The organism is Streptomyces sp. NPDC102437, from assembly GCF_044765565.1.
GTDB lineage: Bacteria > Actinomycetota > Actinomycetes > Streptomycetales > Streptomycetaceae > Streptomyces.
In genome coordinates, this window is the sequence record NZ_JBIWKI010000010.1 from 57,672 (window position 1) to 113,738 (window position 56,067).

At 71.6% G+C, this 56,067-nt stretch carries 56 protein-coding genes (2 of these 56 running past the window's edge); 33 read left to right on the forward strand and 23 right to left on the reverse strand.

From position 1 onward, the window contains the following. On the reverse strand, nt 1–258 hold the 5' end (the start) of the coding sequence (locus ACIRJP_RS14915; RefSeq protein ID WP_404172979.1) for a VCBS repeat-containing protein. It extends 1,218 nt beyond the left edge of the window; only the first 258 of its 1,476 coding nucleotides appear in the window; it begins with the start codon at nt 256–258; its stop codon lies beyond the left edge, outside the window. A gap of 157 nt (nt 259–415) precedes the next feature. After that, nucleotides 416–1,144 (reverse strand): class F sortase, encoded by a 729-nt coding sequence (locus ACIRJP_RS14920; RefSeq protein ID WP_404172982.1) that lies wholly within the window; start codon nt 1,142–1,144, stop codon nt 416–418. A 300-nt stretch (nt 1,145–1,444) separates the two neighbouring features. On the opposite strand from ACIRJP_RS14920, the gene ACIRJP_RS14925 reads away from it, so the two are divergent. Next, on the forward strand, nt 1,445–2,548 hold the full coding sequence (locus tag ACIRJP_RS14925; RefSeq protein ID WP_404172984.1) for a hypothetical protein: 1,104 nt from the start codon (nt 1,445–1,447) through the stop codon (nt 2,546–2,548). A gap of 420 nt (nt 2,549–2,968) precedes the next feature. Next, nucleotides 2,969–4,966: a GTP-binding protein gene (locus ACIRJP_RS14930; RefSeq protein WP_404172986.1), complete on the forward strand. Its 1,998-nt coding sequence runs from the start codon at nt 2,969–2,971 to the stop codon at nt 4,964–4,966. Between the two features lie 78 nt (nt 4,967–5,044). Here the strand turns inward: ACIRJP_RS14930 and ACIRJP_RS14935 are convergent, their stop codons facing one another. Together ACIRJP_RS14935 and ACIRJP_RS14940 are read right to left on the reverse strand one after the other, a co-directional pair. Continuing rightward, nucleotides 5,045–5,893 (reverse strand): tetratricopeptide repeat protein, encoded by an 849-nt coding sequence (locus ACIRJP_RS14935; RefSeq protein ID WP_404172989.1) that lies wholly within the window; start codon nt 5,891–5,893, stop codon nt 5,045–5,047. A gap of 37 nt (nt 5,894–5,930) precedes the next feature. Next, nucleotides 5,931–6,932: a GNAT family N-acetyltransferase gene (locus ACIRJP_RS14940; protein ID WP_404172992.1), complete on the reverse strand. Its 1,002-nt coding sequence runs from the start codon at nt 6,930–6,932 to the stop codon at nt 5,931–5,933. A gap of 117 nt (nt 6,933–7,049) precedes the next feature. Between ACIRJP_RS14940 and fdxA the strand changes: the two genes are divergently transcribed. Next, nucleotides 7,050–7,370, forward strand: coding sequence for a ferredoxin (gene fdxA / locus ACIRJP_RS14945; protein ID WP_018956287.1), 321 nt, complete (start codon nt 7,050–7,052; stop codon nt 7,368–7,370). A gap of 140 nt (nt 7,371–7,510) precedes the next feature. Then, nucleotides 7,511–8,605: a succinyldiaminopimelate transaminase gene (dapC, locus tag ACIRJP_RS14950; RefSeq protein WP_404172996.1), complete on the forward strand. Its 1,095-nt coding sequence runs from the start codon at nt 7,511–7,513 to the stop codon at nt 8,603–8,605. A 108-nt stretch (nt 8,606–8,713) separates the two neighbouring features. On the opposite strand, the gene ACIRJP_RS14955 is transcribed toward dapC, so the two are convergent. Together ACIRJP_RS14955 and ACIRJP_RS14960 are read right to left on the reverse strand one after the other, a co-directional pair. Beyond that, the gene (locus ACIRJP_RS14955; RefSeq protein ID WP_404172999.1) at nt 8,714–9,106 is read right to left on the reverse strand and encodes an ATP-binding protein; all 393 of its coding nucleotides are present in this window, start codon (nt 9,104–9,106) and stop codon (nt 8,714–8,716) included. A 288-nt stretch (nt 9,107–9,394) separates the two neighbouring features. Continuing rightward, nucleotides 9,395–10,342 carry a hypothetical protein gene (locus ACIRJP_RS14960; RefSeq protein ID WP_404173002.1) on the reverse strand — a complete coding sequence of 316 codons (948 nt, stop codon included), beginning with the start codon at nt 10,340–10,342 and terminating at the stop codon, nt 9,395–9,397. An 86-nt stretch (nt 10,343–10,428) separates the two neighbouring features. On the opposite strand from ACIRJP_RS14960, the gene dapE reads away from it, so the two are divergent. Together dapE and ACIRJP_RS14970 are read left to right on the forward strand one after the other, a co-directional pair. Next, nucleotides 10,429–11,508, forward strand: coding sequence for a succinyl-diaminopimelate desuccinylase (gene dapE / locus ACIRJP_RS14965; RefSeq protein WP_404173005.1), 1,080 nt, complete (start codon nt 10,429–10,431; stop codon nt 11,506–11,508). A gap of 102 nt (nt 11,509–11,610) precedes the next feature. Further along, entirely contained in the window at nt 11,611–12,360 is a 750-nt protein-coding gene (locus tag ACIRJP_RS14970; RefSeq protein ID WP_388582797.1) for a TIGR00730 family Rossman fold protein, read from the forward strand. A gap of 48 nt (nt 12,361–12,408) precedes the next feature. Here the strand turns inward: ACIRJP_RS14970 and folP are convergent, their stop codons facing one another. Next, on the reverse strand, nt 12,409–13,281 hold the full coding sequence (gene folP, locus ACIRJP_RS14975) for a dihydropteroate synthase (protein WP_404173010.1): 873 nt from the start codon (nt 13,279–13,281) through the stop codon (nt 12,409–12,411). 132 nt (nt 13,282–13,413) lie between these two features. Between folP and ACIRJP_RS14980 the strand changes: the two genes are divergently transcribed. Continuing rightward, nucleotides 13,414–13,863 (forward strand): hypothetical protein, encoded by a 450-nt coding sequence (locus tag ACIRJP_RS14980; protein ID WP_404173013.1) that lies wholly within the window; start codon nt 13,414–13,416, stop codon nt 13,861–13,863. Continuing rightward, nucleotides 13,860–14,444, forward strand: a complete 585-nt coding sequence (locus ACIRJP_RS14985) for a DNA-3-methyladenine glycosylase I (RefSeq protein WP_404173016.1) — start codon at nt 13,860–13,862, stop codon at nt 14,442–14,444. The genes ACIRJP_RS14980 and ACIRJP_RS14985 overlap by 4 nt, the downstream gene beginning before the upstream one ends. A 7-nt stretch (nt 14,445–14,451) precedes the next feature. Here the strand turns inward: ACIRJP_RS14985 and ACIRJP_RS14990 are convergent, their stop codons facing one another. After that, a complete protein-coding gene (locus ACIRJP_RS14990; RefSeq protein WP_404173019.1) occupies nt 14,452–15,264 on the reverse strand; it encodes an enoyl-CoA hydratase/isomerase family protein in 813 nt (270 codons plus the stop codon). Nucleotides 15,265–15,577: 313 nt separating this feature from the next. Between ACIRJP_RS14990 and ACIRJP_RS14995 the strand changes: the two genes are divergently transcribed. Then, nucleotides 15,578–15,745, forward strand: a complete 168-nt coding sequence (locus ACIRJP_RS14995; RefSeq protein WP_003966491.1) for a DUF3117 domain-containing protein — start codon at nt 15,578–15,580, stop codon at nt 15,743–15,745. A gap of 128 nt (nt 15,746–15,873) precedes the next feature. Here ACIRJP_RS14995 and ACIRJP_RS15000 read toward each other — a convergent pair whose 3' ends face one another. After that, nucleotides 15,874–16,539, reverse strand: coding sequence for an O-methyltransferase (locus ACIRJP_RS15000; RefSeq protein ID WP_404173022.1), 666 nt, complete (start codon nt 16,537–16,539; stop codon nt 15,874–15,876). A gap of 181 nt (nt 16,540–16,720) precedes the next feature. Between ACIRJP_RS15000 and sigE the strand changes: the two genes are divergently transcribed. From sigE to ACIRJP_RS15025, 5 genes are all read left to right on the forward strand, one after another. Next, complete coding sequence (gene sigE / locus ACIRJP_RS15005) at nt 16,721–17,482, forward strand: RNA polymerase sigma factor SigE (RefSeq protein WP_404173025.1); 762 nt, start codon at nt 16,721–16,723, stop codon at nt 17,480–17,482. Then, a complete protein-coding gene (locus ACIRJP_RS15010) occupies nt 17,479–18,510 on the forward strand; it encodes a zf-HC2 domain-containing protein (protein WP_404173028.1) in 1,032 nt (343 codons plus the stop codon). Before sigE ends, ACIRJP_RS15010 begins: the two co-directional genes overlap by 4 nt. 110 nt (nt 18,511–18,620) lie before the next feature. Beyond that, entirely contained in the window at nt 18,621–20,372 is a 1,752-nt protein-coding gene (locus ACIRJP_RS15015) for a S1C family serine protease (RefSeq protein WP_404173031.1), read from the forward strand. 99 nt (nt 20,373–20,471) lie between these two features. Then, nucleotides 20,472–20,957 (forward strand): sec-independent translocase, encoded by a 486-nt coding sequence (locus tag ACIRJP_RS15020; protein ID WP_404173431.1) that lies wholly within the window; start codon nt 20,472–20,474, stop codon nt 20,955–20,957. Between the two features lie 120 nt (nt 20,958–21,077). Beyond that, nucleotides 21,078–21,737, forward strand: a complete 660-nt coding sequence (locus ACIRJP_RS15025; RefSeq protein ID WP_404173034.1) for a hypothetical protein — start codon at nt 21,078–21,080, stop codon at nt 21,735–21,737. 64 nt (nt 21,738–21,801) lie between these two features. Here the strand turns inward: ACIRJP_RS15025 and ACIRJP_RS15030 are convergent, their stop codons facing one another. From ACIRJP_RS15030 to ACIRJP_RS15040, 3 genes are read right to left on the reverse strand one after another with little or no spacing between them, the layout of a single operon-like run. Further along, nucleotides 21,802–22,935: an Mrp/NBP35 family ATP-binding protein gene (locus ACIRJP_RS15030; RefSeq protein WP_266729876.1), complete on the reverse strand. Its 1,134-nt coding sequence runs from the start codon at nt 22,933–22,935 to the stop codon at nt 21,802–21,804. A gap of 45 nt (nt 22,936–22,980) precedes the next feature. Further along, on the reverse strand, nt 22,981–23,538 hold the full coding sequence (locus ACIRJP_RS15035; protein ID WP_404173037.1) for a DUF1003 domain-containing protein: 558 nt from the start codon (nt 23,536–23,538) through the stop codon (nt 22,981–22,983). Continuing rightward, nucleotides 23,528–24,802 carry a magnesium transporter MgtE N-terminal domain-containing protein gene (locus ACIRJP_RS15040; protein WP_404173040.1) on the reverse strand — a complete coding sequence of 425 codons (1,275 nt, stop codon included), beginning with the start codon at nt 24,800–24,802 and terminating at the stop codon, nt 23,528–23,530. The genes ACIRJP_RS15035 and ACIRJP_RS15040 overlap by 11 nt, the downstream gene beginning before the upstream one ends. Before the next feature lie 203 nt (nt 24,803–25,005). Here ACIRJP_RS15040 and ACIRJP_RS15045 point away from each other — a divergent pair, with 203 nt between their 5' ends. Beyond that, the gene (locus ACIRJP_RS15045) at nt 25,006–25,767 is read left to right on the forward strand and encodes a hypothetical protein (RefSeq protein WP_404173043.1); all 762 of its coding nucleotides are present in this window, start codon (nt 25,006–25,008) and stop codon (nt 25,765–25,767) included. Nucleotides 25,768–25,968: 201 nt separating this feature from the next. Here the strand turns inward: ACIRJP_RS15045 and ACIRJP_RS15050 are convergent, their stop codons facing one another. After that, nucleotides 25,969–26,499, reverse strand: a complete 531-nt coding sequence (locus ACIRJP_RS15050; protein ID WP_404173046.1) for a hypothetical protein — start codon at nt 26,497–26,499, stop codon at nt 25,969–25,971. Between the two features lie 35 nt (nt 26,500–26,534). Continuing rightward, a complete protein-coding gene (locus ACIRJP_RS15055; RefSeq protein ID WP_404173049.1) occupies nt 26,535–27,650 on the reverse strand; it encodes a magnesium and cobalt transport protein CorA in 1,116 nt (371 codons plus the stop codon). 417 nt (nt 27,651–28,067) lie between these two features. Between ACIRJP_RS15055 and ACIRJP_RS15060 the strand changes: the two genes are divergently transcribed. Further along, nucleotides 28,068–28,652 carry a suppressor of fused domain protein gene (locus ACIRJP_RS15060; RefSeq protein WP_404173052.1) on the forward strand — a complete coding sequence of 195 codons (585 nt, stop codon included), beginning with the start codon at nt 28,068–28,070 and terminating at the stop codon, nt 28,650–28,652. Nucleotides 28,653–28,784: 132 nt separating this feature from the next. Here ACIRJP_RS15060 and ACIRJP_RS15065 read toward each other — a convergent pair whose 3' ends face one another. Further along, nucleotides 28,785–30,017 (reverse strand): MFS transporter, encoded by a 1,233-nt coding sequence (locus tag ACIRJP_RS15065; RefSeq protein ID WP_404173055.1) that lies wholly within the window; start codon nt 30,015–30,017, stop codon nt 28,785–28,787. Between the two features lie 156 nt (nt 30,018–30,173). On the opposite strand from ACIRJP_RS15065, the gene ACIRJP_RS15070 reads away from it, so the two are divergent. From ACIRJP_RS15070 to ACIRJP_RS15080, 3 genes are all read left to right on the forward strand, one after another. Further along, entirely contained in the window at nt 30,174–30,812 is a 639-nt protein-coding gene (locus ACIRJP_RS15070) for a DUF6758 family protein (RefSeq protein ID WP_404173058.1), read from the forward strand. Between the two features lie 88 nt (nt 30,813–30,900). Next, nucleotides 30,901–31,767, forward strand: coding sequence for a PHP domain-containing protein (locus ACIRJP_RS15075; RefSeq protein WP_404173061.1), 867 nt, complete (start codon nt 30,901–30,903; stop codon nt 31,765–31,767). Nucleotides 31,768–31,917: 150 nt separating this feature from the next. Further along, nucleotides 31,918–32,523, forward strand: coding sequence for a MarC family protein (locus tag ACIRJP_RS15080; protein ID WP_404173064.1), 606 nt, complete (start codon nt 31,918–31,920; stop codon nt 32,521–32,523). Nucleotides 32,524–32,599: 76 nt separating this feature from the next. Here the strand turns inward: ACIRJP_RS15080 and ACIRJP_RS15085 are convergent, their stop codons facing one another. Further along, nucleotides 32,600–32,752: a hypothetical protein gene (locus ACIRJP_RS15085; protein WP_266729866.1), complete on the reverse strand. Its 153-nt coding sequence runs from the start codon at nt 32,750–32,752 to the stop codon at nt 32,600–32,602. Nucleotides 32,753–32,972: 220 nt separating this feature from the next. Here ACIRJP_RS15085 and ACIRJP_RS15090 point away from each other — a divergent pair, with 220 nt between their 5' ends. Beyond that, nucleotides 32,973–33,860 (forward strand): NYN domain-containing protein, encoded by an 888-nt coding sequence (locus ACIRJP_RS15090; protein ID WP_072483884.1) that lies wholly within the window; start codon nt 32,973–32,975, stop codon nt 33,858–33,860. 22 nt (nt 33,861–33,882) lie between these two features. Here the strand turns inward: ACIRJP_RS15090 and ACIRJP_RS15095 are convergent, their stop codons facing one another. Continuing rightward, complete coding sequence (locus ACIRJP_RS15095) at nt 33,883–34,734, reverse strand: alpha/beta fold hydrolase (protein WP_404173068.1); 852 nt, start codon at nt 34,732–34,734, stop codon at nt 33,883–33,885. A gap of 193 nt (nt 34,735–34,927) precedes the next feature. Beyond that, nucleotides 34,928–36,799 carry a DEAD/DEAH box helicase gene (locus tag ACIRJP_RS15100; RefSeq protein WP_404173071.1) on the reverse strand — a complete coding sequence of 624 codons (1,872 nt, stop codon included), beginning with the start codon at nt 36,797–36,799 and terminating at the stop codon, nt 34,928–34,930. A 484-nt stretch (nt 36,800–37,283) separates the two neighbouring features. Between ACIRJP_RS15100 and ACIRJP_RS15105 the strand changes: the two genes are divergently transcribed. Beyond that, nucleotides 37,284–38,018 carry a ferritin-like fold-containing protein gene (locus ACIRJP_RS15105; protein ID WP_266729862.1) on the forward strand — a complete coding sequence of 245 codons (735 nt, stop codon included), beginning with the start codon at nt 37,284–37,286 and terminating at the stop codon, nt 38,016–38,018. 35 nt (nt 38,019–38,053) lie between these two features. Here the strand turns inward: ACIRJP_RS15105 and ACIRJP_RS15110 are convergent, their stop codons facing one another. From ACIRJP_RS15110 to ACIRJP_RS15125, 4 genes are all read right to left on the reverse strand, one after another. Next, nucleotides 38,054–38,326 (reverse strand): hypothetical protein, encoded by a 273-nt coding sequence (locus ACIRJP_RS15110; protein ID WP_404173074.1) that lies wholly within the window; start codon nt 38,324–38,326, stop codon nt 38,054–38,056. Between the two features lie 188 nt (nt 38,327–38,514). Next, entirely contained in the window at nt 38,515–38,742 is a 228-nt protein-coding gene (locus ACIRJP_RS15115; RefSeq protein ID WP_218105578.1) for a DUF3107 domain-containing protein, read from the reverse strand. Nucleotides 38,743–38,883: 141 nt separating this feature from the next. After that, complete coding sequence (locus ACIRJP_RS15120) at nt 38,884–39,525, reverse strand: TetR/AcrR family transcriptional regulator (protein ID WP_018105511.1); 642 nt, start codon at nt 39,523–39,525, stop codon at nt 38,884–38,886. Between the two features lie 168 nt (nt 39,526–39,693). Beyond that, nucleotides 39,694–39,909: a hypothetical protein gene (locus tag ACIRJP_RS15125; protein WP_404173078.1), complete on the reverse strand. Its 216-nt coding sequence runs from the start codon at nt 39,907–39,909 to the stop codon at nt 39,694–39,696. 109 nt (nt 39,910–40,018) lie between these two features. Here ACIRJP_RS15125 and ACIRJP_RS15130 point away from each other — a divergent pair, with 109 nt between their 5' ends. The 12 genes from ACIRJP_RS15130 (at nt 40,019) to moeZ (ending at nt 54,889) form a co-directional block, all read left to right on the forward strand. Beyond that, a complete protein-coding gene (locus ACIRJP_RS15130; protein WP_404173081.1) occupies nt 40,019–40,984 on the forward strand; it encodes an alpha/beta fold hydrolase in 966 nt (321 codons plus the stop codon). Nucleotides 40,985–40,992: 8 nt separating this feature from the next. Continuing rightward, a complete protein-coding gene (locus tag ACIRJP_RS15135) occupies nt 40,993–42,318 on the forward strand; it encodes a DUF3152 domain-containing protein (RefSeq protein ID WP_404173084.1) in 1,326 nt (441 codons plus the stop codon). Between the two features lie 168 nt (nt 42,319–42,486). Then, complete coding sequence (locus ACIRJP_RS15140) at nt 42,487–42,582, forward strand: Ms4533A family Cys-rich leader peptide (RefSeq protein ID WP_323138501.1); 96 nt, start codon at nt 42,487–42,489, stop codon at nt 42,580–42,582. A 226-nt stretch (nt 42,583–42,808) separates the two neighbouring features. Further along, nucleotides 42,809–44,533 carry an ABC transporter substrate-binding protein gene (locus ACIRJP_RS15145; protein ID WP_404173088.1) on the forward strand — a complete coding sequence of 575 codons (1,725 nt, stop codon included), beginning with the start codon at nt 42,809–42,811 and terminating at the stop codon, nt 44,531–44,533. Between the two features lie 2 nt (nt 44,534–44,535). Continuing rightward, complete coding sequence (locus ACIRJP_RS15150; protein ID WP_404173091.1) at nt 44,536–45,519, forward strand: ABC transporter permease; 984 nt, start codon at nt 44,536–44,538, stop codon at nt 45,517–45,519. Next, nucleotides 45,516–46,505 carry an ABC transporter permease gene (locus ACIRJP_RS15155; protein WP_404173094.1) on the forward strand — a complete coding sequence of 330 codons (990 nt, stop codon included), beginning with the start codon at nt 45,516–45,518 and terminating at the stop codon, nt 46,503–46,505. Before ACIRJP_RS15150 ends, ACIRJP_RS15155 begins: the two co-directional genes overlap by 4 nt. Continuing rightward, nucleotides 46,502–48,079, forward strand: coding sequence for a dipeptide ABC transporter ATP-binding protein (locus tag ACIRJP_RS15160; RefSeq protein ID WP_404173097.1), 1,578 nt, complete (start codon nt 46,502–46,504; stop codon nt 48,077–48,079). The genes ACIRJP_RS15155 and ACIRJP_RS15160 overlap by 4 nt, the downstream gene beginning before the upstream one ends. Before the next feature lie 190 nt (nt 48,080–48,269). Then, nucleotides 48,270–50,096, forward strand: coding sequence for a DUF3492 domain-containing protein (locus ACIRJP_RS15165; RefSeq protein ID WP_404173100.1), 1,827 nt, complete (start codon nt 48,270–48,272; stop codon nt 50,094–50,096). A gap of 82 nt (nt 50,097–50,178) precedes the next feature. Further along, nucleotides 50,179–51,693 (forward strand): hypothetical protein, encoded by a 1,515-nt coding sequence (locus ACIRJP_RS15170; RefSeq protein WP_404173103.1) that lies wholly within the window; start codon nt 50,179–50,181, stop codon nt 51,691–51,693. Nucleotides 51,694–51,841: 148 nt separating this feature from the next. After that, entirely contained in the window at nt 51,842–52,807 is a 966-nt protein-coding gene (locus ACIRJP_RS15175) for an NAD-dependent epimerase/dehydratase family protein (protein WP_327273057.1), read from the forward strand. Beyond that, nucleotides 52,795–53,625, forward strand: a complete 831-nt coding sequence (locus ACIRJP_RS15180) for a spherulation-specific family 4 protein (RefSeq protein WP_404173106.1) — start codon at nt 52,795–52,797, stop codon at nt 53,623–53,625. Before ACIRJP_RS15175 ends, ACIRJP_RS15180 begins: the two co-directional genes overlap by 13 nt. Before the next feature lie 85 nt (nt 53,626–53,710). After that, complete coding sequence (gene moeZ / locus ACIRJP_RS15185) at nt 53,711–54,889, forward strand: adenylyltransferase/sulfurtransferase MoeZ (protein ID WP_404173109.1); 1,179 nt, start codon at nt 53,711–53,713, stop codon at nt 54,887–54,889. A 64-nt stretch (nt 54,890–54,953) separates the two neighbouring features. Here the strand turns inward: moeZ and ACIRJP_RS15190 are convergent, their stop codons facing one another. Next, nucleotides 54,954–56,067, reverse strand: the 3' portion of a protein-coding gene (locus ACIRJP_RS15190) for an alpha/beta hydrolase (protein WP_404173112.1). 467 nt of this gene lie beyond the right edge of the window; only the last 1,114 of its 1,581 coding nucleotides appear in the window; the start codon falls outside the window, past its right edge; the stop codon is at nt 54,954–54,956.

A 56,067-nucleotide genomic window follows, 5' to 3' on the forward strand; every position in this document is an offset into this window, starting at 1 on the left:
GCGGGCGGAGGACAGGCCGCCGGGGCCGCCGAAGAGGACGCTCACGGCGCCCGCGCCCTCCGAGCCGCCGACGGTGGCCATGGGGGCGCCCACGGCCACGTCCGGGTAGCCGTCGCCGTTGAAGTCGTCACGCAGCCGCTTGCTGCTCGGCGCGCTCGCCGCCTGGGCGGGCGGCTGTGCCGCCGGGGCGGACGACCGTGCGGCGGCGTGGCCGACGGGAGCGGCCACGGCTCCGGCGACCAGGACGATCCCGGTCACGATCGCCAGCCGACGGCGTTGGGAAAGGACGGGCACGTCGATCAACTCCGGTGTTCGGTAAGCGAGTCGGGGCACTACGGAATCAGGTTCCGTACTGCCCCGTACGACCTCGCGGCCCGGCGGACGGTTGTGCCGCACCGTCGACGAGCGCCGGTGATCAGCCCTTCTCGAAGGTGTCCAGGTGGGCGAAGGCCACCACGTTGTCCTCGTAGTCCTTCGCGGTCTTGTTGTACGTGCCGCCACAGGTGATCAGGCGGAGCTGGGCGGTGTCGGTGTCGGCGTAGACCCGGTCGTCCGGGAACTGTGCCTTGCTGAACTGCTCGACGGAGTCGACCTTGAAGGTGGCCACCGAGCCGTCGGCGCGGGTGATGTCGACCTTGGCGCCGGGCTTGAGGTACCGCAGCTGGAGGAAGACGGCCGGACCGGTCATCGTGTCGACGTGGCCCGCCACGATCGCGGCGCCGCGCTCGCCGGGGGCGACGCCGTCCTTGTACCAGCCGACCAGGTTGTTGTCGTTGGGAGGCGGCGCGTTCAGCTGGCCGGTGGGGCCGAGGGACAGGTCGGTGAACGGCGCGTCGACGCCGATGGTCGCGATCCGCAGCCGCTTCGGGACGGAAGCCGACATCGCCGGGCCGACGGTGGCCTTGGACGAGGTGACGGGGTCGGGCGCGGCATGGGAGCCGAGGACCTCGGGGACTTCGGGAACGGCGGGCGCGACCGCTGCGGGCGGGGCCGGCGGCTTGTCGTCGACCGAGGTGCCGAAGGAGTTGTAGATGAGGACCATGCCGAGCCCGGCTGTCACGGCGGGCCACATCAGGGCGCGGCCCAGTGTGGTTCGGGGGGCAGTCCGGGTGGGGGTGGAGCCGGTCGACTGCGGGGCGGCCATGGGACGTGCCTTTCGGTCGTGCGGTGTCGAGGAGGAGAGCGGGGACGGGAGGGGGAGGGGAGGAGCCGGGCTTATCCGGGGCTTATCGGGGGGTAAAAGCAGTCGCCGCGGCCGCCGCCCCGAAGGGCAACGACCGCGACAACCGAACTGCTGGCTGGAGGGTTGGCCCGGTCAGGCCATCGCGCCACCGGTCGACTGGCGACGGCGCAGCTTGTACGCACCGACGCCGACACCGCCGAGCAGCAGCGCCGAGCCGGCGGCCAGGCCGCCACCGGTCATCGCCATGCCGCCGCCGCCGGCGTGGACGCCGCCACGGGGCCGGTCGCCGCCGCGACCGCTGTAGCCGCCCTCGTCGCCGCCACGGCCGCCGTAGCCGCCGCCGCGGCCGCCCTCGTCGCCGCCGCGACCGCCGCGACCGCCCTCGTCGCCGCCGCGACCGCCTTCGTCGCCGCCGCGACCGCCTTCGTCGCCGCCACGGCCGCCGCGACCGCCTTCGTCGCCGCCACGGCCACCCTCGTCGCCGCCACGGCCGCCGCGACCGCCTTCGTCGTCACTGGCGATCACGGAGGCCATGAAGCCGCCGCCGGCGTGGACGCCGCCACGGGGGCCATCGCCGCCACGGCCGCCGCCGCGACCGCCTTCGTCGCCGCCGCGGCCGCCGCGGTCTCCGCCACGGCCGCCTTCGTCGCCGCCGCGGCCGCCGCGGTCTCCGCCACGGCCGCCTTCGTCGCCGCCGCGACCACCCTCGTCTCCGCCGCGACCGCCTTCGTCGCCGCCGCGACCACCCTCGTCTCCGCCGCGACCGCCTTCGTCGCCGCCGCGACCGCCTTCGTCGCCGCCACGGCCGCCGCGACCGCCTTCGTCGTCACTGGCGATCACGGAGGCCATGAAGCCGCCGCCGGCGTGGACGCCGCCACGGGGGCCATCGCCGCCACGGCCGCCGTAGCCGCCGCCGCGGCCACCTTCGTCGCCGCCGCGGCCACCCTCGTCGCCGCCGCGGCCGCCGCGGTCTCCGCCGCGGCCACCCTCGTCGCCGCCGCGGTCTCCACCGCGGCCTCCCTCGTCGCCGCCGCGGCCCTCACCGCGGTCGGACTTTCCGTGGTCTTCGCCGCGCGAGGACGAGGAACCGTTGTCGTGGCCCGAGTCGCCCGACGCGACCATGGCGTAGGCGGACGGGCCGGTGATGGCGAGGACCGCTGTGACAGCGGCCGTAGCGAACAGTGTGCGGGCAGAGCGCATCTGAACACATTCCTTCCGGCGCAACTGCGAAGAGTGACTGGGTGTCGACTCATTGTGGCGCAGTGGCGACGTGATCCACCGTCAGCCGGAATGCGAATTCGCGCCAATGCAAAACGCCGCATTGGGGCTACGCCGTGGGCTCTTCGGGTGGCGTTTGGCCGATAATCACCCGTTGGACTGCACGCGGTAGCGCGTGAGGTTTGGGCGACGGGGTTCCACTCGTTTGCCGACCTGGAGCCGTCCGCCGCCCGCCCCTTGAGCTTCCTCGAATTGACGTCAACAGCGCCTGTGAGCAGGTGAGTTGAAAAAGGACACGAGCGGTGTGCCGGTCCGGACGGCGCGGCCTTTGCGGCCTGCTGGGTTGCCGTGCGTGCGCTATTGGGTCCGCGTCGGCGACGGACCCGAATCCGGCGACGCGCCGTCACGTCGACCTGCTTGCCTTCGAGTGGTAAATCGGTTGTCCGGGGTCCGGATCCCCTGCTGTACTCACCCACGGAATTCGATCGACGAAGGAGCGGGTCATGCGAGGAACTCACATGTTCATTCAGGCGGGAATTGTCACCGATCTTGAGGACATGGAGTTTCGTGCACACGCTGAATCTGGGAATCCTGGCGCATGTCGACGCGGGTAAGACGAGCCTGACCGAGCGGCTGCTCCACACCGCCGGCGTCATCGACGAGATCGGCAGCGTCGACAAGGGCAGCACCCGAACCGATTCTCTGGCGCTCGAACGGCAACGCGGCATCACGATCAAGTCCGCCGTCGTCTCGTTCGCCATCGACGGCACCACGGTCAATCTGATCGACACCCCCGGGCACCCGGATTTCATCGCCGAGGTGGAACGGGTACTGAGCGTGCTCGACGGCGCGGTGCTGGTCGTCTCCGCGGTGGAGGGCGTACAGGCGCAGACCCGCGTACTGATGCGGACGCTGCGACGCCTGCGCATTCCCACGCTCATCTTCGTGAACAAGGTCGACCGCGGCGGTGCGCGGTGCGACTCCGTCCTGCGGGACATCTCCGAGAAACTCGCCCCGGCCGTCGTCGCCATGGGGTCGGTCGACGCTCCCGGCGGCCGCGACGCCCGGTGCACGCCGTACGCCCACGCAGACGTCGGCTTCACCGACCGGCTGACCGAGCTGCTCGCCGACCACGACGACGCGCTTCTGGCCGCATACGTCGAGAACGCCGCGGCGCTCCCGTACGACAGGCTCCGCGAGGAGCTGTCGACGCAGACCGGGCGGGCGGCGGTGTATCCGGTGTACTTCGGCTCGGCGATCACCGGGACCGGGGTGGACGCACTGATCCACGGGGTCACAGAGCTGCTCCCGGCGAGCCGGGGTGATGCCGACGGGCCGGTCTCGGGCACCGTCTTCAAGGTGGAGCGCGGACCGGGCGGCGAGAAGACGGCGTACGTCCGGATGTTCTCCGGCACGGTGCGGATCCGCGACCGGCTGCCGTTCGGACGGGGCGACGGGCGCGCCGAGGGCAGGGTGACCGGGATCAGCGTCTTCGACCAGGGCTCGGCCGTCCGAGGGGCGGCGGTCCCGGCGGGCCGGATCGCGAAGTTCCAGGGGCTCGACGGCATCCGGATCGGTGATCCGGTCGGCGAACCGGACGCGGCCCCGCCGGGCCGGTGGTTCGCCCCGCCGACGCTGGAATCGGTGGTGGTCCCCATCCCTCCGGCGAGCCGGGGTGAACTGCTCTTCGCGCTCGCGCAGCTCGCCGAACAGGACCCGCTGATCGATCTGCGGCAGGACGACATCCGTGAAGAGGTGTCCGTCTCGCTCTACGGCGAAGTGCAGAAGGAGGTCGTCCAGGCGACGCTGGCCGACGAATACGGAATCGGCGTCACCTTCCGCGAGACCACGACGATCTGCCTGGAGCGGCCGAAGGGCAGCGGAGCAGCGTACGAGATCATCGATCAGGGCGGGAATCCGTTTCTGGCGACCGTCGGTCTGAGGGTCGACCCCGCCCCGGTCGGCAGCGGTATCGCCTACCGGCTGGAGGTGGAGCTCGGATCGATGCCCTTCTCCCTGATGAGGGCGGTGGAGGAGACGGTGGGGGAGACCCTGCGGCAGGGCATTCACGGCTGGCAGGTCACCGACTGCGTCGTGACCATGACGCATTCCGGTTACTGGCCCCGCCAGAGCCATTCCCATGCCGTTTTCGACAAGAGCATGTCGAGCACCGCGGGGGACTTCCGGAATCTGACCCCGCTGGTCCTGATGAGCGCTCTGATGGAGGCCGGCACCACCGTGCACGAGCCGATCCACCGGTTCCGTCTGGAACTCCCGGCGGAGCTGCTCGGCCCGGTCCTGCCCGTACTCGCCCAGCTGCGCGCCGTCCCCGGGACACCGGCCGTGCACGGTTCCCTCTGTGTGCTGGAGGGCGAGATCCCGGCGGCCCGCGTCCATGAACTCCAGCAGCAGCTGCCGGCCCTGACGCGTGGCGAAGGGGTCCTGGAGTCCGAGTTCGCCTCCTACCGGGCGGTCGCCGGCACGGCCCCGGACCGGCCGCGCACCGACCGAGACCCGCTCAACCGCAAGGAGTACCTGCTGCGCACGGCACGCAGGGTCGGCTGAGGGGGCCGGTCCGCAGGGCTACAGGGGCGACGGGGCAAGCGGCGGTCCCACGCCGCCCCGTCGCCCTGCGGACCGCCCTCAGTTCAGCAGCGACCGGGCGGCCCGCGCCCGGCGGCGGATCGCCTCCGCGGCCGCGGGCTCCACCTCGGCGACCACGTCCGCGTACTCCTCCATCTCCGCCGCACCGCGCAGGAACTGCCCGCTCTGTACGAGCAGCTGGGCGCGCTCGTACCGCAGCCTGGCGGGGTGCGAGGGGAGCAGCAGCGACAGGTCCACCGCCCACAGCGCCACGTCCGTGCGCTCCGGACGGGCCGCCGCCCAGGCCCTGATGTTGTTCAGGATCCGCAGCACGATCTCCAGCGGCCGGGCGGGCACCAGCATCGACTCCTCCAGCGGCTCCCCGGTGGCCCCGGCCACCAGCAGCTCCGCGTCCTGCCCGGTCATCGGACGGCCGCCGTCGAACGGATCGGCCAGCACCCGCTCGGCCGGATCGCCGAACCCGACGACGAAATGACCGGGCAGCGCCACCCCGTACACCGGGGCGCCCGCCCGCCGTGCGACCTCGATCCAGACCACCGACAGCAGGATCGGCAGCCCGCGACGCCTGCGCAGCACCTCGTGCAGCAGCGACGACTCCAACCGCTGGTAGTCCGCCGACGAGCCCGCGAAGCCGTACCTTTCCCCGAGCAGCTCGGCCAGCGCCGAGGCCCACGCCCGGCCGCCCCGCACCCCGTACGGAAGCCGGCCCGCCAGCTCGTCCAGCTCGATCTGCGCCGCGTCGATCCCGTTCGCGTCCAGCGCCGGATCGGCCACCGCGCCCAGCAGCAGGCAGAGCAGCGCCAGGTCCGGCCGTTCGGCGCGCGCCTCCTCGGCGAACCGGCGGCGCAGCTCGTCCAGGTCCGGGCGCCCGGCGGGTTCAGAGTTCATCGGGTCCGTCCGCCTCCGTCACGCCCGTCCGTCCCCGTCACGCCGACCGGAAGTGGTGGTAGAGGTGGTGGACCGCGAACCCCATGCCCTCGTACATCGCCCGCGCCCCCTCGTTGTCCGTCTCCACCTGGAGCCAGGCCGCGGAGGCGCCCTCCTCCAGGGCCCTGCGGGCGAGCGCGCTCATCACGGCGGAGGCGAGCCTCCGGCGCCGGTGTGCCGGATCGACCTCGACGGCCATGAAGCCGGCCCAGCGCCCGTCCACCACGCACCGCCCGATCGCGGCGGGCGCCGCGCCCTCCTCGTCGCCGGGCACCGAGGCGAACCACACCGAGGGGCCACCGCGCAGAACCGCCAGGACGTGCGGTCCCGGGGTCTCGAAGCGCTGGTAGCGGGAGAGCCAGGTCTCGTCGAGGTCCCGGCTCAGCCGCACCCGGGACACGTCCGCGTCCAGATCGCCGACCGGTGCGAGCCCGGCGGTGCGTACCTCCGCCGTCACCTCGCGGTGCCAGCCGCGCTCCTCCAGCTCCGCGCAGAGCAGCTCCTGGGTGTCCTCGGCGCCGGTCGCGGTCTGGATGTACGCGGGCAGGTCCCGTGCCCCGTACCACTGCCGGACGTGCCCGAGCGCCTCGTCGAGCGGGACGCCCGGATCGCCGAGCGGCAGCACGGAGTTGGCGCGCCGGGTGAACCCCCGCGCGGCGCGCAGCCGCCAGTCGCCCAGCGGTTCGCTCTCCACCGGCTGCCAGGCACGGGCGAGGACGGGCGCGAGCTCTTCGAAGGAGGCCGCCGGACCGCGCCGCCGGGCCGGAGCGGGGGGCACGACCTTGCCGGCCACCAGAACCGATTCCGGGATGCGGACCGATTCACCGCTCTTCGGTGTGATCGAGAGCACACCGTCGTCCCACGATGTGAGAACCCCTACCGTGTCGGCAAACGTCGCTCCTTGTGGGGCCGTCTCGCACACACGCCGGACTGATACCCGTTTGCCCACGTCAGCCGGTGTGATTCGGACCTCGAGCTGTCCGCCGATGGTGAATTCCACAGCTCTGTACGCCCCTCCTGTTCGGTTCGTGCCCCGGAACGGAGATACTAGGTGCGGGCATCGACGACGCCGCGCTCCCGCGCGAGAGCCAACGCCCTACCGAGGAGGAACGACAGCGTGACCTACGTCATCGCGCAGCCTTGTGTCGACGTAAAGGACAAGGCCTGCATCGAAGAGTGCCCCGTCGACTGCATCTATGAGGGCCAGCGGTCCTTGTACATCCACCCGGACGAATGCGTCGACTGCGGAGCCTGTGAGCCGGTGTGCCCGGTCGAGGCGATCTTCTACGAGGACGACACCCCGGAGGAGTGGAAGGACTACTACAAGGCGAACGTCGAGTTCTTCGACGACCTCGGGTCGCCCGGTGGTGCCTCCAAGCTGGGCCTGATCGAGCGCGACCACGCGTTCATCGCCGCGCTGCCGCCGCAGAACCAGTAGCCGGCGGCCGGCACGTGCGCAGCCCCGGTCCCGTACGGCTCGTCACCGTGCGGGACCGAGGTGTTTCCACGCCCGGGTGACGAGCGGCCCGAGACCCCTCGCGTGTCCCGCGTGACCCCCGTACGAGAAAGCAGAGTTCCGTGTCCGCAGTCTCCTCCCGTCTCCCGGTCTTCCCCTGGGACAAGCTCGCGCCCTACAAGTCGACGGCCGGGGCCCACCCCGACGGCATTGTGGACCTGTCCGTCGGCACGCCCGTCGACCCGGTGCCCGAGCTGGTCCGGCAGGCGCTCGCAGCCGCTGCGGACAGCCCCGGCTATCCGACGGTGTGGGGGACCACCGAGCTGCGTGACGCGATCACCGGGTGGGTGGAGCGGCGGCTCGGCGCGGTCGGGGTGACGCACCACAACGTCCTGCCGGTCGTCGGCTCCAAGGAGCTGGTGGCCTGGCTGCCGACCCAGCTCGGTCTCGGCGCGGGCGACAAGGTGGCCTACCCGCGCCTCGCCTACCCGACGTACGAGGTGGGCGCCCGGCTCTGTGGCGCCGAGCCCGTGGTCTACGACGACCCGACGGAGCTGGACCCGGCCGGGCTCAAGCTGCTCTGGCTCAACTCGCCGTCCAACCCGACCGGCCGCGTCCTGGCCAAGGACGAGCTGATCCGGATCGTCGCCTGGGCCCGCGAGCACGACGTGCTGGTCTTCAGCGACGAGTGCTACCTGGAGCTGGGCTGGGAGGCCGAACCGGTCTCCGTGCTGCACCCGGACGTCTGCGGCGGTACGTACGAGGGCATCGTCGCCGTCCACTCGCTCTCCAAGCGCTCCAACCTGGCCGGCTACCGGGCGGCCTTCATCGCGGGCGACGCGGCGGTCCTCGGCGAACTGCTGCTGATCCGCAAGCACGGCGGCATGATGACGCCCGCCCCGGTCCAGGCCGCGACGGTCGTGGCGCTCGGCGACGACGAGCACGTGGCCGAGCAGCGGACCCGGTACGCGCAGCGGCGCGAGGCCCTGCGCACGGCGCTGGAGGCGCACGGCTTCCGGATCGAGCACAGCGAGGCGAGCCTCTACCTGTGGGCGACGCGCGACGAGCCGTGCTGGGAGACCGTGGCCTACCTGGCGGAGCTCGGCATCCTGGTGGCGCCGGGCGACTTCTACGGACCGGCCGGCGACCACTTCGTACGGGTGGCCTTCACGGCGACGGACGAGCGGGTGGCGGCCGCGGTCAAGCGGCTGGGCTGAGACAACCCGGCCGCACACGCGAGCCGGCGGGACATGCGAGGGGCCTCGGGAGTGCGCACTCCCGAGGCCCCTCGCGTATGGGATGTGCCGGCCGGTGGCCGGCGCGGGTCAGCCGCCGATCGGCAGGCCCTGGGTGGGCAGGCCGCCCTGGGTGGCGGTACCGGCGGCCTCGCCGACGAGCCGGCCCGCGGCGCCGCCCGCGGCCTTCTGCACGGCGGGGGTGGTCTCGGCACCGGCCTTGCCCACGGTCCTGGTCGCGGCCGGGAGCGTGGTCCCGACGATCCTCCCGCCGGTGTCGCCAGCCACCTTGGTGTCCTGCTGGGAGGCGCCGTCGACCGTCTTGCCGAGACCGGCGCCGTCGACGGTGGTCAGACCGCCGAGCTCCGGGGCCTGCGGGAGCTCCGCGGCACCCGCGGCTCCGGCCGCACCGACCACGGGAGCGGTACCCGCGGCGATCAGCAGCGCGGCACGGGCGATCCGGCGGGTCAGGGGGAGGGACATGATGCTCCTTCGACAGGACGAGAAATGGGTCTGTCCGTTGATCGGACGCAATGACAACCGTCGGAAGGGCAGGGGAGGTTGCGGTGGGGCGAGGTAAAGAGTCGGTAATGCGTCACATGATGTGCAATGGATGAATCCGGGCAAACGCAGCATTCCCGGGAGGGTCAGTGAACCGTCACTTCCCTTCTGCGGGAAGGGAACCGAGGTGCGGGGAGGGGATTGCGGGAGGTGTTGTCCGACGGGGGTGCCCGGAGGGGTTCGGATGACACCTCCGGGTGATCGTGCGAACTAGCGAGCTAGCTTGATCCGCACCTTGGTGGTGCCCGATTCATTGTGCTCCGTCCGCCAGCCCGACCCGGCCTCCCACACCTGGCCCGCGTACGAGACCTCGCCCAGGCGGAGCGCCTCGGACTGCGCGACCGCCCAGTGCGCCAGCTCCCAGCCGCGCCGGGCCGAGCCCTCGTCCTCGGAAGCCCGGGGCGCCGGCACGGGCACCGAGACCGTGCTCGTCGCCGCCGCTCCGGCGGCGCCCCCGCCGCCCTCGGGAGCCGTCCGCGCCGCGGGCAGTACGTCCTTGCCGAAGGCGCGCACCAGTTCCGCCCGCACCTTCGCCGAGTCGGCGCTCGCCGCCGTCGCCCGCGGCGGCGCACAGTTCAGCGCGGCCGGGGCACGACCGGTCAGCGCGGCCGCCAGCAGGGCCGCGTCCGGCTCGTGCTTCGCGTAAGCCTGCGGGAAACCGCTGCGCTGGACCCGCTGCGCGGCGACCGTGAGCGGCAGCCGCGAGTAACCGGGGACCTCGGCCAGATGCCGGTAGAACTGCCCGGCGGAGTAGACCGGGTCCAGGATCTGTTCCTCGGTGCCCCAGCCCTGCGAGGGACGCTGCTGGAACAGCCCCAGCGAATCCCGGTCACCGTGCTCGATGTTGCGCAGCCCGGACTCCTGGAGAGCGGTCGCCAGCGCGATCGTCACGGCGCGCTCCGGCATCCCGCGCGAGGTGCCGACCGCGGAGATCGTCGCGGCGTTGACCGCCTGTTCCGGACTCATCCGGTACGTACGGCCCTTGCCGTCCGAACCGTCCGCGGACCGCACGACGCATCCTTCGACGACCTGGCTGCCGGTTATGTACTGAACGGTCAGATAGCCGCCGAGCGCGGCGAGCACGACAAGGGCCGCCGCGATGCGCAAGGGGCGGCTGCGGCCGGTGTGTCGGCGGGCGGGGGAGACGGTCCGGGGCACGGGCCCACCGTACTGGAGCGCCCGGCCGGGGCCGAGGGCCCAGGGCCTGACCGGCGGATCAGGGCCTGTCCCTTAGGGTCGGTCCCATGCCCGAAACCACACTTGACCTCACCCTGGACGGCCCGGAGCTCACCGCCCGGCTCGTCGACTTCCCGTCGGTCAGCGGTCAGGAGAAGGACCTCGCCGACGCGATCGAGGCGGCGCTGCGCACCCTCCCGCACCTGACCGTCGACCGGTACGGCAACAACGTCGTGGCCAGGACGAACCTGGGCCGCGCCGAGCGGGTGGTGCTCGCCGGGCACATCGACACCGTCCCGATCGCCGACAACGTGCCGTCCCGGCTCGACGGGAACGGGGTGCTGTGGGGCTGCGGCACCACCGACATGAAGTCGGGCGTCGCCGTCCAGCTGCGGATCGCCGCGACCGTGCCCGAGCCCAACCGCGACCTGACCTTCGTCTTCTACGACAACGAGGAGGTCGCCGCGCACCTCAACGGGCTCGGCCACATCGCCGACGCCCACCCCGACTGGCTGGCGGGCGACTTCGCGATCCTGCTGGAAGGCACCGACGCCGAGGTCGAGGGCGGCTGCCAGGGCACCCTGCGGGTCTTCCTCCGTACGGAGGGGGAGCGGGCCCACTCCGCGCGCGGCTGGATGGGATCCAACGCCATCCACTCCGCCGCCCCGATCCTGGCCCGCCTCGCCGCGTACGAACCGCGCCGCCCGGTCATCGAGGGCCTCGAATACCGCGAGGGCCTGAACGCGGTACGGATCGAGGGGGGCGTCGCCAACAACGTCATCCCGGACGCCTGCACCGTCGTGGTCAATTTCCGGTACGCGCCCGACCGGACCGCCGAGGAGGCGCTGGCCCACGTCCACGAGGTCTTCGCGGACTGCGGCGTCGCCGAATTCGTCGTGGACGACCACTCGGGCGCGGCCATGCCCGGCCTCTCGCACCCGGCGGCCAAGGCGTTCATGGCGGCGGTGGGCGGCACCGCCCGGCCCAAGTTCGGCTGGACGGACGTCTCCCGCTTCGGTTCCCTCGGTGTCCCCGCGGTGAACTACGGACCGGGCGACCCGATCTTCGCCCACAAGCGGGACGAGCACGTGGTGGTCGAGCGGATCACCCGGTGCGAGGAGCGGCTCCGCTCCTGGCTCACCTCCTGACCCCTGGCATTCCCCTGTCCGTAAGCTCCGTCGATCTACCCTGACCTGACAACGGATGGTCATCGGCAGATGGCCGTCGATCGTCGTCGGAGGGAGCAGGTCATGGGCAACCCCGAGGGAGCACGCGTACCCGAGGAGCAGCGGCTCGGGCCGGTGCTGCGCCGCAGGGAACAGGTGCAGCCCGGTACCACCGACCAGCGGCTGCTGGACACCGAGGGCGACTCCGAGTGGGTGCACACCGATCCCTGGCGGGTGATGCGCATCCAGTCGGAGTTCGTCGAGGGATTCGGTGCGCTGGCCGAACTGCCGAGCGCGATCAGCGTCTTCGGTTCGGCCCGCACCCCGGCCGGCGGGCCCGACTACGAGGCGGGCGTACGGATCGGCAAGGCCCTGGTGGAGGCCGGCTTCGCGGTGATCACCGGAGGCGGGCCGGGTGCGATGGAGGCGGCGAACAAGGGGGCGCGGGAGGCGAAGGGCGTCTCGGTCGGACTCGGCATCGAGCTGCCCTTCGAGTCCGGCCTCAACCCGCACGTCGACATCGGCGTGAACTTCCGCTACTTCTTCGTCCGCAAGACGATGTTCGTGAAGTACGCGCAGGGCTTCGTCGTACTGCCCGGCGGGCTCGGCACCCTGGACGAACTCTTCGAGGCGCTCACCCTCGTCCAGACGGGCAAGGTCACCCGCTTCCCGATCGTGCTGTTCGGCACCGCGTACTGGAGCGGTCTCGTGGACTGGCTGCGGGACACGGTGGTGGCGCAGGGCAAGGCGTCCGAGCACGACCTGCTGCTGTTCCACGTCACCGACGACGTGGACGAGGCGGTCGACCTCGTGACGAAGGAGGTCGGCCGGTAAGGGCTGTCCGGGGTGCGGGGCCCGTCGCAGGGCCCCGCACCGCCCCGCTCAGGCCAGGCCGCGCCGTGCCACGGCCGGCTCCCGGTGCCCCGCGATCGACGCCACCATGTCCAGCACCTGCCGGGTCTCCGCCACCTCGTGCACCCGGTACACCTGCGCCCCCAGCCACGCGGAGACGGCCGTGGTCGCCAGCGTCCCGATGACCCGCTCCTTCACCGGACGGTCGAGCGTCTCGCCGACGAAGTCCTTGTTGGACAGCGAGACGAGCACCGGCCAGCCGGTCTGCGTCATCTCACCGAGCCGCCGCGTCGCCTCCAGGGAGTGCCGGGTGTTCTTCCCGAAGTCATGCCCGGGGTCGATCATGATCCGGTCGGGCCGCACCCCGATCTCCACCGCCCGCTCGGCCAGCCCCACGGTCACCCGCAGGATGTCCGCCATCACGTCCTCGTACGCGATCCGGTGCGGCCGGGTCCGCGGCTCCGCGCCGCCCGCGTGCGTGCACACCAGGCCGGCGCCGTACCGCGCGGCGACCTCCGCGAGCTTCGGGTCGACGCCGCCCCACGCGTCGTTCAGCACATCGGCGCCGGCCTCGCAGACCGCCTCGCCCACGTCGTGGCGCCAGGTGTCGACGCTGATCACCACGTCCGGGTGGCGGCGGCGCACCTCCGCGACGAACCCCACCGTGCGGCGCGCCTCCTCCTCGGCGGTCACCTCCTCGCCCGGACCCGCCTTCACGCCCCCGATGTCGACGATCGCCGCACCTTCCGCGATCGCCTGCTCGACCCGGGCGAGCGCCGGTTCGTCCCGGAAGGTCGCACCCTGGTCGTAGAAGGAGTCCGGGGTACGGTTCACGATCGCCATGATCACCGGCTCGTGCGCACCGAATTCGCGCCGTCCCAGCCTGAGCGCACCGCTTCGCATACCGCGTTTCTCCTTCGCCGGATCTCCATGTGAGTCACCTGCGACCCTAAGGGCTGTCCGGGCGGCCACCGGTTGTCGGCGGCGCATGGCACGATCGGACCCGGACAGGTTTCCGCTCCCGGGGAGATGCGCGTGTTCTGGTTCTTGCTGGCGACGATGGTCGTGGTCGTGGCCGCGGTCACCCTAGCGGTGGTCGGTGGGGGGAAGAGCGCCGTCCTGCAGGACGTGGCTCCCGAGCAACTGACCGACCCGCTGCCCGAGACGAGACCGGTCGGCCGCGCGGACGTCGACGCGCTGCGCCTGCCGGTGGCCGTGCGCGGCTACCGGATGGCGGACGTCGATGTCGCGCTGAGCCGGCTCGGTGCCGAGCTCGCCGAGCGGGACGCGCGGATCGCGGAGCTGGAGTCGGCGCTCGCCGGTGCCCAGGCGACCGCGGTCGGCGGACCCGATCTGATCAAGCCGCCGAAGGAACAGCCGCCACAGACGTGGGAGCTGCCCGAGGACCGCCCGAGAGCGCCGTGGGAGGCGCCAGGACCGGACCCGCGGCGGACCGGGCACCCCGGAGAGGAGCCCCAGGAATGAGCGGAGCCGAAACGGCCCCGGACGGCGGCCTGCGCTGCCCGTGGGGGCTCTCCACCGAGGACTACCTCGCGTACCACGACACCGAGTGGGGCCGCCCCGTCCACGGCGACGACGCCCTCTTCGAACGGCTCTGCCTGGAGGCCTTCCAGTCGGGCCTGTCCTGGCTGACGATCCTGCGCCGCCGGGAGGGCTTCCGCTCCGCCTTCGCCGGGTTCAAGATCCCCGCCGTCGCGGAGTTCACCGACGCCGACAAGGAGCGCCTCCTCGCCGACGCCGGCATCATCCGCAACCGCGCGAAGATCGAGGCGACCCTCGCCAACGCCAAGGTGCTGGCGGGCTGGACGGACGGCGAGCTGGACGAGCTGATCTGGTCCCACGCCCCCGCCCCGGCCGGCCGCCCGGTCCCGCGCACCACCGAGGACATCCCCGCGGTCACCCCGGAGTCCACCGCACTGGCCAAGGACCTCAAGAAGCGCGGCCTGCGCTTCGTCGGGCCCACCACGGCCTACGCGCTGATGCAGGCGTGCGGCCTGGTCGACGACCACCTGGCCGACTGCGTGGCACGCGGTACGGGGGCGTAGCCCGGAGTTACCGGCCGAGGTACTTCGGCCGCTCCTTGTTCAGGAACGCCTGCACCGCGATCGTGTGGTCCTCGGACGCGCCCGCCCGGGTCTGGAGCTCGTCCTCCTTGTCCAGCGCCTCGCCCAGCGTGTGACCGGCGCCGTATGCCAGGGACTCCTTGAGCGCGGCGTACGCCACCGTGGGGCCGGACGCCAGGGTGCGGGCCACGGCCGCGGCCTCGGCGGCCAGGTCGGCGGCGGGCACCAGCTTGTTCACGATGCCCAGCTCATGGGCGTCCTGCGCGGAGATCGAGCGCGGGAAGAGCAGCAGATCGGCGGCGCGGCTCTGCCCGATCAGGCGCGGCAGCGTCCACGAGACGCCCGAGTCGGCGGTGAGGGCCACGCCGGCGAAGGAGGTGTTGAACGAGGCGGTGTCGGCGACCACTCGGTAGTCGCAGGCGAGCGCGAAGCCGAAACCGGCACCGGCGGCGACGCCGTTGACCCCGGCGACGACCGGCTTGGGCATCTCGGTGATGGCCCGCACGATCGGGTTGTAGTGCTCCTGCACGGTGCTCAGCGCGTTGCCGCTGCCCGATTCGCGGGTGCTTTCGAGCGTGGCCACATGCTCCTTCAGATCCTGGCCGACGCAGAACGCCCGCCCGGTCGCGGTGAGCAGCACGGCGCGTACGGCGGTGTCGGCCGCCGCGGACCGCAGCGCGTCCCGCAGCGCCACCTTGGCCGCGGTGTTCATGGCGTTCATCGCCTCGGGACGGTTGATCGTGATCGTCGCGAGTCCGTCACTGACTTCGTGGAGCACGCTGTCCGCCATGTGGTCGGCCATTTCGTTGTCCCCTTCGCACCTCGGGCAATGCCTGTCCAGGCAAGCATGGCCGACTCGGGCGGGAGCCGATATGTGACCTGCGTCTAACAATTGCGCTCCGATGCGGGGGTGCGGGTGGCGGAGTATCGCAGGCCGATCGCCGAATTGGGTGGTTTTGAGAGAGCGCGTTGCGCAAGCGATGCAGACCGATGTTGGTCATCGGGGTCTGTGATGCGGGATAATGGCCTGGAAGCAATGTGTTCGATGCCGGTGACACAGCGCCTGTCATGGGGCCGCCGGTTGCGATGAGCTGGTTTCAGGAAGGGGAACGAGCATGGCGGCCATGAAGCCGCGGACGGGCGACGGCCCGCTCGAGGTGACAAAGGAGGGGCGGGGCATCGTCATGCGCGTTCCGCTCGAAGGCGGCGGTCGGCTTGTCGTGGAGCTGACTCCGGACGAGGCCGATGCACTCGGCGATGCCCTCAAGAAGGTCGTCGGCTGAGCAGAGGCGCCCACACTTCAGCACTGCCCCGGCACGGAGTCCGTGCCGGGGCAGTGCTGCGTCCATGACCGTTCACGACTGTTCGCGGCCGTTCACGGCCCGGATGGGCCGGCGCGGCCTTGAGGGCCTCAGCCCCTGCGCACCGCGCACAGCAGCCCGTCGCCCACCGGCAGCAGCGTCGACAGCAGCTCCTGGCTCTCCCGCACCGCGCGCAGCAGCTCCCGAAGGCGTAGCACCTCCGCGGACTGGGCCGCGGAATCGACCGTACGGCCGTCCGCGAAGACGCCCTCGAAGCAGACCAGGCCGCCGGGGCGCAGCAGGCGCAACGATTCAGCGAGGCAGTCCAGGCTCTCCAGCCGGTCGCCGTCGCAGAACACGAGGTCGTATCCGCCGTCCGCGAGCCGGGGCAGTACGTCCAGGGCGCGGCCGGGAATGAAGCGGGCACGGTTGGCGGCGAACCCGGCGGCCCGGAACGCCTCGCGGGCGAACTGCTGACGCTCGGGCTCCGGGTCGACCGTGGTCAGCACGCCGTCGGGCCGCATTCCGTGCAGCAGATAGAGACCGGACACGCCGGTCCCGGTACCGATTTCGGCCACCGCTTTCGCGTCCGTCGTGGCAGCGAGCAAGCGCAGCGCGGCGCCGGTACCTGGCGACACCGAGCGGAGCCCCGCCTCCCGGGCCCGGTCCCGGGCCCAGTGCAGTGCTTCGTCCTCGGCGACAAAGGCGTCGGCGAACGCCCAGCTCGTCTGCCGGTTGGCGGTAATGACCCTCTCCTGTCCCCGTAGTTGGCGCAACGGTGACTGTATCCGCTGCGCCCGGGAACCCGCAGATGGGACCGGGCGTTATGGAGAGGCAGGGGAGAGCCTGTGGAATCGGCCCGCGGATCGGGTCCGGGAGCCACGGGCCGGCGGTTCCGGGGCGATCCCCGGCCCCAGCAGGAAAAAGGCTTATCCGGAGCTAACGGGCGAGGTGGCTATGGTAGGGGCTCCACTGGACACCACCAGAGCCGATAGGGGAGGTGCGGCTGCGCCTGTGGATCGGGGAGGAGCGCTGCGGCGCTTTCTCAGGTCGGCGGGTGAGCCGAAATCCGTGACCTACATTGCTGACCGTTCTTCCAACGATTCCGCAACGACCGCGACCTTCGCCTCAGACGCGGAATCCCAGGCGTGGACGCCACCCTCATGGGAAGAGATCGTCAGCACGCACAGCGGCCGGGTCTACCGCCTGGCCTACCGTCTGACGGGCAACCAGCACGATGCCGAGGACCTCACCCAGGAGGTCTTCGTCCGAGTGTTCCGGTCGCTGTCGACCTACACGCCGGGCACTTTCGAGGGCTGGCTGCACCGCATCACGACCAACCTGTTCCTGGACATGGTCCGTCGTAAGCAGCGGATCCGCTTCGACTCCCTCGGCGACGACGCCGCCGAGCGGCTGCCGAGCCGTGAGCCGTCCCCGCAGCAGGTCTTCAACGACACCCACTTCGACGCGGACGTCCAGCAGGCGCTGGACACCCTCGCGCCCGAATTCCGTGCCGCCGTCGTGCTCTGCGACATCGAGGGTCTTTCGTACGAGGAGATCGCCGCGACGCTGGGCGTGAAGCTCGGCACCGTGCGCAGCCGTATCCACCGCGGTCGTTCGCACCTGCGCAAGGCTCTGAAGCACCGCTCGCCCGAGGCCCGTGCGGAGCAGCGCTCGCTGGCGGGCGCGATCCTGGCAGGGGAGGGCGGAACGGCGTGAGTGGCACAGGTCCGACCCCCGCGGAACAACACCTGGGGGACCGCCTCGCCGCGCTTGTCGACGGCGAGCTGAAACACGACGCCCGTGAGCGGGTGCTCGCCCATCTCGCCACCTGCGCCAAATGCAAGGCCGAGGCCGCGGCGCAGCGTCGCCTGAAGAGTGTCTTCGCCCAGTCCGCCCCGCCGTCGCCGTCCGAGGGCTTCCTCGCCCGGCTGCAGGGCCTTCCCGGGGGGCCGGGGGGTGACGACGACGGCCCGGACAGACCATTCGGCGGCTCCGGGCGCTTCGGCGACGGGCTCTTCCCCGTGATCCAGCCGTCCGGCAGCCGCCCGGACTCGCCGGGGAGCCGGCCGCTCGGCGGCTTCGGCTTCCTCCCGACCCAGCACGGCTCGACGGCTGTACTGCCGGGCGGGCCCTCCCGTTCCGGTTTCCGGATCCATGAGGTGGGCCGGGAGGGCGAGCGGTCGCCCTGGCGTGGCCGGAGATTCGCCTTCGCGGCGGCGAGCGCCGTCTCGCTGGCGGCCATCGCGCTCGGCGGTGCCCTGCCCACGGGTGCGGGCCCCAGCTCCGCGGCCCGGGCCACGGGCGGCGGAAATGCGGTGACCCCGCTCGACGTGCCTTCGCGTGGCGAGAGCGGCAGCCCGGCCGGCCGCCGCTCCACCGGCGGCCACGGCACGCTCGCCGCGCGGGGTTCGGGCGAGCGCTCGATCGCCGTCGCCCCGTCGACCGCGCCGAGCGTCGCACCGGCGGCGCCCTCCGCGACTCCCGTGGTGCTCTCCACCGAGAGCCTCGCGGGGAACCCCTACGCCACACCCGTCCTGACCAATATGTCCGCGCCACCGCTGATACGACCGACCGGCACCACCCCGCTCTTCGCCCAGGTGTTCGGGCGGCTCGCCGCGCGGTCCCCGGTGCCTTCCGCGCCACCGTCCGGGACGCAGTCGTCACCACCGCCCTGGGCGCAGTCGTCGGCCTCGGCCCTCCCCACCCCCGACGATCTCGGTCTGCCGCTTTCCGTCCGGCACTGACCGGGGTCTGCGCAAGCATTCGCAAACCTGGTTGAATTCCGGGAGCAGTTCCGGGAGGCACGCCCCTGCCGGGGCGTGCAGAGGCCAGTTGCGGCAGTTGCGGGGAGAGCATGGAAGACGGGAAGTCCACCGGGCCGAAGGCGAAGTGGTGGAGCCGGCCGACGCCGGGTCACACCCCCCGCACAGCACCGGAGGAGCTGTCCCTCGTAGCGGACGCGGCGCCCACGGCCGACCCGGCGGACGCGGCTCCGGCGACGGACGCGACGAGGGCGGCGCAAACGACGGAGGCGACGGACACGACGGCCGAGAAAGGCACGGCGGAGCCCGGGACGCGCACAGCCGACGTCCCGGTCCCGGCCCCGGTTCCCGACGTACCGTCCGCGCGGCCCGCGACGCCGCTGCACCAGCCCGACGAGTACAGCACCCCGCCCTACGGCGGACCCGGCCCCTGGGCGCCCGCACCCCCCGTGCAGCGACCGGTACCGACCCCGGCGCACGGCACCCCCGTACCCCCGCAGTACGCGGGGACGAACGGCGCGGGCATCCCCACGTCGCCGATCCCCGCACCGTCGGCCCCGGCCTCACCCGCCCCCGCCGGCTTCACGCCCCCGCCGCCGCCCCACACACCCCAGCAGCCCCAACCGCAGCCGCACGGGGCGTCGACGCAGTGGCTCCAGTACGACCCCTGGGGCGCCCCCAGGCAGCCGCTCACCGAGCCGGGCCCGCCGCTCGGGGCCGACACCGGCCGCAAGAAGAACCGGCGGGGCTCGCTCCTGGTCGGCGCGGTACTGCTCGCGCTGGTGGCGGGCGGCATCGGCGGCGGCATCGGGGCCTACATAGAGCGCAACGGCGGCCTCACCCAGGTCGAGCTCCCGCAGGCAGGACGCAGCAGCGGCGGTCGCGCCCCGGACAGCGTCGCGGGCATCGCCGCCAGCGCCCTGCCCAGCGTGGTCACCCTCCACGTCAGCGGCTCCGCCGAGTCCGGCACCGGCACCGGCTTCGTCCTCGACGGCTCCGGCCACATCCTCACCAACAACCACGTCGTCGCCCCGGCCGGCCAGGCCGGCGAGATCACCGTCACGTTCAGCGGCGGCGAGACCGCGCGCGCCGAGGTCGTCGGCAAGGACAGCGGCTACGACCTGGCCGTGGTCAAGGTCACCGGTGTCTCCGGCCTCAAGCCGCTGCCGCTGGGCAACTCCGACAACGTGCAGGTCGGCGACCCCGTGGTGGCGATCGGCGCCCCCTTCGACCTGTCCAACACCGTGACCTCCGGCATCATCAGCGCCAAGGACCGGCCGATCACGGCGGGCGGCGAGAAGGGCGACGGCAGCGACATCAGCTACGTCGACGCGCTGCAGACCGACGCGCCGATCAACCCCGGCAACTCCGGCGGTCCGCTGGTCGACACCGACGCCCATGTCATAGGCATCAACAGCGCCATCCGGGCCGCCGACAGCGGTGCGTCCGAGGAGGGCGGGCAGGCGGGCTCCATCGGCCTCGGTTTCGCCATCCCGATCAACCAGGGCAAGCGGGTCGCCGAGGAGCTGATCAACACCGGCAGGGCCACCCACCCGGTGATCGGTGTCACCCTCGACATGAAGTACGCCGGGGACGGCGCCAGGGTCGGGGAGAAGGGCGCGGCCGGAAAGTCCGCGGTGACGCCGGGCGGTCCCGGGGCCAAGGCCGGGATCAGGCCCGGAGACGTCATCACCGAGGTCGGTGGCCGGCGCGTGCACAGCGGCGAGGAACTCATCGTGAAGATCCGCGCGCACCGTCCGGGAGACCGTCTGGACCTCAAGCTGACCCGCGGTGGTAAAGACCTGTCCATCTCTTTGACGCTCGGTTCCGCAAGCGGCACGTGACGGGCTCGGCACGCTACCGCGCGGACAGTTCCGACGGGTACCGTGGGCCGGGTCCGGACCTCGACCGACATGGTCTCGGAGAACACGAAGGGCAACAGGGTGTTCAATGACATAGGCGCACTCGAGCTGGTGACGCTCGCGGTTCTGGGCGTGCTGATCTTCGGCCCGGACAAGCTGCCGAAGGTTATCCAGGACGCCTCGCGCTTCATCCGCAAGATCCGGGAGTTCTCGGAGAGCGCCAAGGAGGACATCCGTACGGAGCTCGGCCCGGAGTTCAAGGACTTCGAGTTCGAGGATCTCAACCCCAAGACGTTCGTCCGCAAGCAGCTCATGGACGGCAAGGACGACCTGGGGCTGAAGGAGATCCGCGAGAGCTTCGACCTCCGCAAGGATCTGGCCGAGGTCACCGACGCGGTGAACGGCCGGGAGAGCAAGGAAACGGAGTCCGAGGACACCCGGAGCAGCGTGTCGAGCGGCGCCGCGATCACCGCCGCCAATGGTTCCGCCGGTGCTCCGGACCTGCTCAAGAAGCGTGACCAGCTCGCCAAGGACGACAGGCCGCCGTTCGACGCCGACGCCACCTGACCCCCCGCCAATCCCGGCCCGTCCGGAGGGTATGGCTATTCTCCATCTGTCCGGTTGTGAGTACGCCCGTTGGGGGGCGGGCCGCTCCGGACCCAACGGATCGAGGAGGCGGCCGGGCAGATGGAGACGACAAGTCGGGTGGGCGCGGAAGACGTGCCGAGCACAGGCACGGCAGAGGGGATGCCGGCGGCCCGGCGTACTGTCGACGGCTTTCTGGCGGCCACGTTCCCCTGGTACGGACTGGACGAGGCCTTCACCGGCCCGCGCCGGCTGACGCAGGTGGGCACCGCGGCGGACGGCACGGTGCAGCACGGTTCCATCGGTCATGGTGACGAGCCGTCGGTCCGGGCCGACGGCGGTGCCGAGAAGCAACGGTTCGCCGTCGTGGTGTCGATGGCCAGCAGCCCGGTGCGGAGCAGCGGCGACGGCACGGGGGTGCTGGACGCGACCACGGTGTCCTCCGCGGCCTGGCTGGCCGGGTCCGGCCTGCTCGCCTGTACCTGGCCGCCGCAGATGGACCACGCGCTGCGCGACGACTGGCTGGCCCAGCAGACGGAGACGGCGTTCGAACTCGCCGACGACCTGGACGGCCCCGCTTGGTCGGTGCTGTCACTGCCGGTGGACGGGGTCCCCGTCCCGTTCCACTACCGCGAGTCCGAGTTCGGCTGGGTGCTGGCGGGATCGGCGCCCGGCGGGGTGCACATCGGCGCGTACGGGCGTGGGATGAGCGCGTACGGGCTGGGCTTCTCGGTGATCGGCGACATCACGGCGTACGCGTAGCACGGGAACGTACGCGGAACACGGAGCGGTGACCGGCCCAGGGGCCGGTCACCGCTCGCCGTTTTCAGAACTTGTTGCGCGGGGTGATGCCCAGCGACATACCCGACAGTCCGCGCTGACGGCCGCCCAGCTTGTCCGCGATGGTGCGCAGCGCCTTGCCGGCCGGGGAGTCGGGATCGGACAGGACGACCGGCTTGCCCTCGTCGCCGCCCTCGCGCAGCCGTACGTCGATCGGGATGGAGCCGAGCACCGGCACCTCCGCGCCGACCGTCTTCGTCAGGCCCTCGGCGACCTTCGCGCCACCGCCGGTACCGAACACGTCGACCATCTCGTCGCAGTGCGGGCACGGCATTCCCGACATGTTCTCGACGACACCGACGATCTTCTGGTGGGTCTGCACGGCGATCGAGCCGGCCCGCTCGGCGACCTCGGCCGCCGCCTGCTGCGGGGTCGTGACGACCAGGATCTCGGCGTTCGGCACGAGCTGCGCCACCGAGATCGCGATGTCGCCGGTGCCCGGCGGCAGGTCGAGCAGCAGGACGTCGAGGTCGCCCCAGTACACGTCGGCGAGGAACTGCTGGAGCGCGCGGTGCAGCATCGGTCCCCGCCACACCACCGGGGCGTTGCCCGGGGTGAACATCCCGATGGAGATGACCTTCACGCCGTGCGAGGACGGCGGCATGATCATGTTCTCGACCTGGGTCGGCTTGCCGTCCGCGCCGAGCATCCGCGGCACGCTGTGCCCGTAGATGTCCGCGTCCACGACGCCGACCTTGAGGCCGTCGGCCGCCATCGCCGCCGCCAGGTTCACCGTCACCGACGACTTGCCGACGCCGCCCTTGCCGGACGCGACCGCGTAGACCCGGGTCAGCGAGCCGGGCTTGGCGAACGGCACCTCGCGCTCCGCCGTGCCGCCGCGCAGCGAGGACGCGAGCTCCTTGCGCTGTTCGTCGCTCATCACGTCGAGCGTGACGTCGACCCGCGAGACGCCCTCGACGCGGGCGACCGCGTCCGTCACGTTCTTGGTGATCGTCTCGCGCATGGGGCAGCCTGAGACCGTGAGATAGACCGTGACAGCGACCGCACCGTCAGCATCGATCTCGACCGATTTCACCATGCCGAGCTCGGTGATCGGGCGGTGGATCTCCGGGTCGTTCACTGTCGCCAGTGCTTCAAGCACCGCGTCTTCCGTAGCCATACGGACGATGTTACGGCGCCTGCCGCTACGCGTGAGTAGCCCCCGTCAGCGGTCTTCGTCACTCTCGGCCGGGGAGAGGGCCTGCCGGTCGTCCAGGTCCTTCACGAGGTCCTCCAGTTCGGAGCGGATCCAGTCGCGGGTGGCGACCTCGCCGAGCCCCATCCGCAGCGACGCGATCTCCCGGGTGAGGTACTCGGTGTCCGCGATGGAGCGCTCGTTCTGCTTGCGGTCCTGCTCGTGGGTGACCCGGTCGCGGTCGTCCTGCCGGTTCTGCGCGAGCAGGATCAGCGGCGCCGCGTACGAGGCCTGGAGCGACAGCATCAGGGTCAGGAAGATGAACGGGTACTGGTCGAACCGCCACTGCTGGGGCGCGAAGACGTTCCAGACCACCCAGACGATGATGACCAGCGTCATCCAGACGATGAACCGCCCGGTGCCCAGGAAGCGGGCGATCCGCTCGGAGAACCGGCCGAACGCCTCGGGGTCGTAGTCGGGCAGCATCCGGCGCCGCGGGTCCTTCGGCTGGTCCAGCCGGGAACGGGGCGGGCGCACGATGCCCGAGGCCCCCACCGGCGAGGCCTTCGAACGGTCCTCAGCGGCCATCGGCCACCCCCTCCGCGCCGTGGAAATCCGTCTCCCGCCAGTCCTCGGGCAGCAGGTGGTCGAGGACGTCGTCGACCGTCACCGCGCCGAGCAGCGACCCGCTCTCGTCCACGACGGGCACCGAGACCAGGTTGTACGCGGCCAGATAGCTCGTCACGGCCGGCAGCGGGGTGTCCGGGGCGAGGGGGACGAGATCGCTGTCGACGATCGAGCTGACCAGGGCGTACGGCGGATCCCGCAGCAGCCGCTGGAAGTGGACGGTGCCCAGGTACTTGCCGGTCGGCGTCTCGTCGGGCGATCGGCACACGTACACCTGGGCGGCGAGCGCCGGGGACAGGTCCGCCTGCCGGACCCGGGCGAGCGCGTCGGCCACCGTCGCGTCCGGCCGAAGGATGATCGGCTCGGTGGTCATCAGCCCGCCCGCGGTCCGCTCCTCGTACGACATCAGGCGCCGCACATCGGCCGCGTCGTCCGGCCGCATCAGCGTCAGCAGCCGCTCCTTGTCCTCCTCGGGCAGCTCGGACAGCAGGTCGGCCGCGTCGTCCGGGTCCATCGCCTCCAGGACGTCGGCGGCGCGTTCTTCCTGGAGCTTGCCGATGATCTCCACCTGGTCGTCCTCGGGCAGCTCCTCCAGGACGTCGGCGAGCCGGTCGTCGTCGAGCGCGGCGGCGACCTCGGCCCGCCGCTTCGGCGACAGATGGTGCAGCGCGTTGGCCACGTCCGTCGGGCGCAGCCGCTCGAACGTGGCGACCAGGGTCTCGGCGCCCTGCCCGACCTCCTCCAGCGAGAACCCGCTGACCGCCGACCACTCGACCGTCAGGGTCTCGCCCTTGCGGCGCAGCGCCCCGCCCTTGCCCTTGCGCACGAAGTACTTGTCGATCTCCCAGTCGCGGCGGGCCGGGAGCTGCTGGATGGAGACGTCGAGGACGGTGACCTCCTCGCCGGTCTCCACCAGGCGGACCCGCCGGTCCAGGAACTCACCGAGCACCAGGCGTTCGGTGGGCCGCTGTTCGAAGCGCCGCATGTTGACCACGCCGGTGGTGATGACCTGGCCGGACTCGATCCCGGTGACCCGGGTCATCGGGAGGAAGATCCGGCGGCGGCTGAGCACTTCGACGACGAGCCCGAGCAGCCGGGGCGGCCTGCCGCCGACCCGGAGCATCGCGACCAGATCGCGGACACGGCCCACCTGGTCGCCATTGGGGTCGAAGACCGGGATACCGGCGAGGTGGGAGACGAACACCCGGGGGGCGCCTGCCGCCATGGTGCGCCTCCTTCTTCCGTGTACGACTTCGCCGACCGGTCCGTTTGGCAGTCAATCAACCGTTATGACGGGATCAGGCTAGCCCGTACCGCTCCGGGTTGCCCCGGTGGAGCCGCCCGTACGGCTCCCTGCCGGAAGGCGTGTACGGCACAGGTACGCTGCCGTCTGTCACCCCCGCGATGCAGATGAGAGGCAGTGCGCCCGTGACCTCTTCCGTTCCGCCCGTCCGGGCCCGACGCCGGACCGCTCTCGCCGCTCTGCTCTGTGCGGGGCTGGCCACCGCCCTCACGGCGTGCGGCGAGGATCCGGACCAGGGGACCAACGGCGTCGGCAAGCTGAGCGCCACGGAGATCGAGAAGAAGGCGCAGGGAGCGGCGGACTCCGCCGACGCGGTGCGCCTCTCCGGGACGCTGGTCAGCAAGGGCGGCACGTACAAGCTCAACATGCAGCTCAAGGAGAAGGGCGGCACCGGCTCCGTCGTCTCGAAGGACAGCACCTTCGAACTGCTGCGGATCGGTGACGAGCTCTATCTGAAAGCGGACTCCGGGTTCTGGAACCACGAGGAGGAGTCCGGCACCGACAGCGCCGCGGGCGGCGCCGCCGCGGACAAGCTCCAGAACAAGTACGTGAAGGTGCCCGAGGACGACCCGACGTACAAGCAGCTGCGCGGCTTCACGGACAAGAAGACCCTGCTCGACGGCATGCTCACGCTGCACGGCACCCTCAACAAGGGGGACCGCGAGAAGGTCGGCGCGACCCGGACGGTCCAGATCATGGGCGGCAAGGGCGAGGGCGGCACGCTCGACGTGTCCCTGGAGGGCAAGGCCTATCCGCTGCGCTTCGCGCGCGGCGGTGGCGGGGGCACCGTCACCCTGTCGGACTGGGGCAAGGACTTCGCCCTCCAGGCCCCGCCGCAGGTGGACACGGTCGACTACGGGAAGCAGCTGCCCAAGACCTCGTCCTGAGCGCGGACCGGGCCGCTGGGACCCGCGCCGTTGGGCGGAGGGTCAGCCCTTCTTCCCGCGCCCCTGCCCGGAGCGTCCGGCAGCAGACCTCGCGGCGTCGCGGGGCTGGGGCACGCACCTCGCGGCGTTGTCGTCAATCACCAACGCTCCGCGTTGCCTCGATCCTCCGCCTTGAGATGCACGCGCCCGAGCCCCGCTCCTTCATCCGCGCTGCCTGCTGCCGGACGACCTGAGCAGCCGAGGCAGCCCCGCGGGCACCGGCCGTCGAGTGGTCGCGGACGTCGGCAGCGGCGCCGCGGCCAGTGAGCCGTCCGGCAGCTCGGTACGGAACTCACCGGGCGTCAGCCGCAGCACCCGGCACTCGCGCGCCCACCGCTGCGTCATCTGCTCGGCGTCCGGTGCGTTCAGCCGCTTGCCCTTGAGCTCGGCGACCGCGGCCTCCCACTCCTCGGAGTGCGGGGCCAGCTCCGTCACGGCGGCCGTCCAGGCGACCAGCCGGCCGCCCTTGTCCTTGCTGCGCACGGTCACCTCGGCGGCGGACCCGTCGGCGAGCCCGTCCGGCAGCGGCTGCTCGCCGGGGCCGTCCCCGACCAGGTGCGCCGCGCCCTCGTGCCACACGTGCCACAGCGCCCGTGCGGGGCCGGTGCCCCGTACCCAGATCAGCCCCGACTTCTTGGTGGCCTCCTCGACGAGGGCCCGGCCCAGTGGCACGTCAGGTGCAGCAGCAGTCATGCCCGAACTCTATGGGAGGCGCACAAGGGCCGGGCTCAGAGCCAGCCGTTGCGCTTGAGCGTGCGGTGGATGGAGAAGCAGACCACCCCGATGACGCCCAGCACCATCGGGTAGCCGTACCGCCAGCCCAGCTCGGGCATGTGCTTGAAGTTCATGCCGTAGACGCCGCAGATCATCGTCGGTACGGCGACGATGGCCGCCCAGGACGTGATCTTGCGCATGTCCTCGTTCTGCGCGACGGTCGCCTGCGCCAGGTTGGCCTGGAGGATCGAGTTCAGCAGCTCGTCGAAGCCGACGACCTCCTCGTGCACCCGCGCCAGGTGGTCGGCGACGTCACGGAAGTACTTCTGGATATCGGGATCGACCAGCCGCATGGGCCGCTCGCTCAGCAGCTGCATCGGCCGCAGCAGCGGCGACACGGCCCGCTTGAACTCCAGGACCTCACGCTTCAGTTGGTAGATCCGGACCGCCTCCGAGCCGCGCGAGCTGCCCTTCGCCGGGGTGGAGAAGACCTCGATCTCCACCTCGTCGATGTCGTCCTGGACGGCACCGGCCACCGCGATGTAGCCGTCGACGACATGGTCGGCGATGGAGTGCAGCACCGCGGACGGGCCCTTGGCGAGCAGCTCGGGGTCGTCCTGCAGCCGGTGCCGCAGCGCGCGCAGCGAGCCGTGGCCGCCGTGCCGCACGGTGATGACGAAGTCCCGGCCGGTGAAGCACATCACCTCGCCGGTCTCGACCACCTCGCTGGTGGCGGTGAGTTCGGTGTGCTCGACGTAGTGGATGGTCTTGAAGACGGTGAAGAGCGTGTCGTCGTACCGCTCCAGCTTCGGCCGCTGATGGGCGTGGACGGCGTCCTCGACGGCCAGCGGGTGCAGCCCGAACTCCCGGGCGATACCGGCGAATTCCTCCTCGGTCGGCTCGTGCAGGCCGATCCAGGCGAAACCGCCCTCCTCCCGCACCTGGAGCATCGCCTCGTGCGGAGTGCGGCAGGTGCCGCTCTCCAGGCGCCGGCCGTCGCGGTAGACCGCGCAGTCGACGACCGCGCTGGAGGCGGACGGGTCACGGGTGGTGTCGTAGGCGTTGTGCAGTGCGGTGCTCTTGCGCAGGGAGGGGCGCACGACGGCACGCAGGTCACGGATCATCGACATGGCTGGCTCCTTCACGGAGGGCCGTCGTCGGGCACGTGGAACAGCCCGGAATGGGGACGTGTGCTCACGTCCGCAAAGCGGGCGGCACCGCGGCGGCACGATGACGGCGTTCGCTACAGACAGGCAAGGAAAGGAGTGCTCTTCCGTCGTGCGCAAAGCCATGGGCCTCGGCCGGGAGGCTCGGGAGGCTTCAGATCACCGAGAGAGGTGGAGGGCGGAAGAGCGGTTGGTACTGCACGATCGACTTCGATCCATTGCAGCCCCACCTCCTTCAGCCGGTCCCCCTTGGGGGATGACGTGTCGTCGGGGCTGAGAGCGACGCTTCTGCGTGCTGCCCCGACCAGCGGCCAAGACTATCAGCCGACTGACGGCCAATCCCTTACTTTGCCCGTTCCATACGCGTCCTATGCTCGCGGGATGGGAGAAATTCTTGCTCTGGTCGAGGCCCGGCTGCGGACGGCCCTCGGTGAACCGGACGCGCGCGCGGCGGTGACGTTCCTCGGTACGGACCGGATCGAGGTGCTCCGCTTCGTCGACGGCGATGTGGTGCGCTACGCCACGCTCGGCATGTCCGCGCAGCCGATGGCCGATCCGACCGCGGTCCTGGCGGACCCGGTGAAGGGACCGCGCGCCGAACTGGTCCTCTCCGTGCGCGCCGGGCTCGCCGACACCGACAAGGTGCTGCGACCGCTCGCCGTGCTCGCCGCCTCCCCGCAGGTCGAGGGCTTGATCGTGGCGCCGGGTGCCTCGCTGGAGGTCGGCGAACCGTTGTGGCCCGGGGCGCCGTTCAGCTCGGTGCTGGTCGCGGAACCCGGCGGCCTGGTGGAGGACCTGGAGCTGGACGAGCCGATGGATCCGGTGCAGTTCCTGCCGCTGCTGCCGATGACGCACAACGAGGCCGCGTGGAAGCGGGTCAGGGGTGCGCAGGAGCTCCAGGAGCGGTGGCTCTCCAACGGCACGGATCTGCGCGATCCGCTGCGCGGCTCCGTGGCCCTGGACTGATCCGCTGGACCGGTCCGCGCCGCCGGAGGCACGGGACCCCTGGACCGGTCCGCGCCGCCGCAAGCACGGGAAAGCCCCGCCGCGCGGCCAGGAGGGGGAGCCGCGGGCGGGGCGGTGCGGGGGTGGGGCAGGTCAGTCGGCGAAGACCGTGACGCCGTCCTCGGCCGCGTGGACCGGCTCCAGCTCGGCCGCTTCGTGGGTCAGCGCCGACCGCCGGATCCAGACGACGACCGCACCGACCACGGCCGTGACCGCGGCGACCACGAACGGGATGTGGATGTTGCTCCACTCCTCGATCTTCGGCGCGAGGTACGGGGCGGCGGCCGCGGCGAACCAGCGGACGAAGTTGTAGCCGGCGCTCGCCACCGGGCGCGGGGCGTCGGAGACGCCGAGCGCCAGCTCCGTGTAGACGGTGTTGTTCATGCCGATGAAGGCGCCGGAGACGATCGTGCAGACGATGGCGGTGGTGTGGTTGCCGTAGCCCAGGACCAGGAGGTCGGCGGCGAGCAGCACCAGCGAGGCGCCGAGCACCTTCAGCGAGCCGAAGCGCTCCTGGAGCCGCGGGGCGACCAGCACCGAGAAGACCGCGAGCAGCAGGCCCCAGGCGAAGAACACCGCGCCCGACTTGTACGGCGTCATGTTCAGCACGAACGGGGTGAACGCCAGGATCGTGAAGAACGAGTAGTTGTAGAAGAACGCCGAGGTCGCCACCGAGGCCAGCCCGCCGTGGCCGAGCGCCTTGATCGGGTCGAGCAGTGAGGTCTTCCTGGCCGGCCTGGGCTGCTCCTTCAGGAACGCCGTGATGCAGATGAAGCCGATGGCCATCAGTGCGGCCGTGCCGAAGAACGGGTAGCGCCAGCTGGCGTCGCCGAGCAGGGCGCCGACCAGCGGCCCGCAGGCCATGCCGAGGCCGAGCGCCGACTCGTAGAGCAGGATCGCCGCCGAGCTGCCGCCGGCCGCGGCGCCGACGATCACGGCCAGCGCGGTCGACACGAAGAGCGCGTTGCCCAGCCCCCAGCCGGCCCGGAAGCCGACGAGCTCGCCGACGGACGACGAGGTGCCGGAGAGCGCGGCGAAGACGACGACGAGCGCGAGGCCGGCCAGCAGCGTCTTGCGGCCGCCGATCCGGCTCGACACGAAGCCGGTGACGAGCATCGCCACGGCGGTGATCAGGAAGTACGAGGTGAAGAGCAGCGACACCTGGCTCGGCGTCGCCTCCAGGCCCTTGGCGATGGACGGCAGAATCGGGTCCACCAGGCCGATTCCCATGAACGCGACGACAGAGGCGCCCGCCGTGGCCCAGACGGCCTTCGGCTGGCGCAGGATGCTGCCCGCGCCCTGATCGAACGGATCCTCTCCCTGCATGTGTCTTCTCGCTCTCCGCTAGATAGTTGCGATGTGCACAGAATAAGTTAGGGAAGCTAATAAGTGCAAGTTACATCTATTTCTGCAGGTGAAGCCGCACTGCGGACGGGTGATCTTCCTTGACGCGGCGACTGTCGTGGAGGACCGTTGGTCGCTATGAGGGGCGAAGCCAGTTGCCCGAAGTGCGGAGGCCGGGTCAGGGCGCCCGGTCTGTTCGCCGACACCTGGCAGTGTGCCGTGCACGGCAGTGTGCAACCGCTCCAGCCGGTCGTCCCGCCCAGCGTCGAAGCGCTGGGAGCGGTGGTGCGCCGGGCCGAGGTCCCGGTGTGGATGCCCTGGCCGCTCCCGGTGGGCTGGCTGTTCACCGGGGTGGCGAGCGCGGGCGACGACCGCAGCGGCGGCCGGGCCACCGCCGTCGCCTGCTCCGGCCCCGGTCCCGTCGGCGGCATCGGTGAACTGCTGCTCGTCACCGAGGACCTGGGCGTCGGGCTGGGTGCGCGCTACGCGGGGATCGACGGTCCCGACCCCGGCCCGCATCTGGACGTCGGCGGCCCGCCGGACGTCAAGATGCTCACCGCCGGACGCCCCACCCCGCTGTGGCACGTCAGGGGCGCCCCCGCGGACCGGGCGGTCTTCGCGGGCGAGGCGCGCGGGCTCTGGCTCTGGGCGATCGTCTGGCCCGAGCAGTCGGGGCTCCTGATGTACGACGAGCTGGTGCTCGCCGATCTGCGCGAGGCCGGGGGCGAGATGGAGCTCGTACCCTGCGGGGCGCTCACCCCGCGTCTGCTCGGCTGAGGGGCTCCGAAGAGGGGTCGGGCGGCGGACGAAGGGCGGTTATCCTGGAACGTCCCCTTGTCCGGCCCCGAGCACTGGAGTACACGTCGTGCGCATCGACCTGCACACCCACTCCACCGCATCGGACGGCACGGACACCCCCGCGGAGCTGGTGGCGAACGCCGCCGCCGCGGGCCTGGACGTCGTCGCGCTCACCGACCACGACACCGTGCGCGGTCACGCCGCCGCGGCCGCCGCTCTTCCCGAGGGGCTCACCCTCGTCACCGGCGCCGAGCTCTCCTGCCGGATCGACGGCGTGGGTCTGCACATGCTGGCCTACCTCTTCGACCCCGACGAGCCCGAGTTCGCCCGCGAACGCGAGCTCGTACGGGACGACCGGGTGCCGCGCGCCCGCACCATGGTGCGCAAGCTCCAGGAACTCGGCGTGCCCGTCGAGTGGGAGCAGGTCGCCAGGATCGCCGGGGACGGATCGGTCGGCCGGCCGCACATCGCCACCGCGCTCGTCGAACTCGGCGTCGTCGGGGCCGTCTCCGAAGCCTTCACGCCCGAATGGCTCGCCGACGGCGGACGCGCCTACGCCGAGAAGCACGAACTCGACCCCTTCGACGCGGTACGGCTGGTCAAGGCCGCCGGAGGCGTCACCGTCTTCGCGCACCCGGCCGCCGTCAAGCGCGGCGAAGTGTTGTCCGAGTCCTCGATCGCGCGCCTCGCCGCCGCGGGGCTCGACGGCATCGAGGTCGACCACATGGACCACGACGAGCCGACCCGGGCCAGGCTGCGCGGGCTCGCCGCCGATCTGGGGCTGCTGACGACGGGGTCCAGCGACTACCACGGCAGTCGCAAGACCGTCGGGCTCGGTGAGTACACCACCGACCCGGAGATCTACGGCGAGATCACCCGGCGCGCCACGGGAGCCTTCCCGGTGCCGGGCGCCGGAGGTCGGGGCCCCGCGTAACGACGCACGCGTCGGGGCCGGAACACGGACCCGTACGCGTACCGCCGTCTCTCCACCTTCACGTTCCACTTCCACGCACCCGGCCGTCGGGCCGCCGTCATGGCTTCGGGGTGCGCTCCTTCAGGCCGTTTCTCTCTCGCAAGGCTCACTGTGTTCGACGTCGCTGTCTTCGGATCCCTTTTTCTCACGCTTTTTGTGATTATGGATCCCCCCGGGATCACCCCGATCTTCCTCGCTCTCACCGCGGGCCGCCCCGCCAGGATGCAGCGCAGGATGGCGCTGCAGGCGGTCGCCGTCGCCTTCGGCGTGATCGCCGTCTTCGGTGTGCTCGGCCAGCAGATCCTCGACTACCTGCATGTCTCCGTACCCGCACTGATGATCGCGGGCGGACTGCTCCTGCTGCTGATCGCACTCGATCTGCTCACCGGCAAGACCGACGAGCCGACGCAGACCAAGGACGTCAACGTGGCGCTCGTACCGCTGGGCATGCCGCTGCTCGCCGGGCCCGGCGCGATCGTGTCGGTGATCCTGGCGGTGCAGCACGCCGACAGCGTGGGCAGCCAGATCTCGGTCTGGTCGGCGATCATCGTCATGCACATCGTGCTCTGGCTGACCATGCGTTACTCGCTGCTGATCATCCGGGTCATCAAGGACGGCGGCGTCGTGCTGGTGACCAGGCTCGCCGGAATGATGCTCTCCGCCATCGCCGTCCAGCAGATCATCAACGGCGTCACCCAGGTCATCCAGAACGCCTGACGGCTCCCCGGACGCCACAGCGCCCCCGTACGGACCTTCCGTACGGGGGCGCCACGTCTTTGTGCGTCGTCGTGCGTTACGAAGCCGAGGTTTCGGCCGGGCGGATATAGATGCGCTGGCCCACGGCTGCGGCCTGCTGCACGATCCGGTTGACGGAGGCGGCGTCCACGACGGTGCTGTCCACGGCGGTACCGTCGACATCGTCGAGTCGCATGATCTCGAAGCGCATAAGGCTTCCCTTCGTCTGATCCTCCTGCTGGAGAACTACTGGGAGGACGGTGTCCCGTCCGCAAGGATGAGAGCACCGGACACCACTGTCCTGCGCTCCACGAGATGTACAACGGCTTGCTGCCTGCAAACATTCCCTACGCTAAGGAAATTTTTTGGATGTCTAAGTATCAGCAGGTCATCGAGCACGCCCGGGCGACAAGGTCCACGACGAGGCCCGAATGAACGAGGCAGAGATCCGCGAGCGCCTGGACCGCACCAACGAGCTGCTCCAGCGCATGCTCGCCGAGGTGTCGAAGACCCCCTCGACCCACGCGATCTTCGTGGACGCGGGCTATGTGTACGCCGCGGCCGGACTGCTCGTCACCGGCACCGAGGACCGCCGCTCCTTCGACCTCGACGCGGAAGGACTCATCGAGGCCTTCATCGACAAGGCCCGCACGATCTTCGCGGACAGCAGGCTGCTGCGCGTGTACTGGTACGACGGGGCCAGGCGGCGCATCCACACCGCCGAGCAGCAGTCCATCGCCGAACTCCCCGACGTCAAGGTCCGGCTCGGCAACCTCAACGCCAACAACCAGCAGAAGGGCGTCGACTCACTCATCCGCACCGACCTCGAATCGCTCGCCCGGCACCGCGCCATCAGCGACGCGGCCCTGGTCGGCGGCGACGAGGACCTGGTCTCCGCAGTGGAGGCGGCGCAGGGATACGGGGCCCGGGTGCACCTGTGGGGCATCGAGGCGGGGGAGGGGCGCAACCAGGCCGAGCCGCTGCTCTGGGAGGTCGACAGCCAGCGCACCTTCGACCTGGACTTCTGCCGACCGTACGTCACCAGGCGCCCTGTCACCACTTACGAGGACGACACCCCCGCACCCGCGCGCGAGGACGTCCGCTTCGTCGGCGCGCAGATCGCCGCGGCCTGGCTGGCCGCCCGGGGCCGCGAGTCCCTCGCCGACCTGTTGCCCGGACACCCGTACCTGCCGGGCTCCGTCGACCAGGACCTGCTGGTCGAGGCCGAGCGGCTGCTCCAGCACTCGCTGCGCGGCCACGCACATCTGCGGCGGGCGCTGCGCGACGGCTTCTGGCAGCACCTCCAGTCGCAGTACTGAGCCGCCCGCGGCCCCGCCCCGCCTACAGGCTGTCCCAGAACGAGGCGAGCGCGGCCGCCGTCTGCTCCGGGCGGTCCGTGTTCGGGGAGTGCTCGGCCCCCATGATCAGGGTGCGGTGCGCGCCCAGCCGCCGCGCCATCTCGTCGAGCAGCGGCACCGGCCAGGTGTCGTCGCGCTCGCCGGAGAGCACATGGACCGGCAGCGGCAGGGCGGCGAGTTCTGCCACCCGGTCCGGCTCGGTCACCAGCTGGCGGCCGGTGGCGATCAGCTGGGCGGGCCGGTGGCGCAGCCAGCGCCGGCGCAGCGCCTCGCCGTTCGCCGTCGCCGCCTCCTCCGGCGGGTCGAGGGCGCGCATCGCGTCCCACACCCGGGCCATGCTGAGCGTCGCGAGCGCGTCGCTGAGCACCTTCACCTTGAGCTGCTGGGCCTCGACGACCTCGGCGGGCCCCGACGACATGAGCGTCAGCGAACGGAACGGCGAGGCGTCGAGCAGCACGGTGGCGCGGGCGATCTGCCCGCCGAGCGAGTGCCCCAGCAGATGCACGGTGCCCGCGCCCCCGCTGCCGAGCGCGGTGGCCTGCGCGAGCACATCGCGGGCCAACTCACCCTGCGCGTAATCCTCCTGACGGTCCGTCCCGTCGCTCTCGTACTGGCCGCGGCCGTCCACGGCGACGATCCGGTACCCGGTGGACGAGAGCGGTTCCAGGAGCGCCATGAAGTCCTCCTTGCTGCCCATGTATCCGGGCACCAGGAGGGCGGTGCCGCGCACGGCACCCGGCGGCGAGGCGTCCAGCACGGCGAAGTCGCCGCGCGGGGTGCGCAACTGGTGGGCGTGGGCGCAGGGGGGCGGGGTGAAGGTGTGCGGCCGGCTCATGGGACGAGGGTAGGGCCTGTCCGGCGCGTCAGGGCCGGACGGGGCGGGGTGCCGCACCAGACGCCGCGCCCCCGGCTCTGATCCGCCGGACAGGCCCTGAGCCGTGGCCCGGCCCGGGGCAGTGCGCAGGTGCGCGAACGCCGGACGGGCCCGAGGATGTCCTCGGGCCCGTCCGGCGTCGGTCGGCTGCTGCTCAGCCTTCGGTCTTGGCGGCGGCCGCGCGCGGCGCCCGGCGCCTGCGCGGCTTCGCCTCGCCCTCCTCGGCGGCCGGGGCCTCGGCCACGGTCTCCGTCTTCGGCTTGGCGGCCGCACGGGTGCGGCGGCGCGGCTTGGTCTCGGTCACCGGCTCGGAGATCGGGGCGATCTGGAAGTCGACCTCGTCCTCGGCCGGCTTGACGACACGGGGGCGGCGACGCGGCTTGGTCACCGTCTTCGTCTCGGTCACCGGCTCGGAGATCGGGGCGATCTGGAAGTCGACCTCGTCCTCGGCCGGCTTGACCACGCGGGCGCGGCGGCGGCGCGGCTTGGTCTCGGCCACGGGCTCGGCCTCGACCGGGGCGGCCTTGGCAGCCTTGGCGGCCTTGGCGGCCTTCGGCTCCACCACGACCTCGACCACGGCCTCCACCGTGCTCACCACGGCCTCGGCAGCGGCCTCCGCGGCACCGACCCGGGTACGGCGACGGCGGCGCGGCGTACGCGGCTCGGCCGGGGCGTCGCCGGCCTCGGCGGCCGGGGCCGGCACCGCGGCGGTGGACGCCGCGTCGGACGCGGCGGAGCCGCCCCGGGTGCGACGTCGCTGACGCGGCGTGCGCGGTGCGCGCTCCTCGCGGACGGCGGGTGCCGAAGCCGCGACGGTCTTGCGGCCGCGGCCGCCCGTCTCGCCGAGGTCCTCGATCTCCTCGGCCCGCAGACCCGCCCGGGTCCGCTCGGCGCGCGGCAGGACACCCTTGGTGCCGGACGGGATGTCGAGCTCCTCGAAGAGGTGCGGCGAGGTGGAGTAGGTCTCGACCGGGTCGTTGAACTTGAGGTCGAGCGCCTTGTTGATCAGCTGCCAGCGCGGGATGTCGTCCCAGTCGACCAGCGTGATCGCGATGCCCTTGGCGCCCGCGCGGCCGGTCCGGCCGATGCGGTGCAGGTAGGTCTTCTCGTCCTCCGGCGACTGGTAGTTGATGACGTGGGTCACACCCTCGACATCGATACCGCGCGCCGCGACGTCGGTGCAGACGAGCACGTCCACCTTGCCGTTGCGGAACGCGCGCAGCGCCTGCTCGCGGGCGCCCTGGCCGAGGTCGCCGTGGACCGCGCCGGACGCGAAGCCGCGCTTCTCCAGCTGCTCGGCGATGTCGGCCGCCGTGCGCTTGGTGCGGCAGAAGATCATCGCGAGCCCGCGGCCGTTGGCCTGCAGGATGCGGGAGACCATCTCCGGCTTGTCCATCGAGTGGGCCCGGAAGACGTGCTGCGAGATGTTCGCGACGGTCGCGCCCTCGTCGTCGGGCGAGGTGGCGCGGATGTGCGTCGGCTGCGACATGTAGCGACGCGCGAGACCGATGACGGCCCCCGGCATGGTCGCCGAGAACAGCATCGTCTGGCGCTTCGCCGGAAGCATCGTGATGATCTTCTCGACATCGGGCAGGAAGCCCAGGTCGAGCATCTCGTCGGCCTCGTCGAGCACCAGCGCCCGGACGTGCGAGAGGTCGAGCTTGCGCTGCCCGGCCAGGTCGAGCAGGCGGCCCGGGGTGCCGACGATCACGTCTACGCCCTTCTTCAGGGCCTCGACCTGCGGCTCGTACGCGCGGCCGCCGTAGATCGCGAGGACGCGGACGTTGCGCACCTTGCCGGCGGTCAGCAGGTCGTTGGTCACCTGCTGGCAGAGCTCACGGGTGGGGACGACGACCAGCGCCTGCGGCGCCTCGGTCAGCTCCTCGGGCGCGGCCCGGCCGGCCTCGACGTCCGCGGGGACGGTGACGCGCTCCAGCAGCGGCAGACCGAAACCGAGGGTCTTGCCCGTGCCGGTCTTGGCCTGGCCGATGACGTCGGAGCCGGAGAGCGCGACGGGGAGCGTCATCTCCTGGATGGGGAACGGGGACACAATGCCGACGGCCTCAAGGGCCTCGGCCGTCTCGGGAAGAATCCCGAGTTCACGAAACGTAGTCAGGGTGCTGCCTCTTCTGTGAGACGCGGCCCGAGGCGAACGCTGGGGGTCGTACCGTGCCGGGGTTGGTCATCCGGCCGTGGATGGGCCGGGTGGCGCGGGACCACTGCCGTCGCTCGAGCGCTCGTGCCGCTGAGGGGGCCCCTCATCTGCGGTCGTACGTGTCGTACGCCCCGCGTGGAGGGCTGTCGGGTCGGAGCCGATCGGGCCACCGACCGGGCATCCTCATTCGTTTTCACCATTTTCACGCCACCGGTACATCCAAAATACTCAGTAGACGCAATACCACTGTACCCCGGATTCGCGCACGTGTGTTGGGCGAATTCATTGGAACGGTGTGATGTCACTGGCCGGCCAGGCCCTTCCGTACCCCGCCGGGCGGGCTATTCTGCGCTTCATGGAGACGCCTGACAACGCCACTGAAACCTCCGAACCCACCGGAATCGCCGCCCAGGACTGGGCCACCGCGTCCGCGGAGCCGCAGTACCGGGCAGCGGTCGTGGACCTGCTGGGAGCACTCGCCTACGGGGAGCTGGCGGCCTTCGAGCGGCTCGCCGAGGACGCCAAACTCGCGCCGACGCTGGCCGACAAGGCGGAGCTGGCAAAGATGGCCTCCGCCGAATTCCATCACTTCGAGCGGCTCACCGACCGGCTGACCGCGATCGACGTGGAGCCGACCGGCGCGATGGAACCCTTCGCCAAGGCGCTCGACGACTTCCACCGCCAGACCGCGCCGTCGGACTGGCTGGAGGGTCTGGTGAAGGCGTACGTCGGCGACTCGATCGCCAGTGACTTCTACCGGGAGGTCGCGGTCCGTCTCGACTCGGACACCCGCTCCCTCGTCCTCGCCGTGCTCGACGACACAGGGCACGGGAACTTCGCCGTCGAGAAGGTGCGTGCCGCGATCGAAGCGGACCCGCGCGTCGGTGGCCGGCTCGCGCTCTGGGCGCGCCGCCTGATGGGCGAGGCGCTCTCCCAGGCGCAGCGGGTGGTGGCCGACCGCGACGCGCTGTCCACGATGCTCGTCGGCGGCGTGGCGGACGGCTTCGACCTGGCAGAGGTCGGCCGGATGTTCTCGCGGATCACCGAGGCGCACACCAAGCGGATGGCGGCGCTGGGACTGGCCGCGTAACCGGATCATCGGGGGCCGGCCCGCCGGGCCGGCCGTCAGACCGCCGCTGATCGACTCAGCCGGCGGCTGCTCCGCGGCCTGATCAGCAGCGAGAGTGTCACGGCCCCGACCAGCGCCGAGCCGACCAGCGTGGCCACGACATGGCCCGGACCCAGCACCGAGTGCATGAGATACGAGCCGAACAGGGCTCCCAGGGCGCCGGTGGTGAGGACGGCACGGCGGGACGGGAGCCGGTCCGGCAGGAAGCGGAGCGCCAGCCAGGCGAGGGCGAGTCCGAGCACTGCGGAGCCGAGCGGTTCCAGGATCACAGATGATCACCTCGCGAGTTGCGGGGCGGGTAAATCGGTCGTTAGCGGTCCTACCCGTGGGCTGCGGAACGCAACCCTCCTGGGCACAGGCTTCACACGGAGAACACCGGCACCGGCGGGAACGGGCGGCGGCCCGGTGGGAAGTCCCACCGGGCCGCCGCCACGGTCACTGCTGAGAGCGTGCTGGACTACAGCGCGCCGAACCCCACGCGCCGCGTGCTGGGCTCGCCGATCTCCACGTAAGCGATCCGGTCGGCCGGCACCAGGACCTTGCGGCCCTTCTCGTCCGTGAGGCTGAGCAGCTGCGCCTTACCGGTGAGCGCCTCGGCGACCGTGCTCTCGACCTCTTCGGCGGAAAGCCCGCTCTCCAGAACGATCTCCCGGGGCGTGTGCTGCACCCCGATCTTGACCTCCACGGCTATGTCCCTCCGACGGTCAGTCCATGCGCGGTGAGCCGCGCCGTACCCAGCACACATTAGCCCGCTGAGGGGGGCCGCCAGTGGCCGGAGGGCAACGCCCGCAGCGAACACGGGCGTGGCCGCGCCGGGCGGCCCGCGTCAGTGCTGATCGATGCCGTGCAGCGGGAAGCCCGCGATGCCCCGCCAGGCCAGCGACGTGAGCAGCTGGACCGCGGTGTCGCGTGGAATGGCCGACCGGCTGGAGAGCCAGTAACGGGCCACCACCTGGGAGACACCGCCCAGGCCGACCGCGAGCAGCATCGATTCGTCCTTGGACAGCCCGGTGTCACCGGCGATGACGTCGGAGATCGCCTCCGCGCACTGCAGCGAGACCCGGTCGACGCGCTCGCGCACCGCCGGCTCGTTGGTCAGGTCGGACTCGAAGACGAGCCGGAAGGCGCCGCCCTCGTCCTCGACGTACGCGAAGTACGCGTCCATCGTCGCGGCGACCCTCAGCTTGTTGTCGGTGGTCGACGCCAGTGCCGTACGGACCGCCTGGAGAAGCGATTCGCAGTGCTGGTCGAGAAGGGCCAGATAGAGCTCCAGCTTGCCCGGGAAGTGCTGGTAGAGCACCGGCTTGCTGACCCCGGCCCGCTCGGCGATGTCGTCCATCGCGGCGGAGTGGTAGCCCTGTGCCACGAAGACTTCCTGCGCGGCGCCCAGCAGCTGATTGCGTCGGGCGCGGCGAGGCAGGCGAGTGCCTCGCGGGCGCGCCGCCTCGGTCTGCTCGATGGCTGTCACGCCGCCTCCCAAATTTGTGATCGGACACAGCTTTTCCGTGCACGCTGCGCCGTACAGCCATCGTACTTTTGGGTAACCCGGGTACGCGCGGCGCGGACGCAGAATTTCATGGACCGGACGGCTGCGGTAGCCACAGATTCCTCGGCCACCGGGACAAATCAGGTTGTATCAGCGGTATTCGTCCTCATCCTGTGCGATGACGCGGGCCTGCTCCGCCGCATCCGCCTCGTTCGCACTGTCCCGGTCGATCTCCGTGAGCGGTTCGTCGCGCCGCTGCTGGAGATCGGCCCGCTGCTCGGCGGCGTCGGCCCGGGGTGTCTCCTGGTCCGGTTCGTCCGGCTGGATGTCCTCGAAGGTCTCCGGGTCGCTGGGGTCGACCGTCATGGTGACTCCCTTCCTTGCTTCGAGCGTAGGAGCTACCCCGGCGGGCCGCTACGCGGTCTGTGACCGCGAACACATGAATCGGGGTGTGATCGTCTCGTAACATTGCCGCATGTCTTCGACCGAGCTGCCGGGCGTCCGTGCCGTCGTCGCCGCGGCGTCCCCCGCGGTGGGCACCGTCGAGGTCGCCGAGGGGGAGGAACTGCGCTCCGTCGCGCTCCCCGGGCTGACGCTGACCGTCCGGTCCCGGCCTCCGCAGCGGGCCGGACTGCCGCCCGCGCTCTACGTGCACGGGCTCGGCGGCTCCTCGCAGAACTGGTCGGCGCTGATGCCGCTGCTCCAGGACGTGGTGGACGGGGAGGCCGTCGACCTGCCCGGCTTCGGCGACTCCCCGCCGCCGGACGACGGGAATTACTCGGTCACCGGGCACGCCCGCGCCGTGATCCGGTTCCTCGACGCCGGGGAGCGCGGGCCGGTCCATCTGTTCGGCAATTCGCTCGGCGGTGCCGTGGCCACCCGGGTCGCCGCGGTCCGTCCCGACCTGGTGCGCACCCTCACGCTCATCTCGCCCGCGCTTCCCGAGATCCGGGTGCAGCGGTCCGCCGTGCCGACGGGGCTGCTCGCGGTGCCCGGTGTTGTCGGCCTGTTCGCCCGGCTGACCAGGGAGTGGTCCGCGGAGGACCGCACCCGTGGCGTGATGGCGCTCTGTTACGGCGATCCGGGGCGGGTCTCCGAGGCGGGCTTCCGTGCAGCGGTGGCCGAAATGGAGCGCCGCATGGAGCTGCCGTACTTCTGGGACGCGATGGCGCGCTCGGCACGTGGCATTGTCGATGCGTACACGCTCGGCGGGCAGCACGGACTGTGGCGCCAGGCCGAGCGGGTGCTCGCACCGACCCAGCTCGTGTACGGCGGACGGGACCAGCTGGTCTCGTACCGGATGGCGCGCAGGGCGGCCGCGGCCTTCCGCGATTCACGGCTGCTGACGCTGCCCGACGCGGGGCACGTGGCGATGATGGAGTACCCGGAGGTGGTCGCCCAGGCCTTCCGGGAACTGCTCGACGAACGCGGCGGGAGCTGATCCGGGGCGTGGGACGACATAGTCGAAAGGGCCCCAAACCCCCGGGGTCCGACAGCGAGGCCGCCCCCGCGGACGCAGGCGGCGACCGCGAGGCCGTCCAGCCGCCGGGCCCCGGCACCGGCCGGCGACGCAGGGCCGCCGACGCACCGTCCGGATCCGACGGGCACGCCCCGTCCCAGCAGGCCGGGCACGTCCGCGGCGGCCATCCCGAGCAGCGCGAACCCGGCGGCGGCTGGGGGACCGGGCCCCAGCCCCGCCTCCGGGCCGAGGACCCCCGGACCGTGGGGCAGCAGGCTTCGGCCCAGCCGCAGGCGACGCCCCGGCAGCAGCCGCAGACCGGCACCCGGCCGCTGATACCGGGACCGCGGCGCGAGTTCGTCGAAGCGTTCGACGCGCCGCCCGCACCGCGAGGGCCCTCCGTCCCGCCGGCCCGCCCCGCCGATCCGTACGCCTCGGTCGGCGAGTGGGACGAGCGGCCGCCCGGCGCCGCCGTCGACCCGCCCGCCGGCAAGGAGAGCAAGGACGGCAAGGGCTCCAAGGGGCGCACCTTCACCGGGATCGCGGCCGCCGCGGTGACCACCGTGCTCGCGGTGGTCGTGGCCGGGCAGGTCGCCCAGGACGACGGCGGCCGGACCGGCGCCGCGCAGCCCGCGGGCGTCGACCGGGACGGCCTCGACGGCACCTCCCGCTCGGACGACCGGGCGACCCCGCAGCCGGTGCGGGTCAAGCCGCTCACGTACGAGCAGAAGATGGCCAAGGCCTATCCGCTCGCGCCGAAGCTGACGGCGTCCGGGAAGTTCGAGACGGTTCCGGGGAAGGCGAAGGCGCCCGGCCGGGGGCACAAGTACCGGTACCGGATCGACGTGGAGAAGGGCCTCGGTCTCGACGCCGAGCTCTTCGCCAGGGCCGTCCAGGAGACCCTCAACGACGACCGCAGCTGGGCGCACGACGGGGCGATGACGTTCGAGCGGATCTCCCGGGGCGATCCCGATTTCGTCATCACCCTGGCCAGCCCCGGGACCACCGGCGAGTGGTGCGAGAAGTCCGGTCTGGACACCACGCAGGACAACGTCAGTTGCGACTCCGCGGCGACCGAGCGCGTGATGATCAACGCCTACCGCTGGGCACAGGGGTCGTCGACCTTCGGTCCGGACAAACTCTTCGCCTACCGCCAGATGCTGATCAACCATGAGGTCGGCCACCGGCTGGGCCACAACCATGTGAGTTGCGGCACGGCCGGAGCCCTCGCTCCGGTGATGCAGCAGCAGACCAAGTCGTTGAACATCGACGGGATCAAGTGCCGTCCCAACGCCTGGGTGTATCCGCCCAGTTGATCCGGAAAGGGGCGGGTCCGCGAGTGCGACGGGCCCGCCCCTTCGGCATGCCCGGCCCCGTGGCCGTATGCAGAACCGGCGCACACCTGCCCGCACCCTGTCCGCATGGTGAGATCGCTGTCTCAATTAACGTTGACATCACCTGGGCGGTGATCCATATTTCTCGGCATGTCACACGGCCCCGTCCTCCCCGATCGCGCAGTCATAGAGCTGGCGCTCATCGGTGTGACCGGGCACAGTGTCGCCGACATCGACTGTTGCTGACGCCTGCCCGAGCGCGCGTCCGCCCGCCGTCCGAGCCCTGAACGGGCCGGGCCGCCACGCATGACCGCCGCGCCCGGCACATTCCCTCCGCAGGCGCGGCAGTTCGTTGTCACCGGTCGGCTTCTCCAGCCGCCGACCGGCTGTGTGCACTCGCTCTCGTTGCCGCCTGCGCGGAACCCTTACGTCCCGTTTTGCCCAGGCAGTACATCCGAGAGGTCATCTTCCGATGCGTCAACCGTCCGTCATATCGCGCCGCGTGGCCGCGGCCACCGCAGTACTCGTCGTGGCGGCGGGTGCCGCGGCCTGCGGACCCAAGGACAACAAGGGCGGCGACGGCAGCTCCGGTGCGACCGGCAAGCCGCAGAAGGGCGGCACGCTCACCGTCCTCAACAGCAAGCCGCAGGATGACTTCGACCCCGCGCGGCTCTACACCTCCGGCGGCGGCAACGTCCCGTCCCTGGTCTTCCGTACGCTCACCACTCGCAACCGGGAGAACGGCGCCGCCGGCGCGAAGGTCGTCCCCGACCTCGCGACCGACCTGGGCACGCCCAGCAAGAACGCCACCGTGTGGACGTACACCCTCAAGGACGGCCTGAAGTACGAGGACGGCACCGCGATCACCAGTGCCGACATCAAGTACGGCATCGAGCGCTCCTTCGCCGCCGAGCTCTCCGGCGGCGCGCCCTACCTGCGCGACTGGCTGATCGGCGGCGCCGACTACCAGGGCCCGTACAAGGACAAGAAGGGCCTCGACTCGATCGAGACGCCCGACGCGAAGACGATCGTCTTCCACCTCGACAAGCCGGAGGGCGAATTCCCCTTCCTGGCCACGCAGACCCAGACGACCCCGGTGCCCAAGGCCAAGGACACGGGCACCAAGTACGAGGAGCACCCGATCTCCTCGGGCCCGTACAAGGTCGTCAGGAACGAGGGCGACGGCGAGCGCCTGATCCTGGAGCGCAACCCGCACTGGTCGGCGGCGACCGACGAGGAGCGCAAGGCCTACCCCGACAAGATCGACGTGCGCTCCGGACTCGACTCCGCCGTCATCAACCAGCGCCTGTCCGCCTCGCAGGGCGCCGACGCCGCCGCCGTCACCACCGACACCAACCTGGGCCCGGCCGAACTCGCCAAGGTCAGCGGCGACAAGAAGCTCGCCGCCCGCGTCGGCACCGGCCACTTCGGCTACACCAACTACATCGCGTTCAACCCGAAGGTGAAGCCGTTCGACAACCCGAAGGTGCGTCAGGCGATCTCGTACGCCGTCGACCGCTCCTCCGTGGTCAACGCGGCCGGCGGCTCCTCGCTCGCCGAGCCCGCCACCACCTTCCTGCCCGACCAGGCGGCCTTCGGCTACACGCCGTACGACCACTTCCCGGCCGGTAAGAACGGCAACGCGGTCAAGGCCAGGGAACTGCTGAAGGAGGCCGGCTACCCCAAGGGGCTGACCGTCACCCTCACGCACTCCAACGACAAGGACTTCGCGACGAGCCCGGAGATCGCCACCGCGCTCCAGGAGGCGCTGAAGAAGGCCGGAATCACCGTCAAGCTCCAGGGCCTGGAGTCCAACGACTACTCCGACACCGTCTACAACGTGAAGAGCGAGCCCGGCTTCTTCCTCGGCGGCTGGGGCGCCGACTGGCCGTCCGGCGGCCCGTTCTTCGCGCCGATCTTCGACGGGCGCCAGATCGTCAAGTCGGGCTACAACTTCAACTCCGGCCAGCTGAACGACCCCGCGGTCAACAAGGAGATCGACGAGATCAACAAGCTGACCGACCTGGACGCCGCCGCGAAGCGCTGGGGCGCGCTCGACGAGAAGGTCGGTGAGCAGGCGCTGACCGTGCCGCTGTTCCACCCGGTCTACAAGCGCCTGTACGGCGAGGCCGTCAAGAACGTCGTGATCAGCGACTGGACCGGCGTGCTCGACATCTCGCAGGTCGCGGTCAAGTAGTCATGGCAGATGCAATTCCGGTCGAGGAGGCGGGGACCGCGAAGGTCCCCGCCTTTGGGGCCAATCCGTTCTGGCGGCGGCTGCGCGCCCGGCGCGCGGCCCTCGTGGCGGCCGCGGTCGTCGCCCTGCTGGTCCTGGCGGCGCTCGCCGCACCGTTGCTCGCGGGCATCGAGGGCCAGGACCCCACCACGTACCACCCCGACCTCGTCGACTCCGCCACCGGCGGGGTGCCGGTCGGCTCCTTCGGCGGGATCAGCGCCGAGCACTGGCTCGGCGTCGAACCGCTCACCGGACGCGACCTGTTCGCCCGCGTCGTGTACGGGGCCCGGGTCTCGCTCGGCGTCGCGCTCGCCGCCACGCTGCTCCAGGTGATCACCGGCGTCGGTATCGGGCTCGCGGCCGGGCTCGGCAACCGCTTCGTCGACCAGGCGCTCAGCCGGGTCACCGACGTCGTGGTCGCGCTGCCCGTCATGGTGATCGCGCTCGGCGCGCTGGCCGTCGTACCCGCGAGCTTCCCCCGCCCGGTCCTGATCGCCGTGATCATCGGCCTGATCGGCTGGTCGGGGACCTCGAAGATCGTGCGCGCCCAGACGCTCTCGCTGAAATCGCGCGACCACGTCGCCGCCGCCCGGCTCAGCGGCTGGGGCTCCTGGCAGATCGCCAGGCGCGAACTGCTGCCCGCACTGGCCGCGCCCGTCATCACCTACGCGGTGCTGCTCTTCCCGTCGAACATCGTCGTCGAGGCGGCCCTGTCCTTCCTCGGCGTGGGCATCAAGCCGCCCACACCGTCCTGGGGACAGATGCTCAGCGACGCCGACACCTGGTACCAGGCGGCACCCACCTATCTGCTGATCCCCGCCCTGCTGCTCTTCGTCACCGTGCTGGCGCTGACCGTCCTCGGCGAGGGCGTACGCACCGCGCTCGACCCGCGCGCCGAGTCCCGGCTGCGGATCGGCACCGGACGGAAGAAGGAGGCCGACGCGTGAAGTGGTTCCTGCTCAGACGGATCGGCGGAGCACTCTTCGTGCTGCTCGCCCTCAGCGTCGTCGTCTACGCCGCCTTCTACGTCGCCCCGGGCAACGTCGCGCAGATAGCCTGCGGCCCGCGCTGCTCGCCCGCGCAGGTGGCGCAGGTCAGCGAACAGCTGCACCTGGGCGACCCGTTGTACCTGCAGTACGCGCACTTCCTCCAGGCGCTCTTCACCGGCCGCGACTACTCGACCGGCACCGGCGTGCTGCACTGCCAGGCGCCCTGCCTGGGACTCTCGTACCAGAGCGACCAGCAGGTCACCGAGCTGATCCTGGCCAAGCTCCCGGCCACCGCCTCGCTCGCCGTCGGCGCCTTCGTGCTGTGGATGCTGCTCGGCGTCGGCACCGGGCTGCTGTCGGTGTGGCGGCGCGGCCGGCTGACCGAGCGCGTCCTGACCTGGATCACTCTTGCGGGCATGGCGACCCCGGTCTTCGTCATCGGACTGCTGCTGATCATCGTCCTGGTCACGGCGTTCCAGATCCTGCCGTTCCCGGACTACGTACCGCTCACCGAGGACCCGGAGCAGTGGGCCTGGAACCTGCTGCTGCCCTGGATCTCCCTGGCCCTGGTGTCCGCGGCCCCGTATGCCCGGATGACCCGGGCCTCGATGCTGGAGACCCTGGCCGAGGACCATGTGCGCACCTTCAGGGCGTACGGGGTCGGCGAACGGGCGCTCGTGGGACGGCACGCGCTGCGCGGTGCGCTGGCGCCGGTGATCGCGCTCGGCGCACTCGACATCGGCTCGATGTTCGGCGGCGCCGTCCTCACCGAATCGCTCTTCGGGATTCCGGGGGTCGGCCGTGAACTCGTCGACGCCGTGAAGCACGTGGACCTTCCGGTGGTCGTCGGTCTGGTGCTCGTCACCGGATTCTTCGTGGTCCTCGCCAATGCCGTCGCCGACATACTCCAGGCGATGGCCGACCGACGGGTGGTACTGGCATGAGCCTGGTCGAAGTCTCCGATCTCTCGATCTCGTTCGGCGACGTACGAGCCGTGGACGGGCTGTCGTTCTCGCTGGAGGCCGGCGGCGCGCTCGGAGTCGTGGGGGAGTCCGGCTCCGGCAAGAGCGCCTCGGCGTATGCCCTGCTGGGACTGCACCGCGGGACCGGCGCGAAGGTCGGCGGCTCGATCCGGGTCGCCGGGGTGGACGTGACGGCGGCGGACGACGCGGAACTGCGGGCCCTGCGGGGCGCGAAGGCCGCGATGGTCTTCCAGGACCCGCTGTCCTCGCTGGACCCGTACTACGCGGTGGGAGACCAGATCGCCGAGGTGTACCGGGTGCACAACCGGGCCTCCCGGCGGGCGGCGCGGGCTCGGGCGGTGGAGGTGCTGGACCGGGTCGGGATCCCCGACGCGGTACGGCGCTCCCGGTCGAGGCCGCACGAGTTCTCCGGCGGGATGCGGCAGCGGGCGCTGATCGCGATGGCCCTGGCCTGCGAGCCCCAGCTGCTCATCGCCGACGAGCCTACGACCGCCCTGGACGTCACCGTCCAGGCCCAGATCCTCGACCTGCTCCACGACCTGCGCCGCGAGACGGGCATGGGGCTGCTGCTGGTCACGCACGACGTGGGCGTGGCGGCGGAGTCGGTCGACGAGGTGCTGGTCATGCAGTCGGGCCGGGCGGTGGAACGCGGACCGGTGGGCGAGGTGCTCGTGGCGCCGCGCGAGCCGTACACGAAGGCGCTGCTGGCGGCGGTGCCCCGGGTGACGGAGGCGCGCGACCGATCCGGCGCGGCGGCGGAAGACGGCGAGGTGCTCGTCGAGGCCGACGGCGTCCGGCAGGTGTTCGGCAGGGGGAAGACCGCGCTCGCCGCCGTCGATGGGGTCTCCCTCACCGTCCGGCGCGGTGAGACCCTCGGCATCGTCGGGGAGAGCGGCAGCGGCAAGACCACCCTCGGGCGGATGCTCGTCGGACTGCTGGAGCCCACCTCGGGGCGGCTCACCCGCGACGCCCGGGTGCAGATGGTCTTCCAGGACCCCGTCTCCTCCCTCAACCCGCGCCGCTCGGTCGGCGAGTCGGTCGCCGACCCGCTGCGGGCCCGTGGGCAGCGCGACGAGGCCGCGATCAGGGTGCGGGTGCGGGACCTGCTGACCCGGGTCGGACTCGACCCGGACAGCCACGACCGCTACCCGCACGAGTTCAGCGGCGGACAGCGACAGCGCGTCGGGATCGCACGGGCCCTGGCCGCAGAGCCGGAGCTGATCGTCTGCGACGAGGCGGTCTCCGCGCTCGACGTGACGACCCAGGCCCAGGTGACCGCCCTGCTCGCGGAGCTCCAGCGGGAACTCGGACTCGCCCTGGTCTTCATCGCCCACGACCTCGCCGTCGTACGGCAGGTCAGCGACCGGGTCGCAGTCATGCGGCAGGGCCGGATCGTCGAGGAGGGCGCGGTGGACCAGGTGTACGGGAACCCCCGGGACCCGTACACCAAGCAGCTGCTGGCGGCCGTTCCGGCGCTCGATCCGGCGCTCGCGACGGTTCGCCGCGCGGCCCGCAAGGAGTTGGCCGCCGCCTGACCCTGTGTGACCACTCGCTCCCATAGCGCGACAGAACGCTACTGGGGCGGGAAAGTTACGACGGTTCACCCCTTTCGGTGGTGCGACGGACAACCGTCCGTCGTACCACCGGCGTATCCGCTTACGGTCGTCCCGCTGTGAGCCGCCATTCCAACGGCGGCCGCCCACAAGGGAGATCGGGGGTGTGCTCGTGCGGATCGGACTACTCACCGATGGTGGTTACCCGTATGCCGGCGGTGAGTCCGGACTCTGGTGCGACCGTCTGGTGCGCGGGCTCACGCAGCACGAGTTCGATCTCTTCGCGCTCAGCCGCTCCGCCTCGCAGGAGGAGCGCGGCCGGGTCCCGCTCCCGGCGCAGGTCGGCCGGGTGCGCACGGCACCGCTCTGGACGGCCGACGAGGACGTACGGGACACCCGGGCCCCCAGGGGGCTGCTCGCCCGGATGGTGACGGGCGGCGGCGCCCGACCGTACGGACGGCGCGAACGGCGGCGCTTCGAGGCGCACTTCACGGCGCTCGCGGCCTCGGTCTGCGCGGCGGGTGCGGGGAGCGGCGAGGACTGTGCCGCGGGTACGGGGGAACCGGGTGGCGAAGGGTGTGCGTCCGTTGCGGACGCGCAGTTCACGGACGGCCTGTACGGGCTCGCGGAACTGGCCCGCGAACACGGCGGACTCACCGCGGCCCTCCGCTCCGAAACCACCGTGCGGGTACTCGAAGCGGCCTGCCGCGCCCCGGGCACCGGGCGCACCGTCCAGAGCGCCACCGTCCCCGACCTCCTCGCCTTCGCCCGGGAACTCGACCGGGTGCTCCGCCCCCTCTCGCTCGACTGGTACGACGAGGAGGGCCTCGGCGCGGTAGACCTCTGTCACGCGACGTCCGGTGGCGCCGGCGCACTGCCAGGACTACTGGCCAAGCGCTTCTTCGGGGTGCCGCTGCTGGTCACCGAGCACGGAGTGCGGCTGCGGGCGCACTACCTCGCGGCGACCGGCACCACGCTGAACGCGCCGGTGCGCGCCCTGCTCGCCAACCTGCACGGGCGGCTGGCCACCGAGGTGTACCGGCAGGCCGCGATCGTCACCCCGGGCGACACCCATGCCCGCCGCTGGCAGGAGCGGTGCGGCGCGGAGCGGGAGAAGCTGCGCACCGTCCACCCCGGCATGGAGTCCGACCGCTTCACGGCGCTGGGGGAGAGCGGCGACAGCGGTCCGGACGACACCCTGGTGTGGGTCGGGCCGGTCGAGCCGGCCAAGGACCTGATCGCGCTGCTGCACGCCTTCGCGGAGGTACGGAAGGCCGAGCCGGATGCCCGGCTGAGGATCATCGGCGCCCCGGCCCGGGGTGCGGAGGGTGCGAAAGGCACGGAGGGCGGGGCCTATCTCGCGCACTGCCGGGCGCTCGCCGCCCAGCTGTTCCCCGACGAGGCCACGGACGCGCACGCCATCGGGGACAACCCGGTCTCCTTCGATGACCTCGGCGGGGCCGAGGTGCCCGAGTTGACGGACGCCTACGCGGCGGGCGGGGTCGTCGTCCTGTCCAGCGTGATGGAGGGCTTCCCGACCGGTCTCGTCGAGGCGATGTTCTGCGGCCGGGCCACGGTGTCGACGGATGTCGGCGCGGTCGTCGAGGTGATCGGCGGCACCGGGCTCGTGGTGCCCCCGCGCAACCCCCGGGCGCTGGCCGACGCCTGTATCGCGCTGCTGCGGGACCCCGAGCGCCGTGCACGGCTCGGAGCGGCGGCGCGCGCCCGCGCGCTCGAACTCTTCACCGTCGACCAGAACCTCGCGGCATTCCGCGCCATCTACCTGGAGCTCATCTCGCACGCCCCGGTGCGCAGGGAGGCCGAGGCGGTGGACGCCGACGGCGAACCGCGCCCGTTCGCCACCCCGCCGGAGGCGAGGGTCCCGGGTCCGTGGACGGCCTCGGGTGCCGCCCCGGCCGGCCACACGCCCAGCTGGGCCGCCGCCGGGCCCCGGACCGTCTGCGCGGGAGCGCGGGGAGCGGGTGGCGGCGATGCGTGAACAGGGACAGGGGCCGGCCGGGCCGGGACGAGGCGGACCGCAGGGGTCCGGCGCGGCCGACGACGATCACGGAGGAATCACCATGGGCCGCCCGACCGAGGCGTCCGACGCACCCGCCGCACCGACCACCGGCGGAAGCTGGGACCTCCGCTCGCGGGCCCTGGTCTCCGAGCCGTCCCTGGCCGGGGGCGCGGGCGGGGACACGGAGCCGGAAGCGGATCCGGCGGGGGCAGCGGGGCCGACGGGGACGGCTGGACCGGCGGCGGCGCCGGGGCCGGGCGTGCCTGCGGTGTCATCCGAGTCTGCGGCGCTTGCGGGGGCCCCCAGGAGCCCCGCAGCTTCTGAGCCCTCCGCAGCTTTTGAGTCCCCCGCAGTCTCCGAGACCCCTGCGGCCCCGGACATCTCCGAGACCCCCGCCACCGGTGACCCCCTCCCCGCCCGCGCCCCCGAGATCGCGCGCCCCGTGCCCGCGCGTCGGCTCAACGTCTCGCGCCGTGGCCCCGCCGACCCCGTGAAATCGCTGATGCACCGCCATCGCGAGCTGTGCGAACGGGCCGTCGATCCGCTGGAGGTCGCCGCCGGGCTCGAAGCCCATGGCGTCACCGACCGCGCCGCCGCCCGCTACCGGCACCGCGACGTCTTCTCGCTCGCCGAGGAGCTGTTCGCACGGGTGCCCGGCATGGCGGCACAGGCCACGACCGGCCCCGGCGCGCCGGAGCGCGACATCACGACGCGCGCCGCCTGGTCGCTCCGCGCGCTGCTGCCGGGCGCCGCCTGCATCGCGACCGTCGGCGTACTCGGACTCACAGAGGGGGCGCTCGACGGCCGGGCCCGGCTCGCGATCGCCGTCGCCGGGGCGCTCCTCGCGCTCACCGGGCTCGCGTTCAGCCTGCGCAGCGGCCCCCTGCACGCCGAAGGCCGCTCCTCGGGCACGGCCAACGTGTACGGCTGCTGGCTCCTCGGCTACGTCATGTACGGCGAACCGCTGCTCGACCAGGTGCTCAGCGGCGGCCCCGAAGGCCCCTGGGAAGTCACCCCCGCGCCGCTACTGGGCCTGGCCCTCGCCCTCGCCCCGGCCACCTGGTGCGTCCACCTCTTCGCCGTACACGCGCACCGCCGGCTCATCGGCAGCCGTGCGCTGGAGGAGTTCGCCGCGGGTGTGCGCCCCCTGCTGTTCGGGGCCGTCGCACTTCATCTCTGCGCCGTCGCCGGTCTGCTGTACCTCGCGCACCTGGCGTACGGAGGCGGCGGGGCGTTCGTCGGGGCGGCCGCTCTCGGGGTGCTGCTCCTGCTGGCCCGGCTGCTGACCGTGCACGGGTTCCCCGAGCTCGCCGCCGGCGGACTCGCCTTCGCCTGCGCGGTCGAGGCGCTGGCTCCAGCGCTGGTCCTGGCCGGGCGGCTGCCCCAACTGCACTTCCTCGCCCGCCCCGTCGACCTCCTCGTCATGACGTCCGGCACCGGATCCGTACCCGCCATCGCGTGCGGGGGAGCAGCGCTCGGACTGCTGATCGCCGCCACCGTCGTCCTCTCCCGGGCATCCGCCCACACCGCCACCACCACCGCCCGGCCGGTCGACGAAGGCCCGGCCGCCGCCTAACCACAGCCGCACCACTGCCATCGCACGCCCCGCGGAGCCGACGCCGCGGGTCATTGCCCAACCGCACCTCACTTCTCAAGGAGACACCGGACATGACCCCCCAATCCCCTTCACCGGCAGCTCGCCGTCGGCGTCGAGGGGGCGCGCGATGAGGGTGCTGCTGCTCGGAGCCAACGGATTCCTCGGCCGGTTCGTGGCCGACCGCCTGCTCGCCGACCCCGCCGTGCACCTCACGGCGCTCGGCCGCGGCGACGACGCCGACGTACGGTTCGACCTCGCCGGCGGCAGCCCCGGAGCGCTGACCCGCTTCCTGGACGCCGTCCACCCCGGAGTGGTCGTCAACTGCGCGGGCGCCACCCGCGGCGGGGCCCGCGACCTCACCCGCCACAACACCGTCGCCGTCGCCACGGTCTGCGAGGCGATGCGGCGCAGCGGCTGCACGGCCCGGCTCGTCCAGGTCGGCTGCTCCTCGGAGTACGGTCCCTCGCAGCCCGGCTCGTCCACCGCCGAGGACGCGATCCCGCGCCCCGGCGGCCCGTACGGCGTCAGCAAGCTCGCCGCCACCGAACTCGTCCTCGGCTCCGGCCTCGACGCGGTGGTGCTGCGGGTCTTCTCCCCGGTCGGTCCGGGCACCCCTGCCGGTTCCCCGCTCGGCAGGCTCGCCGAGGCGATGCGCCGGGCCATGCAGTCCGGCGACGGCGAGCTGAAGCTCAGCGGCCTCGGCGTGCAGCGCGACTTCGTGGATGTACGCGATGTCGCCCGCGCCGTGCACGCCGCCTCGCTCTCCGCCGCCCAGGGCGTCGTCAACATCGGCACCGGCCGCGCCGTGCGCCTGCGGGACGCGGCCGCGGTCCTCGCCAGGGTCGCCGGGTACGCGGGCGCACTCCACGAGCTCGACGCGCCCCCGCCCCGGCTGCCCATCGGTGCCCCGCGCACCTCGACCGAGTCGGTCATCGAGCACCTCTCGGCGACCCCGTCCCCCTACCCTGACGGCTGCGGCGCCTGGCAGCAGGCCGACGTCCGCACCGCCAGGGACCGGCTCGGCTGGCGCCCCAGGATCAACCTGGAGGAATCCCTCGCCGACATCTGGATGGAGGCGGCGTGCCGTATCTGACCAGTACCGGAACGGCCCGTCGGATCGGCGGCGCCGAGCAGCTCGGCTTCGGCGTGCCCGGATACGCGCACCCGCTGCTCGCACCGGCCGAGTGGGCCGAACTCGCCCGCCCCGGGACCCCACTGCACTGGGCCGTGCTCAACATCGACGACGGCCCCGGCGCCCGCCCCGATCCGCACTGCCTGGAGGTCGCGGGCCGGCTCCGCAACGCGCGCGAGCGGGCCGTGCACGGCGAGGATCCGCGCGACTCGGTCCGGGCGGCGGGCGGCCGGCTGCTCGGCCATCTCGATCTGGCCTTCGGCAGCCGCCCTTTCGGGGACCTGATCGCCGACGCGCAGTCGTTCCTCGACTGGTACCGCGTCGACGGCTTCTATCTCGGCCGCTGCCCGGCCGGGCGCGCCGAGCTCCCGGCGGTGCGCCGTCTCACCAGCACACTCGCCACGCTCCTGGAACACGGCGACCCGCCGTACGGTGAGGGGAGCGGGCCACTGGTGCTCGGGCTGGGCACCCATCCCCACCCCGGCTACGCAGAGGCCGCCGACCAGCTGGTCACCTTCTGCGGACCGTGGACGGACTACCGCTGGTCGCAGGTGGCGGAGTGGACCGCCTCCTATCCGCCGGAGCGGTTCGCGCACTTCGTCCACGGCGTTCCGCGCACCCACCTCGACGAGGCCATGCGCATCGCCCGCTGGCAGGGCGCGGGCACGATCTTCTTCACGGACCGAGACGGCCAACAAGGGCTAACCGATCCATTCGCGGCGCTGCCCAGGTACTGGGACGAAATCGTCTCGCGGATCGGACCTGGTATCTCGGAATGAGAAGGGGCGTGGCAGTGTTACGGCAAGAACAACCGTACGTAGATGAAGTACGTAGAAACCGACCACCTGCATTGTTGAGGTTCCTGTGTCGCTGCCACCCCTGGTCGAGCCAGCTGCTGAGCTCACCGTCGACGAGGTCCGCAGGTACTCCCGCCACCTGATCATCCCGGATGTCGGGATGGACGGACAGAAGCGGCTGAAGAACGCGAAGGTGCTCTGTGTCGGCGCCGGCGGTCTCGGCTCGCCGGCCCTGATGTACCTGGCCGCGGCCGGTGTCGGAACGCTCGGCATCGTGGAGTTCGACGAGGTCGACGAGTCGAACCTGCAGCGCCAGATCATCCACAGTCAGTCCGACATCGGGCGCTCCAAGGCCGAGTCCGCCAAGGACTCGGTGCTGGGCATCAACCCGTACGTCAACGTGGTCCTTCACGAGGAGCGGCTCGAAGCCGACAACGTGATGGACATCTTCGCCCGGTACGACCTGATCGTGGACGGCACGGACAACTTCGCCACCCGCTATCTGGTCAACGACGCGGCCGTACTGCTGAACAAGCCGTACATCTGGGGCTCGATCTACCGGTTCGACGGCCAGGCGTCCGTCTTCTGGTCCGAGCACGGCCCCTGCTACCGCTGCCTCTACCCGGAGCCGCCCCCGCCGGGCATGGTCCCCTCCTGCGCGGAGGGCGGCGTGCTCGGGGTGCTCTGCGCGTCCATCGGTTCCATCCAGGTCAACGAGGCCATCAAGCTGCTCGCCGGCATCGGCGACCCGCTGGTCGGCCGGCTGATGATCTACGACGCCCTGGAGATGCAGTACCGCCAGGTCAACGTCCGCAAGGACCCCGACTGCGCGGTCTGCGGCGAGAACCCCACCGTCACCGAGCTCATCGACTACGAGGCCTTCTGCGGCGTCGTGTCCGAAGAGGCTCAGGAGGCGGCGCTCGGCTCCACGATCACTCCCAAGCAGCTCAAGGAGTGGATCGACGCGGACGAGAAGATCGAGATCATCGACGTCCGTGAGCCGAACGAGTTCGAGATCGTCTCGATCCCGGGCGCGAAGCTGATCCCGAAGAACGAGTTCCTGATGGGCAACGCCCTCCAGGACCTCCCGCAGGACAAGCGCATCGTCCTGCACTGCAAGACGGGCGTCCGCAGCGCCGAGGTCCTCGCGGTCCTCAAGTCGGCGGGCTTCGCCGACGCGGTGCACGTGGGCGGCGGCGTGATCGGCTGGGTCAACCAGATCGAGCCCGAAAAGCCGGTGTACTAGTACGAACGCTCGAAGGGGCCGGTCCGCAGCTGCGGACCGGCCCCTTCGAGCGTTCGTACCAGTGCTACGAGCAGGTCTTTCCGTCGTCCGGGACCATCCCGTCGAGGAAGTACGCGTCCACCGTCGACGTCACGCAGGAGTTCTGGCCGTACGCGCCGTGTCCCTCGCCCTTGTTGGTGAGCAGGATGCCCACGCCCTTGCCCAGCTCGTCCGCCATCTTCCGGGCACCTTCGTACGGCGTCGCCGGGTCACCGGTCGTCCCGACGACCAGCACCGGACCGGCGCCCGGAGCGCTCGTCTCCGGGTTGTCGTGCTCACCCTCCACCGGCCACTGCGCGCACCAGCCGGCCGTGTCCCACGCCAGGAACGGGCCGAACACCGGGGACAGCTTCCGGAACTCCGGCAGCAGCGCCCTGGCCTCGGCAGCCGTGGGCCGGAGCTTGCTGTCCGCGCAGGAGATGGCGCGCTGCGAGTGGTTCTGGGTGTCGTAATGGCCCTTCTTGTCACGGCCGTTGTACGAGTCGGCCAGCTGGAGCAGCATATTGCCGGTGCCGCTCTTCTCGGCCTCGTCCAGCGCCTGCGTCAGGAACGGCCAGTTGCTCTTGGCGTAGAGCGGCGTGACGATGCCGGTGATGGCCAGCGACTCGTTGAGCTCGCGGCCCGAGCGGGTCGGCAGCGGCTTCCGGTCGATCCGCTCCAGCAGTTTCGCGATCCGCTGCGTGCCCGCCTTCGGGTCCTGGCCGCGGTCCTTGAGGTAGTTCTCCAGCGCCCGCTGGAAGCCGGTCGCCTGGTTGCGGGCGTGCCCGACCGCGTCCGCGGTCGGGTCGACGACGGCGTCCAGCACGGTGCGTCCGACGTTCGAGGGGAAGAGGTGCGCGTAGGTGCCGCCGAGCTCGGTGCCGTACGACACTCCGAAGTACGTGAGCTTCTTGTCGCCGAGCACCGCGCGGATCAGGTCCATGTCCCGGGCGGCGTTCGTCGTACCGACGTACGGCAGGACCTTGCCGGAGCGGCGCTCGCAGCCGGCGCCGAAGTCCGCACCGTCCTTCATGAACGCCGTCTCCTCGGCCGCCGTGTCCGGGGTCATGTCGACCTTCCGGTAGGCGGTCTCCTGCTCCTTGTCGGTGCGGCAGCTCACCCCTTCGCTGCCGGCCACCCCGCGCGGGTCGAAGCCCACC

Bases quoted from the DNA above. Each gene is read 5' to 3' on its own strand.
- ACIRJP_RS14920 (WP_404172982.1), bottom strand. From the start codon at position 1,144: ATGGCCGCCCCGCAGTCGACCGGCTCCACCCCCACCCGGACTGCCCCC.
- ACIRJP_RS14935 (WP_404172989.1), bottom strand. From the start codon at position 5,893: ATGAACTCTGAACCCGCCGGGCGCCCGGACCTGGACGAGCTGCGCCGC.
- ACIRJP_RS14955 (WP_404172999.1), bottom strand. From the start codon at position 9,106: ATGTCCCTCCCCCTGACCCGCCGGATCGCCCGTGCCGCGCTGCTGATC.
- dapE (WP_404173005.1), top strand. From the start codon at position 10,429: ATGCCCGAAACCACACTTGACCTCACCCTGGACGGCCCGGAGCTCACC.
- ACIRJP_RS14970 (WP_388582797.1), top strand. From the start codon at position 11,611: ATGGGCAACCCCGAGGGAGCACGCGTACCCGAGGAGCAGCGGCTCGGG.
- folP (WP_404173010.1), bottom strand. From the start codon at position 13,281: ATGCGAAGCGGTGCGCTCAGGCTGGGACGGCGCGAATTCGGTGCGCAC.
- ACIRJP_RS14985 (WP_404173016.1), top strand. From the start codon at position 13,860: ATGAGCGGAGCCGAAACGGCCCCGGACGGCGGCCTGCGCTGCCCGTGG.
- ACIRJP_RS14990 (WP_404173019.1), bottom strand. From the start codon at position 15,264: ATGGCCGACCACATGGCGGACAGCGTGCTCCACGAAGTCAGTGACGGA.
- ACIRJP_RS14995 (WP_003966491.1), top strand. From the start codon at position 15,578: ATGGCGGCCATGAAGCCGCGGACGGGCGACGGCCCGCTCGAGGTGACA.
- sigE (WP_404173025.1), top strand. From the start codon at position 16,721: ATGGTAGGGGCTCCACTGGACACCACCAGAGCCGATAGGGGAGGTGCG.
- ACIRJP_RS15015 (WP_404173031.1), top strand. From the start codon at position 18,621: ATGGAAGACGGGAAGTCCACCGGGCCGAAGGCGAAGTGGTGGAGCCGG.
- ACIRJP_RS15025 (WP_404173034.1), top strand. From the start codon at position 21,078: ATGGAGACGACAAGTCGGGTGGGCGCGGAAGACGTGCCGAGCACAGGC.
- ACIRJP_RS15030 (WP_266729876.1), bottom strand. From the start codon at position 22,935: ATGGCTACGGAAGACGCGGTGCTTGAAGCACTGGCGACAGTGAACGAC.
- ACIRJP_RS15035 (WP_404173037.1), bottom strand. From the start codon at position 23,538: ATGGCCGCTGAGGACCGTTCGAAGGCCTCGCCGGTGGGGGCCTCGGGC.
- ACIRJP_RS15040 (WP_404173040.1), bottom strand. From the start codon at position 24,802: ATGGCGGCAGGCGCCCCCCGGGTGTTCGTCTCCCACCTCGCCGGTATC.
- ACIRJP_RS15050 (WP_404173046.1), bottom strand. From the start codon at position 26,499: ATGACTGCTGCTGCACCTGACGTGCCACTGGGCCGGGCCCTCGTCGAG.
- ACIRJP_RS15055 (WP_404173049.1), bottom strand. From the start codon at position 27,650: ATGTCGATGATCCGTGACCTGCGTGCCGTCGTGCGCCCCTCCCTGCGC.
- ACIRJP_RS15060 (WP_404173052.1), top strand. From the start codon at position 28,068: ATGGGAGAAATTCTTGCTCTGGTCGAGGCCCGGCTGCGGACGGCCCTC.
- ACIRJP_RS15065 (WP_404173055.1), bottom strand. From the start codon at position 30,017: ATGCAGGGAGAGGATCCGTTCGATCAGGGCGCGGGCAGCATCCTGCGC.
- ACIRJP_RS15070 (WP_404173058.1), top strand. From the start codon at position 30,174: ATGAGGGGCGAAGCCAGTTGCCCGAAGTGCGGAGGCCGGGTCAGGGCG.
- ACIRJP_RS15085 (WP_266729866.1), bottom strand. From the start codon at position 32,752: ATGCGCTTCGAGATCATGCGACTCGACGATGTCGACGGTACCGCCGTG.
- ACIRJP_RS15090 (WP_072483884.1), top strand. From the start codon at position 32,973: ATGAACGAGGCAGAGATCCGCGAGCGCCTGGACCGCACCAACGAGCTG.
- ACIRJP_RS15095 (WP_404173068.1), bottom strand. From the start codon at position 34,734: ATGAGCCGGCCGCACACCTTCACCCCGCCCCCCTGCGCCCACGCCCAC.
- ACIRJP_RS15100 (WP_404173071.1), bottom strand. From the start codon at position 36,799: ATGACGCTCCCCGTCGCGCTCTCCGGCTCCGACGTCATCGGCCAGGCC.
- ACIRJP_RS15105 (WP_266729862.1), top strand. From the start codon at position 37,284: ATGGAGACGCCTGACAACGCCACTGAAACCTCCGAACCCACCGGAATC.
- ACIRJP_RS15125 (WP_404173078.1), bottom strand. From the start codon at position 39,909: ATGACGGTCGACCCCAGCGACCCGGAGACCTTCGAGGACATCCAGCCG.
- ACIRJP_RS15130 (WP_404173081.1), top strand. From the start codon at position 40,019: ATGTCTTCGACCGAGCTGCCGGGCGTCCGTGCCGTCGTCGCCGCGGCG.
- ACIRJP_RS15140 (WP_323138501.1), top strand. From the start codon at position 42,487: ATGTCACACGGCCCCGTCCTCCCCGATCGCGCAGTCATAGAGCTGGCG.
- ACIRJP_RS15145 (WP_404173088.1), top strand. From the start codon at position 42,809: ATGCGTCAACCGTCCGTCATATCGCGCCGCGTGGCCGCGGCCACCGCA.
- ACIRJP_RS15150 (WP_404173091.1), top strand. From the start codon at position 44,536: ATGGCAGATGCAATTCCGGTCGAGGAGGCGGGGACCGCGAAGGTCCCC.
- ACIRJP_RS15160 (WP_404173097.1), top strand. From the start codon at position 46,502: ATGAGCCTGGTCGAAGTCTCCGATCTCTCGATCTCGTTCGGCGACGTA.
- ACIRJP_RS15170 (WP_404173103.1), top strand. From the start codon at position 50,179: ATGGGCCGCCCGACCGAGGCGTCCGACGCACCCGCCGCACCGACCACC.
- ACIRJP_RS15175 (WP_327273057.1), top strand. From the start codon at position 51,842: ATGAGGGTGCTGCTGCTCGGAGCCAACGGATTCCTCGGCCGGTTCGTG.